This is a genomic window from Neobacillus drentensis, from assembly GCF_036965645.1.
Classification (GTDB): Bacteria; Bacillota; Bacilli; order Bacillales; family Cytobacillaceae; genus Neobacillus; species Neobacillus drentensis_D.
In genome coordinates, this window is the sequence record NZ_JBALPZ010000051.1 from 539 (window position 1) to 58,209 (window position 57,671).

The following is a 57,671-nucleotide window of genomic DNA, read 5'->3' on the forward strand; positions in this document are numbered from 1 at the left end:
GAGAACCGTCCCCATGCTTACCCATGCTTAAGCATGCTTACATTGTCTAATGTTTTTGTTACAATACAGTTATAAGAAATAATAGAGGAGATGGATCAAGGTGGACATAAACCCAAAGGACTTTATTGAAACAGTCTATGTAAGAGGTGTCCAAATATCTCTTGTGGCATCTGGAGACGGAACGGAAATTATTTACCATAAGCTAAATCCTGGAGTTAGATGGGCATTAGAACCTACCGAAGGATGGACCGCTTTAGAGTATTTCCTTGTTTTGTCTGGTGAATTAAGATATCCCTCTGATAATGGGTATAAAGTATTGAAACCTGGTGATTCCTTCTATCGGAGTCCTGTAACAGATCATCATATTTTCCAATCCTATCAAACTACAGAATTCCTATATATTACATCACAACCCATTTTCCACCATTACAGTAAAGCTTCTCATGGTATAATGGACCTGGCTGTGTCAATTGAGGAAAAAGATGGATACACAGTCGATCATTGTTCCAGAATTAAAAGATGGTCCATGTTAATCGGTGAGGAATTAGGTTTTAATGCGAAACAGCTGCTGGTATTAAATAACGCCTCTTTTTTGCATGATGTTGGAAAAGTAAAAGTACCCTTATCTATTTTACAAAAACCAGGGAAACTTACCCCGAAAGAATGGGAAATCATGAAAAAACACACCACTTTTGGAAGAGAATTATTAGAAAGCACCCAAGTCCCCTCTCTAGTGGATGCGGGTCCAATTGTGGAACAACACCATGAAAGATATGATGGAACAGGTTATCCTTTTGGATTAAAGAAAAATGAAATTTCCATTGAAGCATCCATCATAGCCGTTGTTGATTCTTATGACGCGATAACATCCGATCGAGTTTACCAAAAGGGCAGGCCAAAGGAAGAAGCAATAGAAGAGATATTTCGATGCCGGGGTACTATGTACCATCCCGACATTGTAGATATATTTTTATCTTTGCAAAATAAAATGATTTAGGGAGGAAAGGAGGAAAAAAGAGATGAAGAAATTAGTAGTTTTAATGATGGCAATGTTATTATCCGTTGTTATAATGGTAAAACCAGCATCAGCTGCATACCTGTCTCAATATGACAAATATATTGAAATAAGTAGTGACCAAGCAAGACAAATAGCTGACCAATTAGGATTAAAAGGAATCCCGCTAGGCCCAGAAACAGCAGCGAAGTCTTTCCAAGTTCAAGAATCAATGATTAATAAAATTGAACAAATCACTGGAAAGCAAATCGACCATTATTATATATGGTTAACGGTTAATGGGGTGCCTGTTTTAGGAATTGACCCTCCAGTAGTAACATTCTAAAAAGATATTAAATACGAATCATAGTCCATTCGATGTTATGTTAATGGACAAAGTAATAAAGGCCCTACTCTTCTCGAGTAGGGCTTTTATAGTTTATAAAATTTTCAAAAAAATTATCCCAATATTATTTCGCATACATGATAAAATAGAAAAAGGAAGTTGATTACAAATTTGGATGATATTCTACCTTAAACATAAAAGTAATAGGGGTTCTATATGAAACTAGTTACTCGAACAATCGTTACCTTCGTCACTATTTCAGGAGCGATCGTCACACTCATCTCCATATACAACTTACTCAAACCTGAAGCGTCAACCTACTATATCGATCTATTTATTCTATCGCTATGCTTTTTTATCCTTTCCCCCTGGTCCGTCCGCATGGCTAGTGGAGCTTCATGGAGACCAGCCGTCATGCTAGTCATCATCAGTGCATTTTTAGTTCCACCTGCGTTAAGTTTCTTGGTTGCTTTACCTGGTTTAATTCGGATCACCTACAAAAGCAAAGATAATTGGAGAAAATATCTTCTTACGTTTGGACACATTGGACTTGGATTAGCAGCAGGCGGTTCCGTCTTTTATTCCTTAAACTTGGGCGGAACCATTGAATTTTCAACCCCCTTAAAGATCATTCCCTTATTGTTAGGAATTTTTGTCCACTTTGTCGTCAATCGCTTGATTTCCTTCTTTATCGTTGCCGATCAGACAGGTATTAATCTTAAAAAGCAATTTATAACGATGTTCAGGGAAATACATTGGGGATATTTAAATCTTTACTTAACCAGTCTTTTTACAATTATAGCCTTTAAGGAGCTGGGTTATTTAGCGTTACTTCTGTCATTGTTTTTACTCATGGGGATTTTTAAGAGCACGATTTACTATACGAAGCTCCAACAGCTTCAGAATACGGCTTACATGGATGCCCTCACACAAGTGGAAAACCGAGCATCATATGAAGCTTTTAAACAGCAAATGGAAGTAAACCCTTATACGGGTACAGTTTCCATGATTGATTTGGATAATTTTAAAGTGCTGAATGATACGTACGGGCATCCTGAAGGGGACAAAATCCTAAAAGAAACAGCATCCTTTTTTTCCCGCTCTCTACGAAATGGTGATCGAATATTTCGGTATGGCGGAGATGAATTTATTATTTTTATGCCACATGACAATGAGAAAGGTTTCGAATGTAAGAGGAGAATGGAAAGGCTAACGAGTGATTTAAATGAGCATTTTAAACTTCTACAAGTTTCTGTCAGTGCAAGTGTAGGCTGTGCCCTTTATTCCGGAGATGATTCGTTTAAAGCTGCTCTTTTAGAAGCAGATAAACAAATGTATCAAGCTAAGGCACAAAGAAAAATGCTTGATGACAAAGTAAAACAAAAAGTCCTAATTTAAAAAGAGTAGAGAAACACTTCTGGTTTCTCTACTCTTTTTATAACTACGAAACGAGTGTCTTTCCCTTTTAAGCAATTTGCTCGGTGTTTCCAGCTGTAACCGCACTTTTGCGTGTTAAAGCACTTACTACAACCATGACAACCACATTCACAACAAGGGCAATGACCCCTACATTTAAATCCTTGATTGCTTGCGGTAAAGATGGGAATAGTGTTCCAATCGACGAACTTGTAACCGTGATATAAGTTACAGTAGCTACCCCGAAAAGAATTCCGAAAAAAGCCCCTTGTTTCGTTACAAAGTTATTCTTCGTCAAGCTAAGGAGCAGGGCTGGGAATAGCTGCGTTACTAAACTGTACCCCATTAACAGTAAAGCCACAATTGTGTTTCCACCGTTAAACGTAAAGTACAAGGCCAGCACGGCTACAACCGGAACTAGATTTTTAGCCAACTTTGAAATTTGTTTTTCCGTAGCGGATGGAACAAACACCTTATAGATGTTTTTCGAGATCGAGGTAGCAGCTGCCATCAAGATCATTGAACCAGGAACAATGGCGGTTAATAATCCCGCTGCACCAATGAATCCAACCATCCACGGGTCAAAAGCCTTCTTGGAGAGTTTTAACAAGGATAGATCTCCCTCTGGACCCTGCAAACCTGGAACCTGCAAAATGGCGGCAAAACCTACAAAGAAAACAAAAACAAGCACTAATTGATACAATGGCATAATTATACTGTTCTTTCGGAACACTTTCTCATTCTGAGCAGAATAGATAGATCCAAATGTATGCGGCCACATATAAAACCCTAGAGCCGTTAACAATACGGTAGAATTAAACCAGGAAACACTCATTCCACTTGACGGAAGATTCAGAAATTCAGGTTTAGCTTTATCGACTGCCTCGAACATCGGCTGGATGCCGCCATAATAATGATAAGGAAGATAAATACCTAAAAATAAAACAATACCGAGAATCATAACATCCTTTAATGCTGCTGTCCAAGCTGATCCGTGAATACCTGAAATCATCACATAAATCGTTACAGAAATGGCGCCAATCCAAATGGCCGCTGTTGGAGAAATCAAACCATATGATGTTTCTGAAACAATACTCCCTAAACCTTTTAATTGAAGGACTAAATAAGGAATTAATGCCGCTACACCGACAATGGATACCAAAACCCCTAAATACGGGCTTTTATACTTGCTGACAAAGAAATCTGATTGTGACATTAATTTATGTTCCTTGGCATATCTCCAGATTGCCGGAAGCAACCAGTAGGACATAATGTAAGCTAAGACACCGTATGCGGTGATGTAGAAAGTGGGACCTCCCTTTCCATAGGCCCAGCCGCTTCCTCCCAGGAACGTAAAGGTCGTATAGATTTCACCCGCCATCAGAAGGAAAACAAATATGGCACCAAAACCGCGTCCCCCGACGGACCACTGTTCCAAGTTCATGTCTTTCCCTTTTCTTGCTTGAATTCCAAGAAAAATGGATACTAATAGAAAAATTGCGAGAATCACAAGAGAACTATTCATTGGAAGTACCCTCCTTATTTTTCGGATCTAATTTATAGACAATTGCCATAATGACGGAACCTAGAACACACCATAGAACCGTCCAAAAAAGCAGAAATGGCATTCCCAACACATACGGGGTAACACGATTGGCGAAGGGTGCTCCGCCAATCAACCCGATAAATGGAATTAAAGCCAATAGATAAATGAATTTCATCCCAAACCCCTCCATTTGTATGATTAATCTAGAAGTTTAAACGTTGCATTGACAAACATTTTCACACCAATCTCTAAAGCATCTTCATCGACCGTAAAGCGAGAGTGATGATGTGGATAAGTGATTCCTTTTTTTGGATTACCAGCCCCTACATAGAAAAAGGTTCCAGGTGCTTTTTGTTGATAGGCAGAGAAATCCTCACCACCCATATTTGGTTTCATCTTATCAAGGGCTTCCGCTCCAAACACTTCAAGCACCGTTTCTTCAATCACTCGTGTCACATCCTCTTGATTGATCACCGGGCGATATCCGAGCTGATAGTTGAATTCATAAGATGCACCATGAGCATCGGTAATTCCTTTTACAATTCGCTCCATTAATTCTGGGACCGTCTCCCGCAGCTTCGCGTCAAAGCTTCGGACGGTTCCACAAATTTCAACCGAACCAGGAATGACGTTGTGCGTTGTTCCTGCAACAAATTGGGTCACAGAAACCACAAGGTTATCCAACGGATCTGTGTTTCTCGAAACAATATGTTGGAGGTTTGTCACCACTTGCGCCGCAACCGCAATTGAATCAATGGTCTGATGTGGCAATGCGGCATGACCTCCTTTGCCATTGACGGTGATCCAGAAGGTATCCGGCGCTGCCATCATAGGACCAGACACCACACCTACCTTTCCTAATTCCAGTGGAGACCAAAGGTGAGCTCCAATCACTAAATCGACCCCATCCATTACACCTGCTTGTACCATTTCTTCGGCACCGCCCGGAAATAACTCTTCAGCATGCTGGAAGAAGAAGCGAACTTCCCCATTAATTCGGTCTTTCATCCCAGAAAGAACCTTCGCCGTTCCAAGCAGCATAGCGGTATGCCCATCATGTCCACAAGCGTGCATGACACCGGGATTTTGGGAAGCAAATTCAAACGTATTCTCTTCTTGAATAGGAAGGGCGTCGATATCTGCGCGGATGGCCAGTACCTTTCCAGGCTTAGAACCGATTAAACGAGCCATCACACTTGTTTTCGTCGGCCTTGAAAGTTCCAGGTTTCCAAAGCTTCCAAGAGTGTCATAGATGAATTGTGCAGTCTTCTGCTCTTCGAAGGACAATTCAGGATTTCGATGGAGATGACGTCTCCATTCGATGACCTCTTGTTTGATTTGTTCTACCACATGATTTAGGGTTATTGTTGTCATGATGTGTTCTCCTTTCCTTTTCTCTTTTTACTTTGCCAGGTTTAAAACCGTATGATAAAGAACTTGAGCCCCATCCGCACAATCCTCGAGTGAACTCCACTCCGCAGGGTTATGGCTGATTCCATCCTTCGATCGGATAAACAGCATTCCCATCGGACATAGCTCTGTTAACTGCATTCCATCATGTCCAGCCCCGCTTGCCAGCGTAAACGTTTCAAGCCCCGCCGCTAAACTGGCATCCTTCGCTGCATTTTGAACCAGTTCTGAACAAGGGGCCGGTGCCACTCGCTGTAAAACCTCAACCTGCAGCTTCACACCACGTTCAGCACATAATGTTTCGGCTTGTTCCAATATCTTTTGTTCCACTTGATCGCGAACCGTTTCATTGATATCACGAAGGTCTAACGTAAATTCCACTCGACCAGGAATAATATTGACGCCCCCCGGGAACAATTGCAATTGTCCAATCGTTCCAACTGTTGAACCTGTAGCAGCTGATTCCTTTTCAATCACCTGCATCATTTGGGCCGCCGCAGCCAGCGCATCATGGCGGATGCTCATTGGAGTGGTTCCAGCATGCCCTGCTTCACCCTCAATCGTAAATTTAAGCCAGAGCGGACCGGCAATTCCCGTTACAACACCCACAGATAAATTTTGATTCTCAAGGATTTTACCTTGTTCAATATGCAGCTCTATAAATGCTTTAACAGAACCTTTTTCACGTGCTGCGTTACGAAAGGCAGTTGGATCGGATCCAGCTTGTCTCATTGCTTCCGCTATGGAAATTCCCTGCTTGTCCCTATTTTTTAGATTTTCCTCAGTCAGTGTTCCAGCGATACCACGGCTCCCGATCATACCGAAGCTAAACCGTGCACCTTCTTCATCCGTAAAGGCAATCACCTCGATAGGATGTTTCGTTTGAATGTCTTGTTCATTCATTGTTTGCAGGGCTTCAATACCGGAGAGGACACCCAAAGGTCCGTCAAAGTTCCCACCATTGTAAACGGAATCTACATGAGAACCTACTAAAACGACAGAAGCCTGAGGGTCACTCCCTTCTTTTCGCCCAATTAAATTTCCAACAGCATCTTCTCTAACCGATAATCCGGCTTCTTTCATATAAGACGAAACCAAATCCTTTGCGGCACGTTCCTCCTCGGTAAAGGACAAACGGGTTATACCTCCAGATTCTTGTTCCCCAATGACGCTAAGCGCCATGATTCGGTTCCATAATCGTTCTCTATTGATCAACATGTTATCCCCCTTACCATACTTTATTAAAGGTTCATTTAAGGTTATGTCCTTAATTATATAATTATCATATTAGTTTGTGAAGGGGGAATTTTTAGAAAATTGAAGTAAAACAAAAAAATCACAGGATTAATCTATTTAACCCTGTGATAAATCAATTCGATATATTTTTCTCGGCCGCCCCCGCGGATGTGGGTTTTCCTCTCCAATCACGGTTGCAATTCCTTTTTCCTCTAATTCTAATAAAATTCTTCGGGCACTGCGGGGTAAGATTTCCATATTCACGGCAAGTTCGTGGGCATTTATTTCATTNNGCTTAATGTAGAAACGCTGAGTGACGTCTTTTCGCTTAATGCCTGCAGTTCCTTTGAAACATAGGTATACGTAATTTGTTTTTCCTTACCCAACGGACCTGACACCGTTTTATCATCAAAAAACACCATCCACGATCCTTGCCCGTGTTCCCTCGCAGTGAGCAGCGCCTTTCCAGCATGGATTTCGGCCTCATAAACAGTCTGCCCAATACCGATACCGCAGGTGACAGCTTCCATATCAATATCTTGTTCGTTTAAATCTGCAAAATTTGGAATCATGGTAAAATTCCCTGTCACTTTATGAAGTAAGCCTCTTGTCGTGAAGATGACGTACCTGCCAGGGCCCGCTGATTTCAATGATCCATGGAGCTTTTTGGCATAGGCCAGTAATTTTCCCGTAACTTTCATTTCCATCTTATGAATCTCGTCTGTGGAGAAAGTTTCAATGGCCAATCCCACAAACGTATTCACTTCAATCATTTGTACAGCAATTTGGGTATCCCGGAAGTGAAGCATTTCTTGTGTCCTTAGGGCAAAGTTCAAAAGGGACGTAACAGATGCCTGGGCAGGAAGGACACGAAATACAGGCACGCCTAAGCGCTCCAGTTCCAACTGTGCGGTTCTAAGAAAGGTAACCGCTGCTTTCGTTTTCCCTTCCTTCCAGAGTCCATAGTGATATTGCGCCAAAACTTCAGCGTAAATCTCCCCTTCATAATGCATGACGAAAGATGGTTTATCACTGATGCCGGCTTCCTCAAAAATACGTTCCAAATCAGATGGAGGCAGCGTGTCAAAGCTTATTTCGCTTACGTTTATTTGGTGATTATACATAATGTGAAGTAACGTTTTGTAGAGACTTGAACCGGTATGCGGAACATAAAACATAGGCTGAGAGATGCCGCCCCATTCCTTGGCAATCGAATAAGGAACCTGTCCTGAAAACAGCCACATGTCTACCTGCTCCACATAAGGTTTAATCAGATCAATGATTTCTCCCTCTTTCCAATACACGATGGGCAGACTTTCAAATTCAGGATATCGATTGATGATAGATTGGAGTATTTTTACGGAATCGTCTGCCCCCAATAATCCTAGCCGGATTTTCAATACTTTCATTCCCCCTTCTTTTTGAGAATTATGACCATAAATGTATTCCATTCAGTGATTTTTGAAAGGGCCATTACATCACCCTATTACTTGCAAATAAAGAATAAGAAAGCCGATCCGTATCACCCTAATTATTTTAATAGATTGTCAATAAGATTCCCACAATCGTAATACAACAGGCAGCTAATTTTCCTAACGTGATTTGCTCTTTGAAATAGATGCGTGCTAAGAACACAGCAAATAACGGCGAAGTGTATGCTAAGGAAACCACCAATGTCCCGTCTGCATAGTGCAAGGCTGTAAAAAGGCAGAGCCATTGAACGATGACCGTCAGTCCTCTTAGGCATAAATGTGGGTTGGCTTTCGGATACCATATACGCGGGCGATAGCAAATATAGATCAACAAGGCAATTCCACATGCACGAAAAAAATAGAGCGTAGGAGCATTCGCCCACTGGTGAACCAAAATCTGTTGAGTAGGAACCATACTAATCCCGTATACCACGGCTGTTGCCAGCCCTAATAAATTCCCTGGTTTTTTTAATTCCAACAAGGGAATCAATGGGTTACCGTTTTTCATATTTAACATGTAGACCCCCAGAACGATCACTAGGACTGAAATCAATACATGAGGGTTGAATCCATGTAAAATGGTATTAGGAAGAAAGGTAAATAAAGGAGTTAACGCTGAATAGACGGCCAATTTTGAAACTTCGATGCGCTCCATGGACATAAAGAATAAAACATTTGCCAATGTATCCAACAGAATAACAAGGACAACAAGCGCCAAGGAAACAGGCGTCGCGTGAAAAAAGAAGAACCATGGCATAGATAATCCAAGGAAGACGGCAACATAAAGAAAGGATACCACGATAAAGCTGTTGTTATCTGTTATTTCTTCTTTAATCTTCTTGGCGTACAAGGCATTTATGGCATTAAAAAACGAACTTATTAAGGACAAGAAAAACACGGGCAACCCAACTTTCTCTGAATTTAATTGATAGTGGAAGCAAGCCGAAAGAGAATGTTTCCGAGTACTTCAATCGCTAAAACACAAGCATCTTCACTGAAATCAAAAGAATAGTGATGATGCCCGGCTTTTAAGGGGGTTCCAAATAACAGATACGAGGCTTTCCCTCCCTGTGATTGGACCTTTTCCATCATGAACGTTGCATCTTCTGAAGCACCAAAGGAAAGGGTTGGTATTACTTCATCTACTCGTTCGATGTTTTTGACTACTTCCTCCATCCACTCAATCAGCTCGGGATCACATTGTGTGGCAACGGCTTGTCCGGCAAATTCTACATGCTCTTTTACTCCAAACATCTCCGCAGCCGAATGAATAATTCGTAACGTTTCATCGACCATATATTGATTGACTTCATTGGTTGTCCCCCGTGTTTCAAGCTGCAATCGTGCCTGCGATGGAATAATATTCCTCCCTTCGCCCGCTTGCATGGTTCCCACGTTAATTCTGGATTGACCGGTTCCATGCCTCGCTATCGCATGCAGCTGCAGGGCGATCGTGGCGGCAGCCAATAAGGCATTTCTCCCTTCATGAGGAGCCAAACCCGCATGCGCAGGAATTCCTTCGAGTGTCACATCCAGCTTGGTCGTAGCAAAAAAGTCGGTTACACCGCAAACAATTTGATTTTCCTTGCGGGCCACTACGCCCAAATGTCCGGAGAAAAAGTAGTCAACCCCATCTAAAACCCCCGCATCCACCATGGCTTTTGCGCCTCGAACGCCTTCTTCAGCAGGCTGGAAGATCAATTTTACTTTTCCTGCCAGGGATTCTTCTAAGCAGGAAATAAGGGAAGCGATCCCCAAGCCAATGGCTGTATGCCCGTCGTGGCCACAAGCGTGCATGACCCCTTCCTGTTCAGATCGAAACCCTTCTCTACATGGGATATGGTCCTCCGTTTGGTCTTCCAAAATATTTAGGGCATCGATATCAAAGCGGAACGCGATGGTTGGGCCAGGGCGTTTCGTATCCCAGCATCCCACGACTCCTGTCAAACCGTCCTCCATTTTTTCGATCCATTGAGGATTTGCCCCCTTTTTTAATGCCTGTTCCTTTGCTTGCGCCAAGGTTTTAGCATCTGGGACTCCCATTCGAGATTCCCTTTTTATCACTTCGGATCCAACCTGGACCTCAAACCCCATTTCAGATAAGAGGTCTGCAATCCTGGCAGAGGTTCTATATTCTGTCCATCCCACTTCTGGATAACGGTGAAAATCTCTGCGCCATGCGATCACCTTTTCTTTTATTTTAGTTACTTGGTGAGAAATAAGCTTTTGTTGCCTATTGGTTTGTCCCATTTTGGATGCAGTTGTCATATTCATTTCTCCTTTGCTATCTGGGGCAAATTCCACATTCTAAAATGGTAAAGCCCCTTTTAGCGTTGATTTGCCAAACGGTAGTCCTCTTATCATTTTTGGAGCAAAAAGCTCTTCCATTGAGCAATTCTAGAAAATAAAAAAAGTAAGCATTGTGTATGAAATTTTCGGTTTAATTAAGGCTATGACCTTAATTATAAATAATTTTTTATTTTTTTGTAGAGGTAATTCGCAAAAAAGTTTAAATAGTATGTAAAATTATAAAACTACGTTTGAATGATAGAAGGAACTTCCCTTTCTGAAACTTTTTAGGAAACTCCCGGGTCGTCAATAGATTGCTATAGACGACCACCAAGGCTTAAAAACAGACTTTGCAAAAACAAAAATTATTTTTACGGCCAGATATTTAGCTTCATAACAAAAAGGATACTGCACAGAACAGTATCCCTGTAATAAATTGCTCTTTTGATTAACATCAATCTTGGCAATCGTAACTATGTATTTATCCCTTGATTACATTCTATATTTCTATTAAGCTAGTCCAAATAATTTCATAATACTTACTACTAGTATTCCTACTATTCCAAAGTCTGAATCACCAAATGTGGTTCCCTCAAAACCAACGTTTCCTAAGAAGACTAATAAAACTGCTGGTATAAAACTAATGATAAGTCCATTGGCAAACGATCCAATCATAGCACCACGCCGGCCGCCTGTGACATTTCCAAATACCCCTGCAGTTGCACCTGTAAAAAAGTGTGGTACTAAACCTGGGACAATTACCTTTAAACCTACAGCAGGCAGAATAAACATGGAAAGAAGTCCAGCTATAAAGCTAAATAAAAACCCGATAATAACTGCATTTGGTGCAAACGGAAAAACGGTTGGACAATCCAGCGCTGGCTTTGTATTTGGTGCAACTTTTTCAGCAATCCCTTTAAACGCAGGGACTATTTCGGCAATCAACATACGTACGCCTGCTAAAATAATGTATACACCTGCAGCAAATGTGATCGCTTGAATTAAAGAAAAAACAATGAAATTAGAACCGCCAGAGAGTTTGGATTCAATATATCCTTTACCAGCAAACAAAGCTACAAAAATAAAAAATAATGTCATCGTCAGTGAAACAGCTACTGATGTATCTCGTAAAAACCCAAGAGATTTAGGAACTTTAATCTGTTCTGTTGTTGCTTCCTTATTACCAAACCATTTTCCAATCTTAGCAGAAACAAAGTAACCTATTGAACCAAAGTGTCCAATGGCAAAATCGTCGCTTCCTGTAATTTGTCGAACATACGGCTGTAGTAAAGCAGGAAATAATACCATACATAGCCCTAAGATAATAGAACCAACCAAAATAAGTGGAGCTCCTGTCAGCCCCCCAACAGATAATGTAACAGCAATTAAACAAGCCATAAATAACGTGTGGTGACCTGTTAAAAAGATATATTTAAATCGAGTATAACGAGCCAGTAAAATGTTAAATACCATTCCAAGCACCATGATAAGTGCAGTTGAGGTTCCATAATGACTCTGAGCAGCAGCTACTATAGCTTCGTTATTTGGAATAACACCTGATACATGAAAGGCATGATCAAACATTTGGCTAAATATGTTTAATGCACCGATTAAAACGTTTGCACCCGCTCCAATAATAATGAAGCCCATTATAGTTTTTAAAGTACCGGATACCACGTCTGCGGTAGATTTCCGCTGTACTAGTAAACCAACAAGGGCAAAGAGCCCGACTAAAATGGAAGGTGTACCTAAAATATCCTTCATAATAAGATTTAACATGATTCTCAATTCCCTTCACAAATGTTATTCGAAGTGGGACTTTAATTTAGATGTAATTTCTGGAATGTTCATCATATTTTCTAATGTAACAATCTTACGGCTTCCATCATCTAATTGTCCTACGATATCCGCCGCTCCAATAAAAATGTCTGCCTGTACTGTTCTAGCTGATGTTAAGTCCGTGTGATCGACTTCGGCTGTCTTTCCCATTTCCGTTAATGCTTTCTTTACGTTCATTTCCATAATAAAACTGCTTCCTAATCCATTACCGCAAACGACCATGATTTTCATTCTGTTTCCTCCTTTGAATACTTCTGGATATAATCTAAAAGCACGTTTTTATCTGAAGTTTTTAAAATGTTATCAATGTTTGATGGCTCACTTAGTAATTCTGTCAACTGAACTAATGCACGTAAATGTGATTCACTATCAGCTGCTGCTAATACAATAATAAGTCTTACAGGTTTATTGGGTGCAAAATCTACTGCTTCATCTAGTTTCAAAAGACTCATAGATAAAGAACGTACTCCTTGCTCCGGACGAGAATGAGGAATAGCGACACCAGGAGTAATCACTACGTATGGACCATTTTCCTCAATTGACTGAATCATCGCATCAACGTATCTTTCTTCTATCGTTCCTAATTCTACAAGAGGTTGTGATGCGACTCTAATGCCTTCTTTCCAATCAGAAACACTGGGATGAAATTGTATAGTTTGTGAAGTAAGTAATTCTTCTAACACTGGTTTCTCTGCCTCCCCTAATGAATGTTTATTCATTTTTTGTGTATGGATATAAATGTGCGATTGAAGCGCCTTTTCAAGTTGATTTGGGTCATGAATCGCTGCATACTGAGAAATAACTTTTAATAAGGATGTCACATCCAAGTTCTCAGTTGTATATCCATATAATTCTTGCATAACTTGCTGCCGGAGTTTTTGCTTGTCCTGACTATCTAAAATCGGCGGAACAACAAATAATGTTACATTTGTTCTAAGATGTACAGTTGAAAATACTAAATCATATGTTAACGGATAATTAATCGTATCTCGAACGGATAGGGCATCTAAGAAAAGAATATCCGGAAACATTTCTCTCAAGGTGTAGACTAGAATATTACTAATACCAACTCCATTTGGACAAACAACAATCGCTCTCTTTCGATCGTCTATTGTAGTCCCTTGTCTACGAAGCCATCCTCCAAAATGGATAGTGAAATAGGCTACTTCATCATCAGGAACCGGGTTCCCTATCTTTCTTTCAACTGTACACAAGGATTTTTTGGTAAGATGATATAATTCGGGATACACCCTTTGCACCCGATCAGTCATTGTATTTATAAGAGAAATACGATACTTCATCCGATAATAAGCAGGTCTAAAATGAATATACAGTTGTTCATAGAACAAATCTTTGTCATGTAATTGCACACAAGCTAACCTTTCAAACTCTTCTACAATTTCATGTAGGAGTTCTTGAATAACGGTATCCTCTTTTAATGGCGAAACATCCCTTGTTCGATTCATACCTAAGAGATGTAATGCTGCATACAGTCGTTCCGTTTGATTCCAAACAGACAGAACGGCATTTGTCTGTGTTAAGTGCTCAACTAATTCGTATTCCTTAGTGGAAATCAATTCTTCGGAATAAGGGATAGAGTGTAAAGTTTCTCCTTTTCCAATTAACTGGTCTGTACATAAAAAGAGAAAGGTAAGTTCTTGCAGTCTCTCATCCGTCAGTGTAATGCCCAATTGTTTCTCTATTTGTTCCAATTGCCCCTGTATTGAACGGATTTGTTCTTTTTGTTCTCCCCATATACATTCGATAATGAGATCACTAGTGGGACTATGCAACACATCGTGTACGATTTGTTCTAATTCGTACCTCTTTGTATTACTATCACCTTTTATTAAGTAGCCATCCTGCTTGGAATATTGAATTTGTAGTTGTACTAAGTGGACCTTTTCCTTAAGCTTTTGGAGATCCTTCAATACCGTATTGCGTGAAGCACCTGTTGTAGATTGAAAGTGATATAATGACAAAGGCTCTCTACTAATCAAAAGCATGAGGTAAAAAACCTTTTCCCGGTCCATCTCTGAAAATAGATAAGTCCGTTTTGTGAGATTTACTTCTAAGTCTTCATTTTGAATTTTTTCAGATAAGTAATATCCAACTTTTCGATCATACCTTATGGGTTTATAATCGTGGGATTGAAGCCAATCATTAGCTTTTCCAATACCGTATTGTACTTGTCTTCGAGTTAAACCCGTGTTTTCCTCAAGTTCATTCATCGTTAGAGAGGATTTTTGTTGTAATAACCGTAGTAAGTTAACACTTCTTTCATCAAGAATCATCCTCTTGTCCTCCTTGGTCTTTATCATACATTAGCCTTGACGATATCTGTATTGTTTTTAAGTCCGAATATTGTCGTATGAACTGCACAACAATATACTCTGTATATATTGTATTGAACAATCGCTAGTCTTTAAGGGTATGGGTAGGAATGGATACAGGGTATCCATTCTACTTAACTGACAATTCTTTCGAAATACTATGTTAGATACTCTCACAATTTCTATGACATTACACCTTTTTCCATGTAAACTGCCCTTAAGAAAAGATTTCTTATAGAAATCCACAATTCATAATGTAAAGGAGTGGCTATCATGTTTTTCAAAAAGGCAATAGTAGGAGATAGTATTGTATCGATTCATGGAATTAAAGGAAAGGTTGAGAAAGTCGGGGAAAACTCGGTCATCGTTGAAATCATTGAAAATTGCTCTGGCCGCTCTTTTGAAAATAACCGAACAGTTGTTTCTCATAAAAGATATGTGGTTCTTTAAAGAATGACGAATCCCAAAAACCTTCAAAGACGACCTGCTTTTTTAGGCTTATCCCCTTTTTTAGTTAGTCTTACCATAGGAAAGGGCCTCCAGATGATGGGGCTCTTAAAACCATCCCACGTTCCCGGCACGTGGGTTATTGTAGTTTCTTTCTAAAAATAGGGAAAGAGCCCTCCCATTCTTTATTTTTTCACATAAAGTATTAGGGAATAGTCTATAAGGGAGGTTTTATAGTATGTTTGGATATGGTGGCTACGGCGGTTTTGGTGGTTGTGGATATGGCGGTTTTGGTGGTTGCGGATATGGCGGTTTTGCTTTAATCGTCGTATTATTTATCTTACTCATTATCGTAGGAGCAGTAATCTGTTTCTAAGTAAAGCATAAAAAGCCCTAGAATGGGCTTTTTTTACTACCCTAGGGATTAAAACCTTTCGTTATTTTTTTAAAAAATTCAGCACTTGTCCATGCACTTTTAATTTTTATACATATGCTATTACTAACCACACACCAACATATTTGTTTCTTCCTCCAAGAACGTCTGCTAAAGCAGGCGTTTCTTACTTTTAGATAATTCCCTGATTTTAGACTCTTTAATGTACGATGGTCCAAACTTAATAAATGGGCTTTGATTGGTTACAGAGCACGGCACATAAAAAAAGGCTGTACTATCACGGTACAGCCTTTTTTTATGGTTTTTCCTTATGCATACAAACTAATAAAAATATTTTCGACCTGCCTGTCCTTTCAGCCTTCTAAACTATATATATACGACGAAAGGAGGTGATCGAAAATGGCACAAGGATTACTCGAAACAACAAAGCTTCGGCTGGTATTTCAAGCGGGGGTCGATAACGAAGGTAAACCCATCTTGAGTTCGAAAACATTTAGTAATGTATCAAAAGGGGCAACGGCTGACCAGCTGTTCCAAGCAGCTCAAGCAATTTCCGTTTTATGTGACGCCGAGTTGAATAAGGTAGAACGTAATGACAGCACGGAGATTATCGGCTAATGATTCGAAAAAAATCCAAGATTAGGAGGTAAAAATAAATGGCCAAAACATTAGAATTGCAATTTGCCACTGAGTTTGGAAAAACAGCCAAAATCACCGTCGACAACCCAAAGGAACCAGTCGATGAAGAAGTAGTGAAACTTTCCATGGCACAGATAATTGCAGCAAACATCTTTACAACAGCCAGCGGCAAGCTGGTATCTGCAAAAGGTGCAAGAGTCGTCGACCGCAATGTAACCGACTATGAACTAGCATAACCACAGCGAGGCCGGATTTCATTAGGGATCCGGCCTTTTTTTGGGGTGAAGCACGGGTGAAGCGCGTGAAGCGCGGGGAGCGCGGGGACGGTTCTTGTGCTTCAAAATCATACCTTGAGGAGAAAGGAGTGAAGATTCGTGGAACAAATCATACCACTCATTAGTGAAGTAGGATTCCCCATCGTGGTGACCCTTTATCTGCTTTACCGGATAGAGTCGAAGTTAGATCTGGTGGTCCAATCGATACAAAATCTGCCCGACCGAATGAAGTCGTAATGAATTAGGAGACTAGCCATCCATAAAAGAAGCATGAGAACCGTCCCCATGCTTCCACTCGCTTTAAATGCAGGATGGTGGTAAGCTTATGGTATAAATTGGTACAAAAGGAGGGTGAATTGTTGGCTAGGAAGTGGAAGGTTTTAATGGCTGGAGTAGGATTGATTTTTGCGTTAAGTGCTTGTACTCAAGCTACACCAAAGGAAACACAGACCTCACCAGGTAAGACTGTAGATAAGAAGGCAGAAACAGCAGGACTGCCGAAAATTGACCATATTTTGATTGTGGTGGAAGAAAACCATTCCAAAAACCAGATTCTTGGTGATTCGTCTGCACCCTATATGAATTCATTAATGAAGCAGGGTGCTAGCTTTACAAATTATCACGCAATCGAACATCCGAGCCAGCCAAATTATCTGGATATGTTTTCAGGATCCAATCAAGGAGTGACGGATGACAAAAAGCCAAAATCCAAATTCTCCACTGATAATTTAGCCAGTGAATTAATCGAAAAGGATTACTCATTTAAGGGGTATTCAGAGGGGCAGCCTTCCGTCGGTTATAATGAGGAGTTTGCAGATAATGGATATGCCCGTAAACATAACCCATGGGCCAACTTTTCGAATGTTCCGAAAGAAACAAATCAACCGTTAAAAAATTTCCCAAAAGACTTCTCGAAATTGCCAACGGTCTCGTTTGTGATTCCAACCCTTGACAACGATATGCATAATGGGTCAATCAAGGAAGCGGATGATTGGTTAAAAGAAAACATCGATGCGTATGTCCAATGGGCAAAGACACATAACAGCCTTTTGATTGTTACATGGGATGAAGATGAAGGCTCCGATAAAAATATCATACCAACCTTCTTTGTAGGCCCCATGGTAAAAACAGGTCAATTTAATCAAAATGTGAATCATTTTAACTTATTAAGAACAATCGAGGATATATATGGGCTATCCCATGCTGGCAAGGCAAAAACGAGTGAACCCATTACGAATATCTGGAACTAACGAAATTTAATTGTGGAAGCAGAGGGACGGTTCTCATGCTCATATAAGCATGAGAACCGTCCCTCTGCTCACCTCAAAGTTCAAATTTTTTTAAAATTCGATTATTATTTAATGGAAATTTGTCCATGCTAGTTTTAGAGTTTAAAAAACATGGAGGTTGCTACTATGTTAACATCTAAACTACGAAAAAACGGACTAATTAAAATTCTAACGATCCTCAGTGCTATATCCATCCCCTTGTTGAATAATCAACAGACTGCGAATGCAGATAAGGCTTCTTCTCAGGTCACGGTCACTGTACCTACACTTAATGTTCGGGAATCTGCTGATCTTTCCAGTAAGGTTATTAGCCGGGTTCATCAAGGAGATACATTTGAAATCATCCAACAGCGGAATGATTGGGATCAAATCAAACTAGTAAACAACCAAACTGGCTGGGTGTACGACAAATTCATCACACCGGCTAAAACAATCGTTGGAACCATCGACACCTTTTCCTTAAATGTCCGGGAACGTCCAAGTGCCTCTAGTAGTGTCGTGGGTTATTTAAAAGCGGGAACAAAAATAACCATCCACTTGGAACAAGCTGGATGGGCCAAAGTCGTCTCCCCTTCTGGTTTGAGCGGGTGGGTGAACGAACATTACATTGCTAAAGATAAACCCAGCACCCATGACACACAGCCTGCTGCTCAAACAGCGAAAAAGAGTACAGGTAATACACCAAAATCAAATATAGCCAGGGCTGCAGATGCCCCCAAGACTACCTCCTCCTCCAATCAAACTGGGCTTATACCAAATAATCAGAAGTCCTTGAAGGGAAAAACGATTGTGCTGGATCCAGGACATGGAGGGAAGGATAATGGAACAAAAAGTATTACCGGAACACCTGAAAGGTCATTGAATTTACCAACAGTGGAAGTGGTGAAGCAAAAACTTGAAGCTGCAGGTGCAAAAGTCATTTTGACGCGAAGCAACGATATATTTATCCCCTTAGAGCAGCGCGCCAATGTCTCCAACCAAAACCGAGCGGATGCATTTATAAGTTTTCATTACAATTGGTCCAATAACCCAGCGGTAAATGGCATAACTGATTTTTACTATCAAAATTCCAGTAATCCATTAGCCACAGCGATCTTAAATCAGGTGGCCAAAGAAACAAAATTAACGAACCTTGGTACTAGATTCAACAACCTAGATGTTCTCCGAAACAACAAACAACCAGCCACTCTCATAGAACTCGGCTTCCTATCCAATCAACAAGAGGACTCCACCGTTGAAAGCCCTCAATTCCGTAATAACGTAGCCCAAGGAATCTACCTGGGATTACTTGATTATTTTGAATCTAAGTAATCACGGGGACGGTTCTCACGCTTCGAAAGCGTGAGAACCGTCCCCATGCTCCACAACATATAAACACCAACCCAACTGAAATGACATAACATGCTATAAGTTCGTTCTTATTCGAATAAGGATGTGAAGTGAATTAATGTCTTCCAATCTTGATTATACCTCCCAATCCACCCAATACACCTTCGACGTAAATCAAAGTCCTCTATTTAAGAAAGATCACAACAACTACATTAACGTCTTAGGCGTAAAACAATTGAACACATTGGAAAATGTATCTCTGTTGGATATTTTCCTTAGTACCAATAATGTCGTGGAACCGCACTATCATCAAAATGCAGCCGAACTGGTTTATTGTATTTCTGGGGCTGCTACTGTTTCGCTCCTAAACCCATATACGAAACAAATCCAAAGTTATTCCATTACTCCCGGTCAAGTGGCAAATGTACCACAAGGTTGGTGGCATTATGAGGTGGCGACTGCTGAACGGACACATCTTCTTGCCATTTTTGATGCACCTACTCCACAAGTCATTTTAGGCTCTGACATCTTAAAATTTACTCCTTCAGCGATCATGTCACAAACCTATTGTTTGAATGAAGATCAGTGGAAACAGATAACAGCATCAGTGAAACCTGATACTTATATTGGACCTTACCAGAATTGCGATAGAGGACCTGAAAATATGACTCATCCTCATTTTAATCGACAAAGGCCTTACTATCCCCGCTATCCTCAATATTGGAGATAAAGGGAAATGGATATCGTCCCACGTCACTTACAATGAACGTGGGGCGATATCCATTTCAATAACGAAAAAATGTTATCAAAACACCGCTAAAAATTTCACCCTTTACTAGAATGGGAGTAGAGATTTAAAAATCTCGCTCCTTTTTCACAATGTTATATATAGACCAAAATTAATGAATAAAGAGAAGCATGAGAACCGTCCCCATGCTTCCCTCTCTTCCCCCTATAAATCAATTTGAAATGTTTTCATGATTTCCGGAACGACATTTTTTATGAAGTCATTGGCTTGTAAGTTACTATTCGGGGTTTGTGCAACAGAATACGAATAAATAACATCATTTGCTTCTGCTAGTTTCGTTTCCGCTTTAGGGTTTAATGAGGTCCATGTTTGTTTTTCGTACATATGGAAGCTAAACAATAAAGGTTTATCAGCAGACTTGTAATAGACATTGATTTCAGATAACCATTTATTATTCTCCGAGTAGTCGGCTCTTTCAAACGTCAAGCGATCCAACCATTTCTTTGGGACTGAAAAATGGTAGCCTTCAGAAACATAAATTATGGTGGAATCATTGGGTTTTGAGATAGGAATCCCATGACTTTGGAAAAAGGCAGCGTTTAATACACTTTGAATCTCCGAAAAAGAAAGATGGTATTGCAGTGTACCTGCAGCGAACGGGGCATATTCATAAGGAGGAAAATACATCATTAAGCCATCCTTCGTTATATAAACCTGTTTTAAATCATCAGAACTGATTTGTTTAAACTCCCCCATCACTTCAAGCATTTGCAGCACATCTTGTTTTAGGACGAGCTCGCTAATGAGTTGCTGTGTTTGCGGCGAACCATTAAACAGTTCGTTTGGCTCAACAATCCTGCGATTATCCAAGTCAACCAAGATTGGTACTCGCAGCGGCATGCCATGTGCTGCCCCACTAAGGTAAAAATATTGATCATACACAAAACTGATAAGGTGGTCATTCTGAAAGCTGATGTTGTATTTTGAATCAAACGATGACGGCGCACTTGGATCTTCATTCGTCATTTGACTCTCGTCAGCTGCATTCGCTTTTTTCTTCAAAAAATCATTTATTTGCGCTTGTGCGTTTTTGTCTTTCATGCCATCAATCTGCGGATAAATAATGTTGATAGTGGGGGTATCTTTTACAATGGACTCATCATGAATGTTAATGGTTTGGTTGGCGGGCTCCGATGGATTGTTAGGTTTTACTTGACCATCCGTTGCTTTTCCAGGTTGAGCGTCAGGTTTTTCCGTATCATCGCCTGGATTCCCCTGTTGCCCTCCGCTATTTTTCGGTTGATTGTCATCGGTTACTTTTGGTTGTTCCGAAACAGGCTTTTTTTCCTGTATCCCGCTGCAGCCTGCAGTGAAAAAAACAACCAGTGCAATTGCAATTGTCCACTTCCATTTCATCCGCTCACTCCCTTTAGTATCCATTACATATAATTATAGTAAGGTTTCAGCTTTCTAGAATATGGGTGGGAACTTATTATATTTTATTAAATACTGGACAGTTCCTCCTATGGACTTGGCACCTGACCTGAATCACCCCAAGAACCGTTTCACTCAAAACATCATCAGCTGCTTCATCCAATCCATCCTCTGCGAAAACTTCCTCCTCCACTTAAATTTTTTCTAAGAAATAATCTAAAAATCTATAAAAGCATTGAAAATGCAAACGCTTTCATATATAATAAGTTTAGGTCGGATGGCAAACGTGGTCATCATGGTATACAGCGTAGGCGGGGCTGGTACTAAACTTTTTCAAGTAAGAGCTAAGAAGCTCTTTTTTTATTGAAAAAAAATCGTAAAAAAAACCGTGGGGACGGTTCTTGTGCTTCAGATGACACAATGAACTCCTGATGAGGTATTGCACTTTTCCCTATAAAATCGATATTAACAGAAACCTAAGATGGGCACTGGAACGTTTACGTGGCTTTTTCTGAGGCCTTGTTGTCCAAGCGTCAGCACAATACCCCATGGTCCTTTCCAGTAAGTCACAAAAAAAAATAGCCCTCAAGGCTGTTTATAAACAATCCCTGAGGGCAACCAGATATATAATAAGGGGGGTTGAAAAAGCTTGTCTTAATAATAGCTTTTAATTCTTAATAAAACCTTAACAAGCTTGGCTATCCCCCTTCATGAGTCATTTCATTTTCTCTTTCCTTTTTTAATTCCTCACTATTAATCCAGTTTATTTTTTAACAACTCCGCGTATTGAATTTTCTTATCTGCCTTCTCGTAATATTTTCGTTACATTAATGTCATATTCGTAATCCAAAGAACATATCATTTATTAATCACACAGGAAGGAGGATGACCTAATGGATAATCGAATTTTCTTGTTTCTAGCTACAATTCTTTCTGGTTTTGCACTTATAAAAGTTCCGTTAGCTGGTTCATTTCTTGAAAGCGTTTCACCGGTATCAAATATCCTTGGCATTTTAACTGTCCTTGTCTTCTCACTGGTCTTAATTTATAAAGGGGTAAAAAGCTTGTTTTCTAAGTAAAATGATATTGCTCCAATAACCCCCCAAAAAAAATAGCCCTCAAGATTGTTCATAAACAATCCTTGAGGGCATCCAGATATAATATAAAAGGGGGTATGAAAAAGCTTGTCTTAATAATAGCTCTTAATTCTTAATAAAGTCTTAACATATTAAATAATTTTTGGAGCCCCCCATTTGGCAGGATTACATAGAAAGGATTGCGTGGCCAATCGACAAAAATAGGCTCGTTCGCAACAATATTCCCCAGAAAATGATGCTATTCTTGTGAATCTACATATTTCTCCTCATTTTCCTTTTATTCAACACTACTTAAACGTTTGATTAAAAATACTCTGAGCATGAACCGTTCCTTATTTTGTACCTTCTATCAGTTAAAAGGAATGTCGATATTTGGTTCGTCCCCATATCTGCCTCTCCTTACCTATTTTTATAGAATAAAAGATGAACCCCTTTCCCACTGCATAAAAAGAAGCATGAGAACCGTCCCCATGCTTCACCCACACTTCACATTTTTATAATCCCTCTTCGAAATAATTCCGCCACAGCATGGGCTCGGTTTTGGGCGTTGAGTTTTTTTATAGCTGATTTTACATATTGTTTTACGGTTACTTCGCCAATTCCCATATAGGCGGCCATTTCCTTCGTACTTTCTCCACGGGCGATTCGCTTCATGACTTCTAGCTCTCTTTTGCTAATCTGAATCGTATCTCCATCCACATCCGTCGAATCATCCAGCACCTTACCCACAAGTCTGCCAAACAAGGTTAAAGAAGACAGCATTTGATCATCCATCTTGCCAGTACCAGCTTCAAACTCTGTGGTGCAAATATATCCAATGACAACGCTTCCAAAACAAAGCGGTACGACTGCCGACGAATTAATCGGAAACCGGTCTGAAAATTTGCAGGTCGAATGTTTTAAAAAGTATTCGAGTCCTGTACTATATTTCGCCTTTCTTTCACGGATGGCTGCATAAATGAGAGGGATCGTCTGGATGTCATCACGAATATCTCCAATATGGACTAACCCAGAAGAAGTTAAAGCAATAATGCCTTCACCAAGATGTTCTAACGGCGAATACCTGAACAAAAAGGCATCCGAGACAGGAAAAAGCTCCAAATACACTTTCAGCATTTCTAGCAATTTCTCTTTATGATTCGAAAGTGACTCTAGGCTTCGAACTCGCTCTTGTAACGTAAAACTAGTTAAGACCATACTACCTCCTTTTTAGGGAACCAATATATTCAAAATTAGGAATATTCATATTATAAAATTAATTGTACTATTTTCATAGATAGTAAGTTACTTTTTTTCTTCACTATCAAAAAAATGATTGGAAAGAGGGAGATCACTTTGACTCAATTAATTCCACAAGCAAAAGCCTATTTGGAAGCATTTAATCAAATGCCGCAGCTTCAATCGTTGAAAGCGCAGGAAGTAAGAGATCTATTCGCACAATTTCCTCCTGTGGAAGTAGAATTGGCACCACTTGCTAAAGTGGAAGACAGGTTAATTCCTGTCAGTGATGATGCAGAGATTAAAGTCAGAATTTATACTCCTGAAGGTGAAGGCCCTTTTCCTCTCTTTGTATACTACCATGGGGGCGGCTGGGTCATTGGTGACCTGGAAACAGCAGATGCAAGCTGCCGAATGATCGCCAACCGAACGGAAAGAGTCGTGGTGTCTGTAGATTACCGGATGGCGCCTGAATATAAGTTTCCAATCCCTGTCCAAGATTCGTATGCGGCGCTAGAATGGGTTAGTCAAAATGCTGCAGCTCTAAATGCAAACGCTTCCAATATTGTCGTAGGCGGCGATAGTGCAGGTGGTAATTTATCAGCCGTTGTTTCCATGATGGCAAGGGATCAAAACGGTCCGGCCATTTCCGCACAAGTGTTAATCTATCCTGTTACGGATTTAGCTTATGATACCCGCTCTTACAAAGAGTTTTCCGAAGGCTACGGGCTCGACCGCGACTTGATGATTTGGTTTGGCGACTATTATATCAATCATCCATTCGATGCAAAAAATATCTATATTGCCCCATTACGTGCCGATAACCTCAAGAACCTCCCTTCAGCCTTTGTAGTAACGGCCGAATGTGACGTCCTCCGAGATGAAGGAATCGCGTATGCGAACCGCTTAAGGGATGCAGGCGTAAAAGTCGAAGCTTATACAGAGCCGGGAATCATTCACGGCTACTTTACCAATATGGCCGTGTTCCCTGAACAGATCAAAGACACCATTTCAAAAATCGCCCAATTTATAAATACCTCCACGAAAGTCACCCAAGCCAACCGCTAATATTTTTAAAGCTTACGATACTGATTTTAATTTTATAGGGGGAATTCAAATGCCATCTACTAAAAAAGAAAATCAAGTAACTACTCTCGATGCTGTGGTCATCGGAGCAGGCTTTTCAGGATTGTATATGCTTTACCGTTTACGGGAGGCCGGTCTCTCCACTCGTGCCTATGAAGCAGCAGGCGGAGTCGGAGGCGTATGGTATTGGAACCACTATCCAGGAGCACGCTGTGACTCCGAAAGCATCTATTATAATTATACTTTCTCTGAAGAATTATATAAGGAATGGTCATGGACTTCACGATACCCTGAGCAGCCAGAAATTCTAAGGTATTTGAACTTTGTAGCCGATAAGTTCGACCTCCGAAAGGATATTCAATTCCAAACCCGGATTAAATCAGCCCACTACGATGAATCATCTAATCGATGGATGATCCGAACAGAAGATGGCGAAAGCATTTCAGCCACTTACTTTATCACGGGGGTTGGCTGTATTTCCACCGCCAATATTCCGAATATGAAGGGCTTAGACAACTTTAAAGGCGATTGGTACCATACGGGACACTGGCCGCACGAAAAAGTAGACTTTACCGGAAAGCGTGTGGGAATCATCGGTACGGGCTCAAGTGGTGTTCAGGCTATTCCAGTGATCGCGAAGGAAGCCGCCCACCTTACCGTTTTCCAGCGGACACCTCAGTATACGGTTCCGGCTAGGAACCATCCTTACACCAAGGAATATATTCAACAAGCAAAAGAAAACTTTCATGAAATAAAGAAAACAATACGCGCCTCCTTAGCCGGCCTGCCCACCCCGCCGAGCGATCGTTCCGCACTTGAAGATTCACCAGAAGTTCGCCAGCAGGTATTTGAGGAAGCTTGGAAGGAAGGCGGTCCGGCCATATTGTTTTCTTATGCTGACCTCCTGGCAAATGAGGACGCAAACGAAACCGTTTCGGCGTTTATCCGTTCGAAAATACACGAAATTGTAGAAGATCCAGAAACCGCTGAAAAGTTGTCTCCTACTTATTATTACGGGACAAAACGAGCAATCATTGATACTGACTATTTTGAAACCTATAACCGTCCAAATGTCAGCTTGGTCGATGTAAAAAAAGCTCCAATTCAGGAGATCACGGCCCAGGGAATTCGCACAACCGATGCTGAATATGATTTAGATGTCATTGTTTTCGCAACCGGTTATGATGGCATGACGGGCTCCCTATTTAAAATGGATATCCGCGGCAAAGACGATGTTTCCCTCAAGGACAAATGGGAAAATGGATCTGCGGTGAGCACCTATTTAGGAATTGCAACAGCCGGATTCCCGAATATGTTCATGATTACGGGTCCAGAAAGTCCATCTGTATTGGGCAACATGCCAGTTGCGATTGAGCAGCATGTCGAATGGGTCATGGATTGTATCCAGTATCTCCGAAAGCATGATATGGCTGCCATCGAGGCAAATGCAGACGCCGAACAAGCTTGGAGCAAGCATTGCCGTGAATTAGCTGACATGACCCTCTATACGAAGACCGAATCCTGGTACACGGGCGCTAATATTGAAGGTAAAGCGCGTGGATTCCAAATCTATGTTGGCGGCTATGGCCCCTACCGCGACCGTTGCACCGAAGTTGCCGCTAAGGGGTATGAGGGATTTTCCTTCATCACCGCAGCAAACACAGTGGTTTAGAGAGATATATGTTAAAAAGGATGAAATCACTTTGATTTCATCCTTTTTTTATTGGGATAGTGGCAGGAAGCAAGTAACACTGCCTAGATCCTGCATTCATTCTTTTTTCTTATAAAAAAGAAGCATGAGAACCGTCCCCATGCTTCTACTTTCCTACAATCCATTTGGGGGCCCACCAGTTGGCAGGACCGAGTAGTTTCATTAATGCGGGGACTACGATAATTCTGATTAAGGTTGCATCAATGAAGATGGCGCAAAATAAACCAACACCTAGTGCTTTGGTAATTTCAATATTGGTGAAAATGAACGAACCCACAACAACTAGTAAAATGAGGGCAGCACTACTGATCAGACGGCCCGTTTTCTGAAGCCCAGTAGCGGTGCTTTTTTCATTATCACCTGACCTATCGTATTCTTCCTTAATTCTTGATATTAAAAAAACTTCATAATCCATCGAGATCCCAAACACAATGCAAAAGATCGTTACAGGCATAATGATACTAACATACCCAGTGGAAGTTATATTTAGAAAACCCGTTAGATATCCATACTGAAACACAATGACAACGATTCCTAGACTTGCGCCAAGACTTAAAACGTTCATCATAACAGCCTTAAGCGGAATGAGAACCGATCTGAAAGCATAAAGCAGGATTACATACGTTACGGAGATAATAAACATCATCAGCATTGGTAACCCTGAATTTATTCGGTCCATCATATCTACAAGCAAAGCGGTTTGCCCAGTAACATGCGTTCCTAAGTTATTGGCTGTTACCTTTCTTATCTGGTGAACTAGTTTGGAAGCTTCCGCTGAATTTGGTTTTGACAGTGGTACAACTGTTAGCAGGGCGAAATTTCCATTCAATAAACTTTCCGATATCATTCGGTCATGTGTTCCCTTTAACTTTAGAAGTTGAAAGGTTTCTTCTGGTGTACGATTGCCAAGAACATCGATAAAGCTTTGAACCGAGAGCACACCAGGTAATCGGTGTATCTTGTCCTCATATTTCTTAATACTTCGAATGGAAGATACTTCTGTGACATTTTCTTTTGTCTTCACAATAATAAAAATCGGGTTTGATTTCCGTACGTCATAATTTTCTTTTAACAATTCCGCCCCTCTTCTTGATTCATAGGATGGGGGCAATACTTCCGCCGTTGGAACTCCGACTTTCATACGAACAATAGGGAGCATAAGTGATAGTAACAAGGTACTGATTACAATGGCTAATACGGCCGGCCGTTTCATGACAGAAAGGGCGATGCGCTCCCATATGATGGAGTTTTCCATTCTCTTTTGAGTACGTGCAAATACCTTAAGAGAGTCGATCCGATGGCCGATAATGCCTAATAACGAGGGCAAAAGCGTGCTTGATAGAATCATGGCTGAAAAGACCACAAGCACCCCACCCAGACATAGCGAGTAAATAATAGGGAGTTTTATAAAAAGCATGCCAAACATACCTATTAACACAGCAAATCCAGAAAAGAAAACAGATTGTCCGGCTGTTTGTGTAGCCATCGCTACGGCTTCCTCTACGGATGGCTGTCTTTTTAATTCCTCTCGAAAACGACTGACAAAAAAAAGGGCATAATCAACACCGATTGCAAGACCTAGCATCATCACGATATTGGGAAGAAAATTTGAAGGCGAATAAAATCCAGTAAGATAATAAGTCATTCCAAGTGTGAGAGAAACACTCATGATACCCACTAACAGAGGTAGAATCGCTGCCCAAACGGTCCCAAAAATAAATAATAGAACGAGTAAGGCAATCGGAAGGCCAATCTTTTCTGAATGGGCCATGTCATGTTTTGTCGCCTGCTGTACTTCATGAATGGTAGCAATTTCTCCATCCACAAAGGTCTTCATGCCCTTGGGCTTCCCCATCAGACCCTTTATCTCTCGAAAATGGTTGAGCGCCTCTTGATTCTTTAGTTTTAGTTCCACAACAATCGACTGAATTCCCTTATCCTCTTTTAAACGAGGTGTTGAATTGAAATGAATGTTTTCAACATAATTTTGTTTTTTCAATGGATCTAAAGATTGCAGTATGTCCTTCTTAGCTTGTACGCTGGTTAGATCTAGATTACGACTTGTATAAACCACAGTAATGGTAGACAGAGATGTCCCAAGTTCCTTTTTCATTAATGAAAATCCGTGGTCCGATTCGCTCCCCTTTGCCGTTAATCCACTATCCTTCAGTCGATCAGGTAGTTTGGGAACAAAGAATGCGGAAGCTACAAATAACAATACCCAAAAAATAGTTACGGCCCAGCGTAATCTATACATCCTCATTCCCCAACGCCAGAATAGACCTTTTTCTTGAATGTCTCTCATTGAATCTTCCCCCACTTTGTTCCAATGTGAATAGGATTTCACATTACCTTCGTTTTTATGAAAATGAACACTGTGGAGAACATCATCTAAGGCATAACTTTCCTTTTATCTGCAGCCGTTCTGTGTAAACTTGGGGCAGTTTCCAAAAGAATTAGGCAGATTTCTATTTCTAAGTATTCCAGATCAGGGTAAATTATTAATGCACCAAATTAAAGGAGGGTACCAATGGTCCGTATTAAGGTTTTGTTAGTGCTCATGCTCTCGCTGCCATTCCTATTGAATGTTCCTTCAGCGAATGCAGCTCCCCCCGAAACTGAATTGAATCAATATTTAGCGGAAATCGGATGGACGAAACAAGAGTTACTTGACTACCTTTCCTACTATGAAATTCCATTAGATGATTTTAACACTGTGGAAGATCTTAAAGATGTCATGGGTACTCCCATTAACGCGCAAAATTTTCAGGAGCTATTAACTAAATATGGTCTGACCGATAAAGAATTTGCTGATTTAATGGACCATTTTGGTGATAACGTGAATGACTATAAATTTATAGAGGATTTGGATGCATCCCTTGAATTTTATGTAAATAACGATGAGTATATGGCAGAGGTCGAAAACGCATTAGGGGAATTTGGCATTACGGAAACTGAAGCGGAAAGATTTTTTAACTATTTAGCGGAAGTAGAAGAAAAAAATAAAGATCAACTTGACCAAATCGCAACAAACGATACCCTTTGGGAAAAATTCCTTACGGTCGAAGATCCTAGTCAATTAAGTGACGAAGACCTAAATGAAATGCTTCAAATTTTGGAGCAAACCATTGCCTTGTATGAAATTAAAATGAACTTTAAGGTGAACGGCCAGCCTGTAACGTTTAAGGATTTATTAAAAATGGAGGAGCCTCCAAAAGGCAATTTATCCGGTAGTGTCTATAGTACTTCAGGGGAACTTCTGATTGACTTTACGATCCCTCAACAGTTTTTTGAATCATTGGATGTTGTGGACAACGGAGAGGATTGGCTTCATTTAGGTGAGATTTCAGATGATTATGTAGATCATTTGCATGAAGAGAAATATGAACAAGGTCGAAAGAATTTAAAATAATACAATAGCCCTTCACTTCGCGGAAGGGCCTTTGTAAAAGGCAATCGGCAGGAACGAGAAGGTTGATTCGACCTTTCCGGCCGACTGCTCTATATGTAACGGGATAACAGTTCATTTAAAAGTGAACTCATCCTTTTATCTTTAGTTTATTTAATTTCTGACTTTGTTTTTCAATTTTATGTAAGATTTTTCCCCTAAGATTTTGGTCAAGACAGCCTTCAAGTAGTAATAGCTGATACTTCATTTGAAATTGATACCAAACTAAAAGAATGCTGGACTTAATTTTAAGTGCATTTTTTGACTTTTTTGGTTCATACCATTCAGATGCGTTACTCTGTTTTGCCAACAAATACTCCGTGTTAACCTTGTTAGTCATGATTTACCTCCCGTTCTTTGTGAACCATACAGAGGCATAGATTTCGGTAACTGGCTGGCATGGTCAAAGACTTTAGCCCCTATAGTTTTGCGTCATCATTTTTCAATGATTTTGCCTTTATCGTATGATCCTAACTTAATTATAAGGTTTTTTAAAAATTTTGTCGATTTATGTCGACTTGTCCGATTCAGATCAGTCTGACTTATTCTTCAAGAATAGAATATTCTTTTTAATTACCCCCTTTTTCTTCATTTCAAACCATTATTTTAAAAAAACCAACAGAACTCTGTTGGCTTCTTGTTTCTCCAAGGAGAGTTAGTATTTATTTAGCTCCTGAATTGGAGTTTGGATGATAACTGGACTCTTACTAGGGTCCAACCATTTCAAGATGCTGACAACATTCGTTTCTGAAGTGGAAGTACATCCCAGCGGAAGCACGGGGACGGTTCTTGTGCTTCGGAGCTGAAACCTTTGGGAAAGGAGTGAAGACTCGTGGAACAAATCATACCATTCATTAGCAAAGTAGGATTCCCTATTGTCGTGACCCTCTATCTGCTTTACCGGATTGAGTCAAAGTTAGATCTAGTGGTCCAATCGATACAAAATCTACCCGACCGAATGAAGGCATAATGAAGCTGGAGAAAAGTAACAGAAAAAGAAGCATGAGAACCGTCCCCATGCTTCTTGAACTTATTTCTTTAACCGTAATTTATAGAAGTCGGAATCACTGGCGTTAGCCGCAGCTGTTTTTAATTGCTTTAAATCATCATAAACGGAGACGACTCGGCCGACATACTCATCTAGTTCCCCTGCCGCCATGTAATAGGCAAATTGTGGTGCTTGATGCGGCGGTACATCTATGTTTTGCTCGAATAGGGACTCGATTTCAGTTAAATATTTTTGTCCGACATCTGTATATCGCTGGTAACGAGTCATGTCTGTATCGTTTAAGCCTGGATCTAAGGCAAATACTTTGACCGGAGTTTCCGCTAATTCCTCCACTAGGTTCTCTGTTAATCTGGCAATCGCTGTTTTGGAGGTTCCATAGCCATTACCATATTTAAAAGCACCAATCGTTCCGCCGCCGACCAGATTAATGATCCTTCCAAACCTTTGGTCCAACATAACAGGAACCACCGCTTGGACACAGTGAAACGTTCCAAATAGGTTCGTAGAGACATCATTAATCCAATCTTCCTGTTTCACTTCCCAGGTAGGACCAATAGCCATGAACGCACCGGCATTATTAATCCAAACATCAATTCGTCCATATTTCCCCAATACATTTTCTACTACTTGTTGAACATCCGCTTGCTTTGTGACATCCATAGCGAACATCGAATGATCTGGAGAAATTTTCTCAAGCTCAGTTTGAACTTCTTTTAATCTCTCGGAATCTCTGCCAGTTCCAACCACGGAAAAGCCTTTTTCCGCAAAAAATAAAGCAATGTTACGGCCGATTCCTCTTGTTGCACCTGTTATGACGACTACTTGCTTTTCCACTTAGAGTTCCCTCCTATTAATCTCTGCCGACCACTTCAGGGTCACCGAACTGACGCTTATTCTGGTTAAGCGTGCTGATTTGCTGTAGATCATCTTGTGTAAGTTCAAAATCAAAGATATCCACATTTTCCGCAATCCGATGTGGTTTGATTGATTTTGGAATCGTCACCACGCCTGTTTGGATATCCCAGCGCAGGATCACTTGGGCAGTAGACTTATTGTATTTGTTCGCAATCTCCACCAAGACTGGGTCGTTAAGCAGACTGCCCTGCATAAGCGGAGACCATGCTTCAAGCTGGATTTCATTCTTTTGACAAAAATCACGTAATTCCTGTTGATTAAAAACAGGGTGGTATTCCACTTGGTTGACCATCGGTTTAATTTCACAGTTGGCAAGAAGGTCTTCGAGATGGTTAACATTAAAATTACTGACTCCAATGGCACGGACGCGCCCTTCTTTATAAAGTTTCTCAAGGGCCTTCCATGTTTCAAGATATAATCCTTTAGAAGGTACTGGCCAGTGAATTAAATAAAGGTCTAAATAGTCTAAACCTAATTTGTTCAAGCTTGTTTCAAAAGCCGCCAAGGAAGATTCATAGCCTTGATCGCCGTTCCAGACCTTAGTTGTTACAAATAACTCTTCACGAGGTACGTTCGATTCAGCTATCGCCTTCCCTACTCCCTCTTCATTTCGATAAATAGCCGCCGTATCAATGCTTCTATAACCGACCTCAAGGGCAGTCTTGACTGAATTTACGACTTCCTCTCCTTCTTGCACTTTGAAAACACCGAATCCAAGCCAAGGCATTTTTACACCATTATTTAATGTAGTAGTACTTAGTAACCCATTTGTCATCTTAACTCCTCCTTCATATTTTTTAAAAAATAGTCATTATAACGCATAATTTCTCCACTGATGAACAGGCTGCCAATTTAATAGTTTTTTAGCCTTTTTGTTACTTAACATCGATTGAAATCCTGACAAATCACTGCGGAAATCTTTCACTTCTGGAAAACATGTTTCCATAAGCAGCGTGCTCTCTATATCCATACTTGAATCATCCGCTGCAATACATAGTGGAACCGAACCTAGTCCGTCTGTTTCAACTGCTAAACGATAAGCAGATGCAGCGTCTCTTGTGTCAATGTAGCTCCAAAGAATCGTTTTTCGTAATTCTGGCTTATGTATAAAACTAGGGAAATTTTTATACATCGCAGGGCTGATGACATTTCCTAATCTCATAGATACAACCTGCATACCCGTTCTTTGGTGAATCATATCAGCCGTTTTCTCATTGACAATTTTCGATAACCCATAGCTGTCTTCAGGCAGCTGTGGATGTTCCTCATCGATTGGTACATATTTGGGTGCTAAATTTTGCCTAGAAAAACAAAGGCCATAGGACGATTCACTCGAGGATATCACCGCCTTTTTAATCCCTAAACTCCCTGCCGCTTCTAAAATATTATAGGTACTCATCACATTATTTTGGAAGGTTACTTCGTTTGGATGAGAGTAGGCAACGGGTATAGCTGCCAGATGGACAACCGCATCGGCCCCTGCTAAGACACCATACACTTCACCAAGATTGGTTAAGTCTGTAATCACGGTTTGACAAAGCGCTTCTTTTGGATGCTTCATATCAGCATTAACCACTTCATAACCATGATTTAAAAATTCTCTTATCACATCTGGTCCAAGAAGGCCACTCCCACCTGTTACCACTACTTTCGGCATGTTAATACCCCCTATTTATACTTCCACAGCTTGTGGATGCTGATCGGATACCAATTCTAAGTCGGAAGCCCGTGCATTTAATTCAACTTGTTCTACATTTTTACATCCAGGGATGACACTCGTAACAGCTGGATGCTTTAGGCACCATGCAAGCGCCCATTGAGCCATATTGACTCCTTCTGGGACTTCATTTCGCTGAATTTCTTCAACCAGTTTAAGCTGTTTGAACACTTCACTTTGTTCATGGTTATTCCGAACATCGTTTTGACCAAATACTGTACCTGGCTTATATTTGCCGCTTAAATATCCGCTGGCTAATGGAACCCGAGCTAGGACACCAAGATTTTGCCGTTCACAGGAAGGAAAAACTTTTTCCTCAGGTTTACGGTTTAACCGGTTGTACACAACCTGAATCACACCGGCATTTACTTCCGTTGCTAAGTCCGTTTGGTAGATATTCTCGTTCGAACCGATTGATATTCCTAGATGACGGATTTTTCCTGCCTCGATCTGCTTGTCCAAAACCGTCCATAATTCTTCATTTTGAAAGACATCATCTCCGCCGGAGTGAAATTGATAGAGGTCTACATAGTCTGTTTGAAGAGCTCTTAAAGAATCGTCCAATTGCTTCACTACTTCCCCAGCAGACCAATGATTGGTCCGGGTAAAGGATTCATGGAAATGGTGGCCGAACTTTGTTGCGACGATCCAATCCTCCCTTTTTTGATTTTTTAAGTAATTACCAATAAATTTTTCAGAAAGGTGATCACCGTAACATTCGGCTGTATCAATCAAATTAATTCCCATTTCCTTGGCCTTGTCTAAGATTTCATCCACTTCTTTTTGTGTGAAGTCTTTTCCCCATTCGCCGCCATATTGCCAAGTACCGATTCCAACAACCGAAACGTTTAAATCCGTTTTTCCAAGTTTACGGTATTTCATTTGTTTCATCTCCCTCTCCTTCAATATGTACGATAAAAACCCTTACAAAAAAAAGTATACGTTTTCTTTTTTGGAACAACAACCACTGAAATATTTTTGATATAATAACCTATATGTTAATTACTATGAAATTTATAGTTACTATAAATTAGAAAGAGGTAGTCTATGTGTGAAGTAAAGGAAACGGCACCCTTAGAGATTGAATGTTCCATTGAAAAAGCACTTAGTGTCATTGGGGGAAAATGGTCTTTTCTCGTATTAAAAGAGTTATTCGAAGGAAAAAAGAGGTTTGGAGAATTACAAAAGGCTATTTCCAAGATAAGTCCAAAGGCCTTAACCGATACGCTAAGACATCTAGAATCCAACGGTGTTTTAATTCGGACTGTTCACGCGACAGTACCCGTAACAGTAGAATATACACTTACTGAAAAAGGACAATCCTTACATACCATTATAAAAGAAATGAAATACTGGGGGTCTTACTGGGCGTAGTATTACTCGATCAGGGCACTCCTTGCGAGAAACTCTCTCCTTAACTTTTTATTATCTAAGGCTTTCATTAAAGGCTTGCTGGGCACCCATACAAAAAGGAGAGGTTTACTCTCCTTCTTCTACTACGATTTTATATCCTTGTGACACTAACTGGGTATCATAAACCTCACGTTCTACGATATAAAACGTCTCTTCGGTTTCGGTTACCACCACTTCACTTGGGCTCTTATCAACCTGTGCATCAACCAAGCTTTCATACGGTGCTCCAAGGAGTTCAATTACATTTATGGACATACATATCACCGCCTTTTTGCTATCTTATCAAAATATTGCAAAAAGTAAAGCGGAATTAAACAGAATGAAACTTATTTGAATAAGGAAATGCTCAATAAGTACAAGGAAGCATGAGAACCGTCCCCATACGACAAAATCATTTATACTTTTTACCATAAAAAAACAAACTTCTTGTCCACTTCCTGTTATGCTAGAACAAAGCATTAGGAGGAGGAGATTTCAATGCAGACATGTATAGTCATTCCAAGCCCCTGTAGGTTTAAGACATTCATGGAAATTGCTTTAGAAGTTACTTTTTCTAAACTGGATCCGGTAACACATGAAAATTTAAAAAGATTACTAAACAGAGTACCTAACAACTTGTCGTCAGAAACATTGACAACCTCAATGGATGAGAATATACAGTTAAAAGAATGTATTAAGGCTTTTAAACAATCCAAAACATATTATTGGGTACGAGAAGACTTTCTTCAAGAATTAAAAGATATCGAAAGACAATGTTAGGGGCGACAATATTTTGTCGTCTTTTTTATTGTAAAGCTCCTACTCAAAAGTAGAAGCTTTACTTAGCAACATACCTTCATTAAGCTTAGTTCTGATACTATCTAAAAAAGCGCCAGAACCGTCCCTATGATTCTAGTTTGTGAGATGCTGGTAAAACTCAAAGGCCTCTTTATCTGTAAACCCTTCATGAACAACCTTACCAACGGCTTGAATTATTTCTTCAGGGTGTTCGGATTGAAATATATTCCTTCCCATATCGACACCAGCTGCTCCACCTTGGATCGAGTTGTAGGCTAGAGTCAGGGCATCTTTTTCTGGTAATTTCTTACCACCTGCCACGACTAATGGAACTGGGCAAGCTGAGGCAACTTTTTCAAAGTCCTCGCAATAATAGGTTTTTACAATTTGTGCACCAAATTCAGCCAGCATTCTTGTAGCTAACAAGAAAAAGCTAGTGGTGCGCTCCATTTGTTTCCCAACGGCTACGACACCCAGTGTGGGAATGGAATATCTTGAGCCAAGGTTAACAGCACGGTTTAACTCTTCAATGGTTTCCTTCTGTCCATCAGAGCCAATAAAGGTTTGTATTGCGATTGCACTTGCATTCATCTTAATAGCATCTTCTATATCAACGACCATGGATTCATGACTCAGGTCATCTTGGAGCACACTGGAACCAGAGGAAGCCCGTAAGGCAATTGCTTTATTAAAGGTCGGCGGGACACTGCTTCGAATCGCCCCTCTAGTCCCCATTAAACAATCGGCATAATGGGCCAACCTAGGAATAAGCAAATCTAATCTTTCTAGCCCTGAAGTAGGTCCCATGAAATAACCATGATCGAACGCTAACATGACGGTTTTACCAGTGTCCGGGTTAAAGATTCTGGATAACCGATCCTTCATTCCCCAATCAAGATGGTTTGCCCCTTTTACGTGGTAATTCCCATTGTTCGCAAACGGTATACTCTCGGAAAAGTCCTTTGCATTTTTGTTGCCATGTGTATCTGCCATTTCTTCCACTCCTTTATAACAGGTACTCTATTAACCTTGAATGTTGCTTTCCGTTCCAGGCGGCTTTCCGCGGGGGCACGCTTACTTGATTGATTCCGCGCACTTGGCTGATATTTCCGCACAATTTTAAGTTTTTTCCGCGCATTCTCCGATTAATTCCGCGCCTTCTTCCCTTTTTCCCGCGCCTTTTTGGATTTATTCCGCGCACCTGCCCTAGCGGCCGCCTTCCGTTCCAATCAACATGTTAAAAATCGTAATCGTTCGTATTGTCCTTCGTAAATACAATCCGTTCAGGCAGCACAATAATTCCTGAATCATCTGCTGTATAATCGTAGCCTTGGATAGTGTTCGGCTCTACTTTAACAGAACCCATATCAGGTACTTTCAAAGAGTCCCCCACTTTTAGTTCCTTTCCTTGCGCTAACCAATAAGCAACGTATACTGCAAGAGCCCCTTGATTTTTTACATCCCATAAACCATGGTTATTAATGGTACCGTTTTCAATAAACTGTCTCATTGAATTAGGAGAAGCAAATCCAGTAATAATGACATCCTTCGCTTTTAACCCCTTATTTTCAGCTGCTTGTGCCATAGCCGGAAGAGCGGTTGAGTCTGGGCAAATAACCGCATCAATATCAGGATACGAATTTAAAATACTTTCTCCAACCTGCAATGATTTTTGTTCATTGGCATCACCAAATTGAGTCGTAACCACTTCCCATTTTGGATACTTTTCTTTAATATATTGGTTTGCCGCTTTCACCCATGAGTTTTGATCTGGAACTGTCGGGCTGGAATAGAACCAGGCAATTTTCTTAGCCTCATCAGGTTTATCCATTTGCTGGGCAGCCATGTCAACAAGCATTTTTCCTAGGATATCCGGTGTACCTTGGTCTACATAAACAGAACGATATTTAGGGTCCACATCTGAATCCCATGTGACTACTTTAACGCCAGCATCTAATGCCTTTTTCAATGCTTGATTCAAACCATCTGAAGAGACAGAAGAAATGGCAATCGCATCAGCACCGCTATTGACAGCACTATTGATAATTTGTACTTGATTCGAAACCGTACCTTCAGGAGCACCATCGTACTTCACTTTAAAACCAACCTTCTTGGCCATTTCCTGTGCGCCATCGTTACCAGATTCAAAGAAGGCGTTCCCTGTCATTTTTGGAATAAACACCACCTGAATATCTTTCGGATCTTTCTTCTTACCCCCGTCTCCGGAAGCATTATCATTGGATCCGCAGGCAGCTAATAATAATGTCAGAATCGCCATCAAACTTACTATTTTAATAGACTTTATTTTTCTCACTGTCCCTAACCCCCAATATGTTGTTTTTGTGTTAAAATCCTTTTCATGCTAAATCTGAACTCTGGATTTATGCCCAAAAATGCAACAGAAACGATAAGAAGAACCCCAGTAGCTAATCCGATATACTGGGTGGAGACCCCGGCCATTTGTAAGCCTAGCTGCATAAATCCTAATATGATGCTGGCTAACGCTGTCCCGACAACACCCCCTTTACCTCCGGTGATGAAGGTCCCTCCTAACACCACAACAGTAAGAATGGGCATCAGATATTCAGAACCATAATCAGCTCTTGCACTGCCTAAATAGGAAGTTAATACAACCCCTGCAAGACCAGCACTTAACCCTGACAGGATGTAGGTACTAGCAATGATTCTTTTCGTATGAATTCCGGAGTAATCAGCTGTGTTTGAGTTAATTCCTGTCAAGTATATATATCTGCCATACCTGGTGCGGTGCAGGAGAATATAAGCAATGAGAAACATGATAACAAATAAGATGACAGCATGAGGGATTCCCATGACCTCTCCATTTGCAATGCTGCTAAACTCCTCAGGAAAGCCCGAAATTCCTTCATAGGTACTTACACCAGACAATCCCACCAGCACAATGGCAATCCCACTATATAAAAGCATCCCGCCAAGGGTAATGACCATCGATTGAACTCTTCCATAAGCAATCAGAACGCCATTGAGAAGGCCGCATAACCCGCCAATGAAAATGGCACAAAGGATAGAAACCCAGATATTGATCCCCGCCACTTGCGACAAAAGACCTGTGACAACAGAGGTTAACCCAATAATCGAAACGCCTGAAATGTCGATTCCTCCTGTAATCACGACCAGTGTGACAAAAAAGCCAATAATGGCAATCGGAATAAAATCGTTAAAGCTATTTAACAGGATCGTGACATTCCAGAATCTTGGATTAATCATCCCAAAAACAATTATTTCCGCAACGATTAAGACGAATAAAGTAAGATTCCACCTCGGGATTTTAGTTAACATGTCATTTCTACACCTCCTTTTGAAGAACCCTTGCATTTAATCTTAGTTTTTTTGCCTGTTTACTCGCATGAAACACAAGCAGGGCATCAATCACTACAATGATGATTAATAGAGAACCCGAAATCGCATCATTCCAAAAGGCTGGTACTTTCATATAAACCAAAGCCGAGTTGATGGACGTTAAAATAATCGCTCCCAATGCTGCCCCAACAACCGTTCCAATCCCGCCGATCAATGACACACCGCCAAGAACGCAGGCTGCAATCACCGTCAACTCGATTCCTGTTCCAGCATTGGTGGAGACAAAGCCAATTTGACTAACAAAGATTAATCCAGCTAAAGAAGCACAGATACCAGAAATGATAAATGAATAAGCAATATATCGATTCACAGGGATCCCTAACGAAATGGCCCCCTCTCTGTTATCACCAATAGCAGTGTAATACCTTCCCTTACTGCTCTTAGACAGATAAACTTGAACGAAGATGACCCCAACAATCAAGATGAAGGATAATAGATTAATCCCAAAGATGTCGATATTCGAAAGCTCTTTAAAGTTTGCAGGTATATTTTCTACCCATTTCCCGTCCGTATAAATAACTTGGACCACTCTCGTAATGGAAAGGATCGCTAACGTCATAATAAACGAAGAAATTTTTAACTTGATCACGCCAAATCCATTAATGAGTCCAATGATCGCCCCAATAAGGATGGCAGTGATCACCGCTAAAAGGATATTTCCTCCATCGCGGAGAATCGTTCCACAAACAGCAGCACTTAACCCCAGCGTTCCGCCTACTGAAATATCTAAATTCCCGGTTAATAAGACAAAGGTCATCCCAACGGCAAGAACCATGTAAAGCAAGCTGCTTTTCAAAGATTTATCGATATTTTGTAAAGAAAAATAGTCAGAGTTGATAAATCCCACCACAACAAATAGAAGGACTAAAAATAGGAAAGTTCTAAATTCCCGTTGTTTGAATATTTTTCTAACCCTCGGCATGTGTCTTATCACTTCCTTTAAAGGTTCCAAAAGCCGCTTTCATCACATTGACCGCATTGATTTGGTCTACGTTTAGACAAACATCGCAGGTCCCCTGGTAGACAGCATAGATGCGGTCACTAATTCTTTCGATTTCTTCTAAATCAGAGGAAATCAGGAGAATAGAAAATCCCTGGTTTTTTAATTCTGTCAGGATGGAATAGATGTCACCCCTTGCAGCCGCATCAATTCCCCTTGTTGGTTCATCCATGATGATTAATTTAGGGTTCATGGATAGTGCCCTGGCAATCACAGCCTTCTGTTGATTCCCGCCTGAAAGTGATTTGATTTCGTCCTCCTGGGAATTTACCTTGATTCTTAATCTCTTAATATACTGATCGGCCACTTGTTCTTCTAACTTTTTCTTGGTAAAAAAACCGTGCCGTTTAATCATTTGCGAGGTGATATTATTTCTCACCGAAGTGATCGAAAAAATACCGTTTAAAAATCGATCTTCCGGTATATAAGCCAAACCGCTGTCAACCGTTTCATTTATGGATAACTTGGTAATGTCCTTTCCATCAAGATAGACTTTTCCGCTCTCAATCGGATTTATTCCGTAAATCGCTTCCGCAATCTCTGTTCTTCCGGCACCGACAAGACCAGCAAGACCGACAACCTCTCCCTTATAAACTTCAAAACTAATATTCTTAAATCCATCGCCAACGATGTTTTCAACTTTAAGGATCGGTTCTTCTCCCTCGTGAGCAGCCCCTCGTTTTTCAAAATGATCTTCGTAATGATTTTCATTTCCAACCGGAAGCAGCCCTTGAATCAGCATGTCTTTCGTGAACTCCTCTATTTTCCCTTTAAGCGTTACTTTTCCGTCCCGTAAGATGACGGCATGGGTGGAAATCTGAAAAACTTCATCAAGACGGTGTGTAATATAGAAGATGCCAACCCCAGCATTTTTCAACTGTTTAATCACTTTGAATAATGACTCTGTTTCTGAAAACGTTAAGGTAGAGGTGGGTTCATCCAGAATTAACACTTTTGACTTTCTTAAAAGTCCCTTTATGATCTCAAGCTGTTGCTGTTCAGCGATACTCAATGTAACAGCTAACCGATTCAAATCAAGATTCCAGCCTAATTCTTTAATGAGCTTAGCCGCTTCTTCTCTCACTTCATTTTTATTTTTACTAAATCCAATCGTGAGATTTTGTTCAACCGTCATATTCGGGAACAGCAAGGGTTCCTGCGGCACTAAATAAATGCCTCTTTCATGTGCAGAGGAAGGATTTAGATGATCTGCCTTTTCACCAGCAATCTCAATAACCCCTTCATCCACCTTGTAGATCCCTGTGAGGATTTTCATTAAGGTGCTCTTCCCTGCTCCGTTACCGCCGATAATAGCGATCACTTCTGACTCATTAAGTTCTAATGAAACCTCCTCCAAAACGATGTTTCGATTAAAGGCCTTCCGGATATTCTCCAGTCTCACTAAGTTCCTCGGCGCCTTCATTATCATCCCCTACCTTAGTACCATTTTTGTAACCGCTTACCATTAAAGATATTACAGATTCATACATTTTATTAACGATGAAACATATTATTAGCTAGCAAACCTTCTATCTATCTCCGATGTTCGCAAATTGAAAAATAAACCAAAACACCCAATGAATGATTCCCTCGTAGATTATATGAACTAGGAATAATATTCATTACATGCTTATTACAATATAGAAAGGCGCTCGAATGATAACTGCTGTTACTTTTGATTTAACGTAAAGCAAAAGTATCACAATTGTTTTAACATAAAACTTTTGTTTCAAAAATAAACTGTAGAGAGTGAAAAACATGTCATATGAAAATAGCCTGATCATAAAAATCGCATGGAAATATTACATCGAAGGTATGACACAAAATGAGATCGCAGAGTCTTTGAATCTATCTAGAATGAAAGTGATCAAATACCTAGATATCGCGAAAGCCAATAACATTATCCAATTTAAAATTAACCTAGAAAAGTTGGTTAACAACGATTTGCAGAATCAAATCAAGCACCACTATCAATTACAAGATATTTATATCGTCCCTGCCTCTAACGAAAATCCGTTACATAGTCTCACAAAGGCCGCCGCCCACTATATCGAAGACCGAATTAACAGCGACACCATGATTAATGTTGGGTATGGGCAAGCTGTTTCAGGAACCTTGGGACATTTAAATATCTCCACTAAGTATAAAATCACCTTCGTCTCGTTATCAGGAGGTGTAAAATTCTACATTCCAACAGCGATCGATTCGTCATCCGATTATTACACCAATCAAAATCACAACCATTACATTATGCCCGCCCCATTATTAGTATCTACGGAACACCTCGCCAAGCAGTTAATAAAAGAAAAACCAATCAAAAAGATCTTTGAAATGATCCCATACTCTACGATCACCATCATTGGCATTGGAGCAGTAAACGAACGGGCCACCCTTGTGAAGGAAGGATATTTGAACTCACATGAAATGGAAATCTATAAATCATTGGGAGCTGCAGGAGATTTATTAAGCCAATTTTATGATCGAAATGGCCAGGTTCTAGATCTTCCATTGCATAAGCAACTAGTTAGTACCGATATTCATTTATTAAAATCACTTAACCATGTGGTTGCTGTGGCTGGAGGAGTTGAAAAAAGAGAGGCTATTATCGGCGCCCTAAAAGGGGGCTATATCGATGTATTAATTACGGATGAAGTGGTGGCTAAAAGTCTAATCGAATGAAAGGCTCCTAATAATGATAGAAAGGAAGAGTTGATAGCATGGAAAAGTACTTAATGGCAATTGATGCCGGAACCGGCAGTGTCAGAGTCATTTTATTTAACACACTTGGCCATGAACAATTTGTTACACAATCAGAATGGACCCATCATGAAGATAAACGGTATCCAGGCTCCATGGACTTTGCTATCGAGAAAAATATAGACATGATCATCCAACTAATCAAGGAAATCTTAGCAAAGAGTAAGGTTAACCCTGAAAACATTGTGGCGATTTCAACCACAAGTATGCGTGAAGCCATTGTCCTATACGATGAAAACGGGAAGGAATTATGGGCCTGTGCCAACGTGGATTCAAGATCAAACGACGAAGTGGCTAACCTATGTAAAATAAGTGACACAATCGAAGCAGACATTCACCAGATTTCTGGACAGACCTTTTCATTAGGAGCAATCCCCAGAATCCTTTGGGTAAAAAATCATATTCCTGAAACGTATCACAAAGTGAAATACGTGACGATGTTGAACGACTGGATAACCTATCGCATGACCGATGTAATTTCAGTTGAACCTTCTAATGGCTGCACCACTGGTCTTTTTGATATTAAGAAAAGAGTTTGGGAGCCAAGCATTGCTAAGAAGGTAGGTCTAAGAAAGGATATTTTTCCGATTGTAAATGAAAGCGGAACCATTATTAACCATGTTTCGCAGGAGTTCTCCGCACTTACTGGCTTAAGCACGCAGACTGTCGTGGTTGCTGGAGGCGGCGACGCCCAATTAGGCTGCATTGGCATGGGGGTCATCAACGAAGGGGATGCAGCTGTTTTAGGCGGTAGCTTTTGGCAATATGAATATACAACCAACCAGGTAGAGATCAATGATGATTGTAAAGTAAGAGTGAATTGCCATGCCATCCCAAATACCTGGCAATATGAAGCCATCGCCTTCTTTCCTGGACTGATCATGAGGTGGTTCAGGGATACGTTTTGTGAGCTTGAAGCCTTTCTTCAGAAGGAAAAAGGGGAAAGCATTTATGCCCAAATGGAAAAAAGAGCACAACAAGTACCGGCAGGCTGCAATGGAATGATTTGTACGTTTTCCGATAAAATGAACTATTTTTCATGGAAACATGCGGCACCAAGTTTCATAGATTTTAAGTTTGATAGCTCCTATAATAAAGCAACGTTTTACCGGGCCATTATGGAAAATGCCGCTTTTGTCACAAAGGGCAATATTGAAGTCATTTCCAACCTAACAAACCAATCACCCGAATCGATTGTTTTTGGAGGCGGGGCCTCAAAAAGTGATTTATGGTGCCAAATTGTGGCTGACGTTTTGAATATAAAGGTAAAAGTTCCAGTGGTAAAGGAATCGACAGCTCTAGGTGCGGCCATTTGTGCCGGTGTAGGAGCAGGGGTTTATGAAAGTTTTAATGAAGCCATTACTCAAGTGGTTAAATTCGAAAAAACCTTCGAACCAAACGAATCGAATCACTTCATTTATGAAGAGTTATATAAAAAGTGGGAGGCTGTGTACAAGGTACAACTAGAGCTGGCAGATCAAGGATACACCAACCATATGTGGATTGCCCCAGGACTATAAGACATCCGAAGGAGTGAACAAAATGACGGTTATGAACGAGAATGAGCGAGAATACCGATTTGGTGATAGTGGTCCAAAGTACCTCTTGAAAGGACCGAGAATGAATTTTGGTGTTGTTGTATTACAACCAGGGCAAGATTTTGCCGCACATTATCATAACGTGATGGAGGAAAACTTCTTTATCTTAGAGGGAGAACTAGAAATTCATATAGACGAGGAAATCTTCCAATGTAAACAAGGAGACTTTATTCACGTTGAACCCAAAAAAGTCCACTATCTAATCAACAAGGGAGATACCATCTTCAAAGCAGCCTTTATGCTGGCACCCTACCAAGAAAAAGATAAAGTTGAGGTAGACTACAAGCCATACTGTAAATAGGAGCACAGGTAGGAGCACAGGGACGGTTCTTCTGCTTGGAATCAGCACTTTAGAGAACTCGAGGGACACATCATACCATTCATTAGCTATCGAGCAGGCGTAATGGAAACTAACATTTTGCACACCATTTTTTCAGTATGAGATGTTAATAGAAAAATGGGTATTCGTATGCGGGGAACATACTTGTAGAATTACTGGAAGCTTCCTTAGGTAATGAAAAAATATTACCTATCGTCATAAATAATAAAAAAAATAAAAGGTTGTGATTCTATAGAACGAAGCCGGGTGGATAATGTCAGAGCGCACATAATAACGACAAGGGAATTAATAGAAGATAAAAATTTGATTTTCAATTATATACAAGAAAACCTTAAAAGTCTTGATAGAAATATGCAAGCTTACATGTCCATTAGTAATTGGATAACGGTTGCAGTTAACAGGCATAAACAGGTTGTTCAAGAGGAAAAAATTGTACTGGTGGATTTGAACCTTTCAAGAAATGAATTCCCTATCGATGAATTGGAATTTGAAGGTAAGATTTATCCATTCATAAAGACACGTCTTACTGTTAATAGCTCTGATAATGCGTTTATTACGTATCTATTTGACGGGTGAAAGGAAAAAATTGAAAGATTAGATATAGAACCTTTACTTGAAGAATACATTGAGAACCTTAAAACGGATGAAGAATTCGCAGCTATCAAAAGAAGAGTATGGCCAGAAGGCTTTACACATGAAAGGGATAAGAAAATATTCGAAGAGTAGGAAACACGGGAAAATGCACAGTGTCCATTCACTGGGCGTTTTCTTTTAAAAATATTTTTAACTTACAGTCGTCTATAACCCTTATTGACTGCCCATCCCTCTCTTTGAAAAGGATGCCGGTCGTCTATTACCCTCATTGACTACCCATCCCTCTCTTTAAAACGGTGGTCGGTCGTCAATAACCTTGATTGACGACTTATCCTACTCTTTGAAACAATAAAAATGTCCTTCATCCGGATATGAAGGACATTTTTATTGTAAGTTACCCGTAGAATAGAGTGGAAAAATGAATGAATCAGTGATTTTACCTGTTTTTAAAGTTCTACACTCGCAAGTACCCGTAAATCAGCTTTTTATTACTCTCAAAATCAGTATTTGTTTAGCTCCTGAATCGGAGTTTGAATGATAACTGGACTCTTACTAGGGTCCAACCATTTCAAGATGCTGACAACATTCGTTTGTGAAGTGGAAGTACATCCCAGCGTGTAGCCACTCCCAATGTGGAAGAAGATCGCACTGCCTTTATACGGAGTTCGCTGTGTATTGTAGTTGATCACGAAACCATAGGAATAAGCTGCGATATTCATGTTTTCTGCACTCTTCCATTGACCCAGTGTTTTACTTCTTGATTGCCAAGTGTTGTAGAGCTTTGAAGTTGGATCATCTACCCAAACATCATCGCTAGTGATTTTTCTGTAAGGCATTTTGGTCCCTGGATTTGCATAACGTCCAAATGCGGTTCCAATTGTATACTTTCCGATTGGAGACCTTTTACCGCCTTCACGCATATTGGTGGCAGTGGCGAATCCATATTTACCAATATGACCTGTGGTGGTCAACACAGGTACCCATTTCCCTAGGGAATTTCTCTGGAAGGTACGAATTTCTGCATTTGAGCTATTGTAGCCATTGGCAGTGACAAGAATTAACTGTTTGTTGCTGCCCACTGTCTTTAACCTTTCCGCCAAATTCTTAGTGGTTAGGTATTGGTTGGATGCCCAGCCTGTTTTACCGCCAACAGTCACTTTATCCCAAGAGCCACTCGTTTGTGAAACGGTGACAGCTTGGTTTTGCTTAATGGTTGTGACAATTTGGTAGGTCGTTCCCGGACCCGTTCTGACATTCAATGCTGTGGCTGTTACATATTTTGTTACGCTTGCTGCAGCTGCCGGTTTAGCTGCAAGAAATCCTGAAAGTAAAACAAACATGGCAACGATAATTGGAATTCTCTTTTTAAACATCTACTTTTCTTCCCCAATCTAGTTATGATTAATCTATCTTTTATTATAAAACGATTAGCGCATTCCATTGCAATAGGGATTAGGTATGAAGGTCTTCAAAGCGGGAATAGAGAGGAAGTCTTAAATAGATTAAAAAATACTTTGGAAATCAACGATACAAAATCTGCCTGACCGAATGAAGTTAAGTCAGTAAAAAGAAGCATGAGAACCGTCCCCATGCTTCTTCCATTCCCCATATTTCGCTATTAATCAAACATTTGTTTAAAAACAATTTTATCCACGACATTGCTAAATTTGTTACCCCAACTGCATGAAAAAAATGTCGTTGGCTGTCCACCCCGACCTAGTCCGGATTTACGCATGTTTAAAACATTATCTTCTTCGGTTCATAGCCACGTTATTCTCTATCCATTCAGTTCAATATAAAAACAGGGTCAGTCCGCAATAATAAAAACGGACTGACCCTTTAATTTATTCCCTCCATCTGTTCTGGCATCGAAACAACATGGCTGCTCTCATGTGTATGGAAGCACAAGAACCGTCCCCATGGTCCTCTCGACAAAACTCAAGGCGTGACAGGCACCGATATTAAGCAGCATTATTTACATCATCGAGTTCGGAAACACGCTCTACTTTTCCAACTAGGAAAATGTAAGATAATGCACCTAATAGGGTTACACAAGCAATAAACGTAAGTGCTGGCGCAAAATTCCCTCCCTTAACTAGGTAACCAATAACAATCGGAATAATGATGGAAGCCGTACCACCGATAAAGTTAAACGCACCGCCCGCAATACCGATTAAACGTTTTGGAGCTAGAAGCGAAACGAACACCCAAGTAATGGAGGCGAAACCGTTTCCAAAGAATGCAATAGACATGAATAATACAATGAGTGCTGGGCTATTTACATAGTTTGCTCCGATGATGGAAGTCGCCAATAATAAACCTGTGATAATTGGAGCTTTTCTTGCTTTGTTTTTAGAAACACCCTTTTTAACTAAGAAGTCAGACAAAAATCCAGAAGCAAGCACCCCAATGAATGCAGCGATAAATGGCAATGATGCCAAGAACCCCGTTTTAATAAAACCCATGCCTCTATATTCGACTAGATAAGTAGGGAACCAAGTTAAGAAGAACCATAGAGTGGAGCTAACCGCAAACTGTCCAATGTAAATCCCCCACAGTTTTCTACTTGATAGAACAATGCCTAAATCCTTCAAACTAATTTTAGATTTAACCGCTTTCTCAGAAGAGCCCGTGATTAAACCGTCGCCTTCACGAATATAATCAAGCTCTGCTTGATTTACTTTTTTATTCTTATCCGGATCACGATAGAACAGGAACCAAAGAACAGACCATGCAAGACCTATAATACCTGCAATGATAAACAATCCTCTCCAGCCAAAGGTCTGCTCAAGGAAAATAAGTGTTGGTGTTAAAAATGCTAAGCCAATAAACTGACCTGAAGTGTAAATGGAAATCGCTCTAGCACGTTCATTCTCAGGGAACCATGAAGCTGCCACCTTGCTGTTGGTTGGAAATGCAGGAGCTTCAAACACACCCAAGCCTACGCGGAAGAACATCAATCCTGAAAAACCACTTGCGAACCCTTGCAATAAAGTCATTAGTGAGAAACCGGCAATTCCTAGAGTATGCGTATTTCGGTTACCCAGCTTATCTAACAGCCAACCGCCTGGAATTTGCAATGCACAATAGGTCCAGCCGAAAGCAGAGAAAATTAATCCCATTTTAACAGAATCAATATCAAGTTCCTTTGTAATAAAAGGAGCGGCAATCGAGATGTTGCTTCGGTCCATGTAGTTGACAATAACCGTAATAAACAACATAAAAACAACACCATAACGAACCTTCGTCGCCTTATTATTCATTCATCCTCAATCCCTTTATAGTAGATTTATTAATTAGAAAATGATCTATGAACCAAAATTGGGCAAAGCTCGGGCGGTGCCTGTCACCAAGCACGCCCGATTTGGTTTTACCATTCTGCGACGCTGCCGTCTTTGTGACGCCAAACTGGATTTTGCCATTGATGACCCACTTTTGCCATTTCACGTACCTTTTCTTCATTGACTTCGATGCCTAGTCCTGGTCCTTGTGGAATCTTCACATAACCGTTTTCATAATGGAAGACAGATGGATCAACGATATAATCTAATAAATCATTGCCCTGATTGTAGTGGATGCCTAAGCTTTGTTCTTGGATGAAGGCATTGTGTGCAGTCGCATCTACTTGTAAGCATGCTGCTAGAGCAATAGGTCCAAGCGGACAATGCGGTGCAGCTGCTACATCATACGCCTCTGCCATGCTAATGATTTTTTTGCATTCTGTAATGCCGCCTGCATGGGATAAATCTGGCTGGATAATGTCCACATAGCCGCCAGCTAATAATGATTTAAAGTCCCATCTTGAGAACATCCGCTCACCAGTGGCTATTGGAGTAGAAGTTAACGAAGCAATTTCCTTTAGCGCCTCATTATTCTCAGGTAATACAGGTTCTTCAATAAACATCGGTCTAAACTGCTCAAGTTCTTTTACCAGAACCTTCGCCATTGGCTTATGTACACGACCGTGGAAGTCAATTCCGATTCCGATATGCTTGCCGACTGCTTCACGAATTGCGGCAACATTCTCGATGACTCTCTCCACCTTATCGTAGGAATCAATGTATTGTAATTCCTCGGTTCCATTCATCTTTACCGCTTGGAACCCTCTTTCAACACAATCTAAAGCCATTTTGGCTGTATCGCTTGGACGGTCGCCGCCAATCCAAGAATAAACCTTAATGGAGTCACGGCATGCCCCGCCAAGTAATTGAAAGACTGGCGCATTATAGAACTTCCCTTTAATATCCCAAAGCGCCTGGTCAATACCGGCAATCGCACTCATAAGGATAGGGCCGCCACGGTAGAATCCGCCGCGATACATCACATTCCAGTGGTCTTCGATACGCAATGGATCCTTGCCGATTAAATATGTCATTAGCTCTTCAACTGCTGCCTTAACTGTTGCGGCCTTTCCCTCAATGACAGGCTCTCCCCAGCCAACAATTCCTTCATCTGTTTCTATTTTTAAAAATAACCAGCGTGGTGGTACTTGGAACAATTCATAACCTGTAATCTTCATTTTGAATTCACTCCATCTCATTTATTTTTGTGCTGCAAGAACGAACTGCTTTGCTTTTTCGGTTAAATCTACTAAATACTGTTCTGTCACTTCTTGTTTGGTGTTCACCAAAGAACTGCCAATTCCCAAGCCGGCTGCACCTGCTTCGAGATATTCCTTAATATTATGTAAGCCGACTCCGCCGGTTGGCAGCAACGGAATATGAGGAAGCGGCCCGTGTATATCTTTAATAAATTTCGGACCTAATCCAGTAGCCGGAAAAACTTTAATAATATCTCCACCTAATTCATAGGCGTTTAAAATTTCAGTTGGAGTAAACGCAGCCGGAATGCTGACGGCCCCATACCTTTTTGTTAGATTAATTGTTTCTGCTTTTAATGTAGGTGATAGGATAAACTGGGCACCCGCAAGCAGCGCACAGCGAGCTGATTCAGAATCTAATACAGTTCCTGCTCCGACTGCCATTTTATCACCGAATTCATCCGCAACCCCTTCAATCGCTGACAGAGCCTTCGGCGAATTCATGGTAATTTCAACAATTCGAATTCCACCCTCATATAACGATTGAACAATTTTTAACGTATCCTCTGGTCTTGCCCCACGAACGATGGCAATTAATTTATTATCTAATATTGTTTGTAACGTGTTCATTCGTCTCATTCCTCCTTGCTAGCGCTTTACTTCATCTCCAGCACTAAAACTAGTAAAATACTTCAATTCCTCTCGATCGGGAAGGCCTTCAATATCTCCATTTACGGTGCAAACCATGGCCCCGATGGCACAGCCCCTTTTTACCGCTTCACCAATAGTGAGATGATCGAGAAGTCCCGATAGAACACCCGCAGCAAACCCATCTCCGGCTCCGACTGGGTCAACGACCGTTTTTATGGTAAAGCCCTCTACATATCCTTTATCTGCTCCAGCATTAGTAGAATAGTAGGCACCTTTATCACCAAGCTTGATAACCACCGTTTCTGCTCCTAGAGCATGAAAGGCATCTGCTGCTTGTTCATAATCTTGCGTCCCAAATAAAAACTCACATTCACCAATCCCTGGCAGCACAATATCGGACTTAGCGGCTATTGATAGCAATGTTTCCCGCGCTTCAGTCTCAGACCATAGCTTCCTGCGAAGATTGGGGTCAAAAACGACTTTCACTCCTGTCTCCCTTGCAAGGTCAATCGCATGGTAAATGGTATCCTTGCAAGAAGAGCTGAGAGCCGGTGTAATACCGGAGATATACAAGAACTTAGTCTTTGCGATATAGTCTTTATTGATTTGCTTAGGGGTGAGCTGGCTTGCAGCAGAGTGTTTTCGATAGTAATAAATATTCACATTGTCCTGGTTAACGATTTCTTTAAAAAACACACCAGTCGGCGCACTTTCACTAATTGAGACTTGACTAACGTCTATTCCTTCCCCTTTTACCGTTGTTAAAATCTGTGCCCCAAACTCATCCTTCCCGAGCTGGCTTATCCATCCTGTTCGATGCCCAAGTCTAGACAACCCAATGAGCGTATTCGTTTCCGCCCCTGCTATTCTCGAAGTGAATTGGTTTGAATAACGCATTTTTCCCATCGTATTTGGGGTGAATAAGACCATGGTCTCTCCAATACTAATAACATCCATGTCTTCACCCTTTTCTTCTATAGAATGCATCCAATGCTTTCTGAGATTTTTTTGGATGTCGATAGAACCCTTTCGACAACCTCAGCCTGCTGCGCAAGCATCCTTTCCTTTGGACCAGCAACACTGATCGCTGCATGTATTTTTCGATCAGCACCAAATACAGGAGCTGCAACACAATATAAGCCTTCTTCGTTTTCCTCATCATCAATGGTGTATCCAATTAGCGAATACTGATAGAGTTCCTTTTCTAGTTCTTCTCTGTTGGTAATCGTCTTTGCCGTAATCGGTACTAGTTCAATTCGGTCTAGAATTTTCGACCGCTCTTGTTCAGACATATTGGCTAAGAAGGTTTTGCCTAGCCCCGTGCAATAAAGCGGCTTGCGGAAACCGGTTTGAGCAGTTGTCCGAATGGAGCGTTTACTATCAATCTTTAAAAGATAAACCAATTCCTCTTCTGACAACGTTGCCATAAATACCGTCTCCTGAACACTTTCCATCAACTTTTCAAGATGCGGCTTTGCAACAAGTGAAATATCTAAGTTTTCCATTGCCATCGTTCCAATATGAATCAACTTGGCCCCGATTCTATATTTTTTGGCAGAGTCTAAACTTAAATAACCTGCAGACGTAAGCGTCGCTGCTAGATTAGAAGTACTGCTTTGTGGGAATGATAGATTTTCACTGATTTCTTTAATCGTCAGCCCATCTGGATTATGGGATAATAACTCAAAAATTTGAAGAACACGTTCCGCCGATTTGACCGACATACGCTCCCTCCTTCTTCCATTTAACATCACATATGTGATGTTAAATCTCATATGTGATTAATACAGGCACATAATAGCACCGTGATTTCGAAACGTCAACTACTTTTGGAAACGTTTTTAAAAAAAGTGAAGCATGGGGACGGTTCTCATGCTTCCAGCGTTTCGACCCTATTCCCTATATTCTTTACTAATCAAACGTTTAATTAAAAAAGCAGAAAGGTTCATCCCTCTTCATTTACTCTTCAAAACTAGTAAAAAAGATTGTCGAGCAAAGTTAGGATATTTCACAGATAAAACTTCAATTTCCCGGAAAATTCTATTGTTATCGACTCAACCTACATCCTTCATGTCAATTCCCCATATTTCGTAATTAATCAAACATTTGTTTAAAAACGATCTTATCCACTTCATTGCTGAAATTGTTACCCCAATTGCATGAAAAAAATGTCGACAGTTGTCCTACCCCACCTAGTCCGGAATGACGCATGTATAAAACATATACTTCTTCGGTTCATAACCAAGTTACATACTTCCCATTCAGATAAACATAAAAACAGGGTCAGTCCTAATAAAAACGGACTGACCCTTAAATTTATTCCTTCCATCTGTTCCAGCATCGACACCATCTGGTCTGCAATCATGTGTATGGAAGCATAAGAAACGTCCCCATGCTCCCCCCAAAAAAGAAGCATGAGAACCGTCCCCATGCTTCCCCATGCTTCTACGCTTCGATTGTTTCACTTGCAAAGGCTTTTCGGTTTTCTTTTTCCCATTTTTTTGTGATGAATCCCATGAGGTCCAGGATGAGCCGGGCTGCGGTTTGTCCTGTCATTCCCGTGGGGTCGTAGGCAGGTGCGACTTCTACGAAATCAAACGCGACAACCTCACCGCGCTGGACAATGGCTTCCAATAAGGCATTGACTTCATCATAGGAAAAGCCGCCTGGGGATGGGGTTCCCGTTCCCGGACAGATGGAAGGATCAATCCCATCTACATCAATGGTAAGGAAATAACAGCCTCCTTTTGGAATCCGGCTGAGCACCCCATCGATTCCAATCTTGCGGATTTGTTTGGGACTCAAAATCACACTCCCATATGCACGGGCATCATCAAAATCTTCTTTTATACTGCTGCCAATTCCGCGAATCCCCAGTTGAACCATTTCATTAAAATGATCCATTTCTGCCATCCGCCTCATCGGACTTCCATGACCATACCGCTGTCCAGAACGTTCATCTGCCCAATCCAAGTGGGCATCGATTTGGATGGCGCATAAAGATCCAAGCGAATCCAACGCCTGAGCAACAGGAATCGTAATCGAATGATCTCCCCCTAAAATGACCGGGAATGCCCCTTTTGAAATGATTTTTCTTACCGCTTCTTCAATATTTTCGAAGCTTTGCTGAAGATCCCCGTGAACAATATCCACATCCCCGCAGTCAACAATTTTTAAAGGCGGAGCAAGAAACACCTCATCTCGTTCCGGATCGTAGGATCCATTTAATCCAAAACTATAAAGGGTGGAACCTTCCCGAATACTGCGTGGTCCGAAACGAGTTCCGGAACGCCATTGTGCTCCCATATCATATGGAACGCCAATAATCGCAATATGGGCGTCCAATTCATCAAGGTTCGTACAGATAGGATACTTCGCAAACGAACAAATTCCTGTGAACGGTAAATTCAATTTCTGCTTTTCATAGGGTCTTTTTGATTCATACATAGGGAAATTCCTCCTTTTCAATTTTGCAGACTCGGGTATCTAGCCAAGTACACTGGTTAAAAACTGACGTAAACGCTCGCTCTTAGGCTGGGAGAATATCTCGGAAGGAGGCCCCTCCTCCACCACGACTCCCTGATCCATGAAAATGATTCGATCCGCCACATCTCGTGCGAAATTCATTTCATGGGTGACGACGACCATGGTCATCCCTTCAGCCGCCAAATCCTTCATGACCTTTAAAACCTCTCCTACTAACTCTGGGTCCAGGGCTGATGTCGGTTCATCAAATAGCATGATTTTGGGATCCATTGCCAAGGCTCTCGCAATCGCAACCCGCTGCTGTTGTCCCCCAGACAAACTAGACGGATAGACATCCCTTTTCTCCATCAGTCCAACCTTTCTCAGCAAGCTTTCCGCCTTTTCAATCGCCTCGGCTTTATTCCTTTTTCTGACCAGCAAAGGCGCCTCGATGACATTATTTAAAACCGTTTTATGCGGCCATAAATTAAATTGTTGAAAGACCATTCCCACCTTGGATCGAACTTCACGAAGATTAAGACTGCCTGAGGATGGAAAAATCACATCACCGTTGAAGGAGATGGTTCCATCAGATGGCCCCTCGAGCAGATTAAGGCAACGCAGCAAGGTACTTTTACCAGAGCCACTCGGTCCAATAATACAAACCACTTCACCATCGTTAATCTTCAGGTCTATCCCTGTTAAAATCTCTTGGTTTCCAAAGGACTTACGGAGCCCGTTTACCTCAATTGCTTTTGTTTTTACTGCCGTTTCACTCATAATCTCCCTTCTTTCATTAGCATCATAGTTTGATATCCTGCTCTTTCATCACGAAAAATCCAGTGGAAGAACGCTCCCGAGTCCTTAGATAACGCGTCGCATATTTTTCCAAGCCTCGAAGCAGGTTGGCCAGGAGGGTAACGAGTGCCCAATATAGAAACGCGACCATGGTATAAATCTCCACATAATTGTAGGTTTCACTAATCGCCCGCTGGCCCACAAAGGTCAACTCTTGCACCGTAATGACAGACAGGATGGCTGATTCTTTAACCAGTGAAATGATTTGGTTGCTTAAAGGAGCCATGATCAGGCCCCAGATTTGTGGGATGACGATTCGAAATAGAATCGCCTTCTCTCCAATCCCTAGGGCTCGGGCGGCTTCGACTTGACCTTTAGGAATAGATAGAATGCCTGACCGATAGATTTCAGCAAAATAGGCGCCGCCATAAAGGCCGATTCCGATGATGCCTGCTGCTGTGGCACTTATATCGATTCCGAATACAGGTCCAACATAATATAAGAGAAACACCTGTATTAGAAAGGGCGTGCCGCGAAAGAATTCAATATACACATTGGCTAAACCAGCGCCCCAGCCGGGGGACCTCATTTTCACCGTACACGTAATCATCCCGATGAAAAGCCCCAGCAAGAGACCGGCAGCGCATATCGATAATGTCGTTAGAAATCCTTCAAAAAGTAACCCAGCGTATCGGGTGACGATACTAAAATCGAAAACCATGTCAACACCTCCCTAGCGATAGACGGCTGTTTTCCGTTCTATATATCTTGATCCTTGTGAGATTGCCAGGTTCATAAGGAAATAAAGCAAGGCGACAGCAATATAAATTTCAGCAGGCCGATAGCTGGTACTAACAATCTGCTGCCCTACCCGCGTCAGATCGACGACGGCAATGACAGAAACAAGTGACGAGTTTTTCAATAAGGTGATCAGCTCATTGGTAATGGACGGAAGGATTTTGACAAACACTTGCGGAATGATAATCCGCAGCATCGCCTGGCGTTTGGAAATGCCTAAAGCAAAAGCCGCTTCCTGCTGTCCTTTTGGAATCGACTCAATTCCTGCTCGAATAATATCAGCCTGAAACGCCGCTGTATTGAGCGCCATCGCAATCACGCCACTGGCAAAGGCAGGAATCTCGATCCCAAAATTAGAGAGACTAAAGTAGACAATAAAAATTTGAATAATAAAAGGAATTCCTCTTATCAAATTAATAAAGACACGTGTCGGCCCGATGAATATTATTTTTCCGCTTATTAGAAAGATGGCCAGGATAAGCCCGGATATCGTGCCAATAAAAATTGCAAGTAACGACATTTGGAGAGTGACCAGGGCTCCCTTTAATAACAGCGGTAAACTATTAACAATCAAATCGATATTAATCCCCATATCAACTCTCCTTACCTATTATTCTGGCAGGTAGCCAGAATCTGGAATGTCCATCTTAAAGCCAAACCATTTCATCTGCATTTCGCCCAACTTTCCACTATCACGCAAATCTAAAATTTGTTTGTTGAGGTAATCTAGCAGTTCTTTATCCCCTTTTCTAACTGCCCAAGCGATCCACATTGGTTCGCCAAAGGTTCCGACAATTTCATATTTGTCTGGATTTTTCTTCAGAACTCCTGCTAGATTTGCTTTGGTATTGATCACGGCATCAATTCTGCCTGTTGCCAGTTCTTGATAGGCTTCCGGAAAGGCCACATATTCTTTGATTTCCTTCGTCCCATCCCCTTTGGCTTTTAAATCTTTATCAAAGGTTTGAGTAGAGGTCAGCATCGCGGAACCAAGCTGAGTTCCTACTACTTTCCCTGCAATATCCTCAGGCTTTTGAATGGAGGAATCTCCTTTTCTTTTTAAAACCGCCATGGTGGCATCGGCGATCGGTACGGTAAAATCATATTTCTTTGCTCGTTTAGGTGTGATGGTCACCGAGGTAGCGACAAAATCAAACTTCTTTGCATCCAGCCCTGGTAAGATCCCCTGAAAGGGCAAGTCAAGCTGTTTCAGCTTCACCTCAAGGCCATCGACCATGACAGCCAATATATCGGAGCCATACCCGACAATTTTCCCGTCCTGTATAAATTCAAATGGTTCGAAGGCGGATTCCGTCCCAACCACCACTTCTCCGCGACTTTTGATTTCATCTAACGTGGAGTCACTCTTTCCTGATGTGGAGGACGTTTTGGAGGAGCTGCTGCATCCAGTTAAAACTAATAAAAAAATAATCCCTACTATTAATGACAAACTGATTAACTTTTTTTTCTTTTTCAATCAAATCTCCCCTTTTCTTTTACTAGAGTCATAATGTTGTCCTATCATCTGATGGTTAAAATCAAGATGAATCAGACATCCTATCATCTGATGTTTCACGTCACACCTTTAGGCTATTTCGCAGCTTTATATTTACTTTCGCCCACTTGATGGCCTCTTTCACGTTTTGGTCCTCAATCGCCGTATATAGCTTTTTGTGAACCAATGTATTTTCTTTATAGTAGTCTCTCGTATCAAGGATTAACGCGGGTAACATTTGAAGGAGCAGGCGGCAAATAGAATCGTACATTTCTATTAATACGGAATTATGGGTTGCTTGACAGACTGCCTGATGAAATTGAAGATCCGATTTTAAATACTGATCATATTTTTCCTCTTTTAAAAAGTGATTCCGGTTCTCTAAATGTTGTTTTATTCTGCGTAAATC

Annotated in this window: 57 protein-coding genes, 2 pseudogenes and 1 riboswitch (1 of these 60 cut by a window edge); of the genes and pseudogenes, 22 read left to right on the plus strand and 37 right to left on the minus strand. The window is 40.8% G+C overall.

Annotated features, from left to right (window positions below; genetic code table 11):
• The first annotated feature begins 100 nt into the window (after positions 1–100).
• From V7266_RS10470 to V7266_RS10480, 3 genes are all read left to right on the plus strand, one after another.
• Entirely contained in the window at positions 101–997 is an 897-nt protein-coding gene (locus tag V7266_RS10470) for an HD-GYP domain-containing protein (RefSeq protein WP_335467832.1), read from the plus strand.
• A 22-nt stretch (positions 998–1,019) separates the two neighbouring features.
• Positions 1,020–1,340, plus strand: coding sequence for an 8-amino-7-oxononanoate synthase (locus V7266_RS10475; protein WP_335467833.1), 321 nt, complete (start codon positions 1,020–1,022; stop codon positions 1,338–1,340).
• A gap of 216 nt (positions 1,341–1,556) precedes the next feature.
• On the plus strand, positions 1,557–2,738 hold the full coding sequence (locus V7266_RS10480; RefSeq protein WP_335467834.1) for a GGDEF domain-containing protein: 1,182 nt from the start codon (positions 1,557–1,559) through the stop codon (positions 2,736–2,738).
• A gap of 67 nt (positions 2,739–2,805) precedes the next feature.
• Here V7266_RS10480 and V7266_RS10485 read toward each other — a convergent pair whose 3' ends face one another.
• The 10 genes and pseudogenes from V7266_RS10485 to V7266_RS10530 form a co-directional block, all read right to left on the minus strand.
• Entirely contained in the window at positions 2,806–4,281 is a 1,476-nt protein-coding gene (locus V7266_RS10485) for a sodium:solute symporter family protein (protein WP_335467835.1), read from the minus strand.
• Complete coding sequence (locus tag V7266_RS10490) at positions 4,274–4,477, minus strand: DUF3311 domain-containing protein (RefSeq protein ID WP_335467836.1); 204 nt, start codon at positions 4,475–4,477, stop codon at positions 4,274–4,276. The genes V7266_RS10485 and V7266_RS10490 overlap by 8 nt, the downstream gene beginning before the upstream one ends.
• A gap of 23 nt (positions 4,478–4,500) precedes the next feature.
• Positions 4,501–5,676 (minus strand): M20 family metallopeptidase, encoded by a 1,176-nt coding sequence (locus V7266_RS10495; RefSeq protein ID WP_335467837.1) that lies wholly within the window; start codon positions 5,674–5,676, stop codon positions 4,501–4,503.
• A 27-nt stretch (positions 5,677–5,703) separates the two neighbouring features.
• Entirely contained in the window at positions 5,704–6,927 is a 1,224-nt protein-coding gene (locus V7266_RS10500; protein ID WP_335467927.1) for a Zn-dependent hydrolase, read from the minus strand.
• Positions 6,928–7,065: 138 nt separating this feature from the next.
• Positions 7,066–8,357 (minus strand): annotated as a pseudogene (locus tag V7266_RS10505) (ArsR family transcriptional regulator).
• 127 nt (positions 8,358–8,484) lie between these two features.
• Positions 8,485–9,309: a DMT family transporter gene (locus tag V7266_RS10510; protein WP_335467838.1), complete on the minus strand. Its 825-nt coding sequence runs from the start codon at positions 9,307–9,309 to the stop codon at positions 8,485–8,487.
• Positions 9,310–9,341: 32 nt separating this feature from the next.
• Positions 9,342–10,688, minus strand: a complete 1,347-nt coding sequence (locus V7266_RS10515) for an amidohydrolase (RefSeq protein WP_335467839.1) — start codon at positions 10,686–10,688, stop codon at positions 9,342–9,344.
• Between the two features lie 531 nt (positions 10,689–11,219).
• Positions 11,220–12,488, minus strand: coding sequence for a PTS ascorbate transporter subunit IIC (locus V7266_RS10520; RefSeq protein ID WP_335467840.1), 1,269 nt, complete (start codon positions 12,486–12,488; stop codon positions 11,220–11,222).
• A gap of 24 nt (positions 12,489–12,512) precedes the next feature.
• Positions 12,513–12,779 (minus strand): PTS sugar transporter subunit IIB, encoded by a 267-nt coding sequence (locus V7266_RS10525; RefSeq protein WP_335467841.1) that lies wholly within the window; start codon positions 12,777–12,779, stop codon positions 12,513–12,515.
• The gene (locus V7266_RS10530) at positions 12,776–14,842 is read right to left on the minus strand and encodes a BglG family transcription antiterminator (RefSeq protein ID WP_335467842.1); all 2,067 of its coding nucleotides are present in this window, start codon (positions 14,840–14,842) and stop codon (positions 12,776–12,778) included. Before V7266_RS10530 ends, V7266_RS10525 begins: the two co-directional genes overlap by 4 nt.
• Before the next feature lie 312 nt (positions 14,843–15,154).
• Here V7266_RS10530 and V7266_RS10535 point away from each other — a divergent pair, with 312 nt between their 5' ends.
• The 8 genes from V7266_RS10535 (at position 15,155) to V7266_RS10570 (ending at position 19,984) form a co-directional block, all read left to right on the plus strand.
• Positions 15,155–15,331 (plus strand): DUF2187 family protein, encoded by a 177-nt coding sequence (locus V7266_RS10535; protein WP_335467843.1) that lies wholly within the window; start codon positions 15,155–15,157, stop codon positions 15,329–15,331.
• A 235-nt stretch (positions 15,332–15,566) separates the two neighbouring features.
• Positions 15,567–15,704 (plus strand): YjcZ family sporulation protein, encoded by a 138-nt coding sequence (locus V7266_RS10540; RefSeq protein ID WP_335467844.1) that lies wholly within the window; start codon positions 15,567–15,569, stop codon positions 15,702–15,704.
• 417 nt (positions 15,705–16,121) lie between these two features.
• Complete coding sequence (locus V7266_RS10545) at positions 16,122–16,340, plus strand: DUF1659 domain-containing protein (RefSeq protein WP_335467845.1); 219 nt, start codon at positions 16,122–16,124, stop codon at positions 16,338–16,340.
• 38 nt (positions 16,341–16,378) lie between these two features.
• Positions 16,379–16,597 carry a DUF2922 domain-containing protein gene (locus V7266_RS10550; protein ID WP_335467846.1) on the plus strand — a complete coding sequence of 73 codons (219 nt, stop codon included), beginning with the start codon at positions 16,379–16,381 and terminating at the stop codon, positions 16,595–16,597.
• A gap of 138 nt (positions 16,598–16,735) precedes the next feature.
• Entirely contained in the window at positions 16,736–16,873 is a 138-nt protein-coding gene (locus tag V7266_RS10555) for a YvrJ family protein (RefSeq protein ID WP_335467847.1), read from the plus strand.
• A 122-nt stretch (positions 16,874–16,995) separates the two neighbouring features.
• Positions 16,996–17,886, plus strand: coding sequence for an alkaline phosphatase family protein (locus V7266_RS10560; RefSeq protein ID WP_335467848.1), 891 nt, complete (start codon positions 16,996–16,998; stop codon positions 17,884–17,886).
• A gap of 165 nt (positions 17,887–18,051) precedes the next feature.
• Complete coding sequence (locus V7266_RS10565) at positions 18,052–19,236, plus strand: N-acetylmuramoyl-L-alanine amidase (protein WP_335467849.1); 1,185 nt, start codon at positions 18,052–18,054, stop codon at positions 19,234–19,236.
• A 136-nt stretch (positions 19,237–19,372) separates the two neighbouring features.
• Positions 19,373–19,984 carry a cupin domain-containing protein gene (locus V7266_RS10570; protein ID WP_335467850.1) on the plus strand — a complete coding sequence of 204 codons (612 nt, stop codon included), beginning with the start codon at positions 19,373–19,375 and terminating at the stop codon, positions 19,982–19,984.
• Positions 19,985–20,206: 222 nt separating this feature from the next.
• Here V7266_RS10570 and V7266_RS10575 read toward each other — a convergent pair whose 3' ends face one another.
• Positions 20,207–21,418 (minus strand): DUF3298 and DUF4163 domain-containing protein, encoded by a 1,212-nt coding sequence (locus V7266_RS10575; protein WP_335467851.1) that lies wholly within the window; start codon positions 21,416–21,418, stop codon positions 20,207–20,209.
• A gap of 911 nt (positions 21,419–22,329) precedes the next feature.
• On the opposite strand from V7266_RS10575, the gene V7266_RS10580 reads away from it, so the two are divergent.
• Positions 22,330–22,515 (plus strand): hypothetical protein, encoded by a 186-nt coding sequence (locus tag V7266_RS10580; protein ID WP_335467852.1) that lies wholly within the window; start codon positions 22,330–22,332, stop codon positions 22,513–22,515.
• Between the two features lie 504 nt (positions 22,516–23,019).
• On the opposite strand, the gene V7266_RS10585 is transcribed toward V7266_RS10580, so the two are convergent.
• Positions 23,020–23,730: a response regulator transcription factor gene (locus V7266_RS10585; protein WP_335467853.1), complete on the minus strand. Its 711-nt coding sequence runs from the start codon at positions 23,728–23,730 to the stop codon at positions 23,020–23,022.
• Positions 23,731–23,868: 138 nt separating this feature from the next.
• Here V7266_RS10585 and V7266_RS10590 point away from each other — a divergent pair, with 138 nt between their 5' ends.
• Together V7266_RS10590 and V7266_RS10595 are read left to right on the plus strand one after the other, a co-directional pair.
• Positions 23,869–24,819 (plus strand): alpha/beta hydrolase, encoded by a 951-nt coding sequence (locus tag V7266_RS10590; protein ID WP_335467854.1) that lies wholly within the window; start codon positions 23,869–23,871, stop codon positions 24,817–24,819.
• Positions 24,820–24,868: 49 nt separating this feature from the next.
• A complete protein-coding gene (locus tag V7266_RS10595; protein ID WP_335467855.1) occupies positions 24,869–26,509 on the plus strand; it encodes a flavin-containing monooxygenase in 1,641 nt (546 codons plus the stop codon).
• Between the two features lie 145 nt (positions 26,510–26,654).
• Here V7266_RS10595 and V7266_RS10600 read toward each other — a convergent pair whose 3' ends face one another.
• On the minus strand, positions 26,655–28,853 hold the full coding sequence (locus V7266_RS10600) for an MMPL family transporter (RefSeq protein ID WP_335467856.1): 2,199 nt from the start codon (positions 28,851–28,853) through the stop codon (positions 26,655–26,657).
• A gap of 225 nt (positions 28,854–29,078) precedes the next feature.
• Here V7266_RS10600 and V7266_RS10605 point away from each other — a divergent pair, with 225 nt between their 5' ends.
• The gene (locus V7266_RS10605; protein WP_335467857.1) at positions 29,079–29,960 is read left to right on the plus strand and encodes a processed acidic surface protein; all 882 of its coding nucleotides are present in this window, start codon (positions 29,079–29,081) and stop codon (positions 29,958–29,960) included.
• 127 nt (positions 29,961–30,087) lie between these two features.
• On the opposite strand, the gene V7266_RS10610 is transcribed toward V7266_RS10605, so the two are convergent.
• Both V7266_RS10610 and V7266_RS30870 read right to left on the minus strand, forming a co-directional pair.
• The gene (locus tag V7266_RS10610; protein WP_335467858.1) at positions 30,088–30,336 is read right to left on the minus strand and encodes a hypothetical protein; all 249 of its coding nucleotides are present in this window, start codon (positions 30,334–30,336) and stop codon (positions 30,088–30,090) included.
• Positions 30,337–30,378: 42 nt separating this feature from the next.
• Positions 30,379–30,462: riboswitch (cyclic di-GMP riboswitch) on the minus strand.
• Between the two features lie 189 nt (positions 30,463–30,651).
• Positions 30,652–30,762 (minus strand): annotated as a pseudogene (locus V7266_RS30870) (SH3 domain-containing protein); the annotation flags it as partial.
• 66 nt (positions 30,763–30,828) lie between these two features.
• Here V7266_RS30870 and V7266_RS10615 point away from each other — a divergent pair.
• Positions 30,829–30,966 (plus strand): YvrJ family protein, encoded by a 138-nt coding sequence (locus V7266_RS10615; protein ID WP_335467859.1) that lies wholly within the window; start codon positions 30,829–30,831, stop codon positions 30,964–30,966.
• A gap of 60 nt (positions 30,967–31,026) precedes the next feature.
• Here V7266_RS10615 and V7266_RS10620 read toward each other — a convergent pair whose 3' ends face one another.
• From V7266_RS10620 to V7266_RS10635, 4 genes are read right to left on the minus strand one after another with little or no spacing between them, the layout of a single operon-like run.
• The gene (locus tag V7266_RS10620) at positions 31,027–31,839 is read right to left on the minus strand and encodes an SDR family oxidoreductase (RefSeq protein ID WP_335467860.1); all 813 of its coding nucleotides are present in this window, start codon (positions 31,837–31,839) and stop codon (positions 31,027–31,029) included.
• 16 nt (positions 31,840–31,855) lie between these two features.
• Positions 31,856–32,695, minus strand: coding sequence for an aldo/keto reductase (locus V7266_RS10625; RefSeq protein ID WP_335467861.1), 840 nt, complete (start codon positions 32,693–32,695; stop codon positions 31,856–31,858).
• A 36-nt stretch (positions 32,696–32,731) separates the two neighbouring features.
• Positions 32,732–33,577, minus strand: coding sequence for an NAD-dependent epimerase/dehydratase family protein (locus V7266_RS10630; protein ID WP_335467862.1), 846 nt, complete (start codon positions 33,575–33,577; stop codon positions 32,732–32,734).
• A 15-nt stretch (positions 33,578–33,592) separates the two neighbouring features.
• The gene (locus tag V7266_RS10635; protein ID WP_335467863.1) at positions 33,593–34,519 is read right to left on the minus strand and encodes an aldo/keto reductase; all 927 of its coding nucleotides are present in this window, start codon (positions 34,517–34,519) and stop codon (positions 33,593–33,595) included.
• 165 nt (positions 34,520–34,684) lie between these two features.
• Between V7266_RS10635 and V7266_RS10640 the strand changes: the two genes are divergently transcribed.
• Positions 34,685–35,011, plus strand: a complete 327-nt coding sequence (locus tag V7266_RS10640) for a winged helix-turn-helix transcriptional regulator (RefSeq protein WP_335467864.1) — start codon at positions 34,685–34,687, stop codon at positions 35,009–35,011.
• Between the two features lie 105 nt (positions 35,012–35,116).
• On the opposite strand, the gene V7266_RS10645 is transcribed toward V7266_RS10640, so the two are convergent.
• A complete protein-coding gene (locus V7266_RS10645) occupies positions 35,117–35,305 on the minus strand; it encodes a hypothetical protein (protein WP_335467865.1) in 189 nt (62 codons plus the stop codon).
• Between the two features lie 270 nt (positions 35,306–35,575).
• On the opposite strand from V7266_RS10645, the gene V7266_RS10650 reads away from it, so the two are divergent.
• Complete coding sequence (locus tag V7266_RS10650) at positions 35,576–35,809, plus strand: hypothetical protein (RefSeq protein WP_335467866.1); 234 nt, start codon at positions 35,576–35,578, stop codon at positions 35,807–35,809.
• Between the two features lie 132 nt (positions 35,810–35,941).
• Here the strand turns inward: V7266_RS10650 and lsrF are convergent, their stop codons facing one another.
• The 5 genes from lsrF to V7266_RS10675 form a co-directional block, all read right to left on the minus strand.
• Positions 35,942–36,820, minus strand: a complete 879-nt coding sequence (gene lsrF / locus V7266_RS10655) for a 3-hydroxy-5-phosphonooxypentane-2,4-dione thiolase (protein ID WP_335467867.1) — start codon at positions 36,818–36,820, stop codon at positions 35,942–35,944.
• A 244-nt stretch (positions 36,821–37,064) separates the two neighbouring features.
• Complete coding sequence (gene lsrB, locus V7266_RS10660; protein ID WP_335467928.1) at positions 37,065–38,132, minus strand: autoinducer 2 ABC transporter substrate-binding protein LsrB; 1,068 nt, start codon at positions 38,130–38,132, stop codon at positions 37,065–37,067.
• Positions 38,133–38,146: 14 nt separating this feature from the next.
• On the minus strand, positions 38,147–39,145 hold the full coding sequence (locus tag V7266_RS10665; protein ID WP_335467868.1) for an ABC transporter permease: 999 nt from the start codon (positions 39,143–39,145) through the stop codon (positions 38,147–38,149).
• 7 nt (positions 39,146–39,152) lie between these two features.
• Positions 39,153–40,148, minus strand: coding sequence for an ABC transporter permease (locus V7266_RS10670; RefSeq protein WP_335467869.1), 996 nt, complete (start codon positions 40,146–40,148; stop codon positions 39,153–39,155).
• Positions 40,135–41,649, minus strand: a complete 1,515-nt coding sequence (locus V7266_RS10675; RefSeq protein WP_335467870.1) for a sugar ABC transporter ATP-binding protein — start codon at positions 41,647–41,649, stop codon at positions 40,135–40,137. The genes V7266_RS10670 and V7266_RS10675 overlap by 14 nt, the downstream gene beginning before the upstream one ends.
• A gap of 335 nt (positions 41,650–41,984) precedes the next feature.
• Here V7266_RS10675 and V7266_RS10680 point away from each other — a divergent pair, with 335 nt between their 5' ends.
• The 4 genes from V7266_RS10680 (at position 41,985) to V7266_RS10695 (ending at position 45,497) form a co-directional block, all read left to right on the plus strand.
• The gene (locus tag V7266_RS10680) at positions 41,985–42,905 is read left to right on the plus strand and encodes a sugar-binding transcriptional regulator (RefSeq protein WP_335467871.1); all 921 of its coding nucleotides are present in this window, start codon (positions 41,985–41,987) and stop codon (positions 42,903–42,905) included.
• Positions 42,906–42,943: 38 nt separating this feature from the next.
• A complete protein-coding gene (gene lsrK, locus V7266_RS10685; RefSeq protein ID WP_335467872.1) occupies positions 42,944–44,503 on the plus strand; it encodes an autoinducer-2 kinase in 1,560 nt (519 codons plus the stop codon).
• 22 nt (positions 44,504–44,525) lie between these two features.
• Complete coding sequence (locus V7266_RS10690) at positions 44,526–44,882, plus strand: cupin domain-containing protein (RefSeq protein WP_335467873.1); 357 nt, start codon at positions 44,526–44,528, stop codon at positions 44,880–44,882.
• 342 nt (positions 44,883–45,224) lie between these two features.
• Positions 45,225–45,497 carry a hypothetical protein gene (locus V7266_RS10695; RefSeq protein WP_335467874.1) on the plus strand — a complete coding sequence of 91 codons (273 nt, stop codon included), beginning with the start codon at positions 45,225–45,227 and terminating at the stop codon, positions 45,495–45,497.
• Between the two features lie 518 nt (positions 45,498–46,015).
• On the opposite strand, the gene V7266_RS10700 is transcribed toward V7266_RS10695, so the two are convergent.
• The 12 genes from V7266_RS10700 to V7266_RS10755 form a co-directional block, all read right to left on the minus strand.
• Positions 46,016–46,888, minus strand: a complete 873-nt coding sequence (locus tag V7266_RS10700) for an SH3 domain-containing protein (RefSeq protein ID WP_335467875.1) — start codon at positions 46,886–46,888, stop codon at positions 46,016–46,018.
• A gap of 588 nt (positions 46,889–47,476) precedes the next feature.
• Positions 47,477–48,778 carry an MFS transporter gene (locus V7266_RS10705; RefSeq protein ID WP_335467876.1) on the minus strand — a complete coding sequence of 434 codons (1,302 nt, stop codon included), beginning with the start codon at positions 48,776–48,778 and terminating at the stop codon, positions 47,477–47,479.
• Positions 48,779–48,885: 107 nt separating this feature from the next.
• Entirely contained in the window at positions 48,886–50,034 is a 1,149-nt protein-coding gene (gene dgoD, locus V7266_RS10710) for a galactonate dehydratase (protein ID WP_335467877.1), read from the minus strand.
• A gap of 21 nt (positions 50,035–50,055) precedes the next feature.
• Positions 50,056–50,685: a bifunctional 4-hydroxy-2-oxoglutarate aldolase/2-dehydro-3-deoxy-phosphogluconate aldolase gene (locus V7266_RS10715; protein WP_335467878.1), complete on the minus strand. Its 630-nt coding sequence runs from the start codon at positions 50,683–50,685 to the stop codon at positions 50,056–50,058.
• 18 nt (positions 50,686–50,703) lie between these two features.
• A complete protein-coding gene (locus V7266_RS10720; protein WP_335467929.1) occupies positions 50,704–51,663 on the minus strand; it encodes a sugar kinase in 960 nt (319 codons plus the stop codon).
• A gap of 17 nt (positions 51,664–51,680) precedes the next feature.
• A complete protein-coding gene (locus V7266_RS10725; RefSeq protein WP_335467879.1) occupies positions 51,681–52,430 on the minus strand; it encodes an IclR family transcriptional regulator in 750 nt (249 codons plus the stop codon).
• Between the two features lie 721 nt (positions 52,431–53,151).
• Positions 53,152–54,153, minus strand: coding sequence for an agmatinase (gene speB / locus V7266_RS10730; protein ID WP_335467880.1), 1,002 nt, complete (start codon positions 54,151–54,153; stop codon positions 53,152–53,154).
• Positions 54,154–54,192: 39 nt separating this feature from the next.
• Positions 54,193–54,951, minus strand: a complete 759-nt coding sequence (locus V7266_RS10735; RefSeq protein ID WP_335467881.1) for an amino acid ABC transporter ATP-binding protein — start codon at positions 54,949–54,951, stop codon at positions 54,193–54,195.
• Positions 54,952–54,973: 22 nt separating this feature from the next.
• Positions 54,974–55,690, minus strand: coding sequence for an amino acid ABC transporter permease (locus V7266_RS10740; protein ID WP_335467882.1), 717 nt, complete (start codon positions 55,688–55,690; stop codon positions 54,974–54,976).
• Positions 55,691–55,702: 12 nt separating this feature from the next.
• Positions 55,703–56,359 (minus strand): amino acid ABC transporter permease, encoded by a 657-nt coding sequence (locus V7266_RS10745; protein ID WP_335467883.1) that lies wholly within the window; start codon positions 56,357–56,359, stop codon positions 55,703–55,705.
• A gap of 18 nt (positions 56,360–56,377) precedes the next feature.
• On the minus strand, positions 56,378–57,244 hold the full coding sequence (locus tag V7266_RS10750) for a transporter substrate-binding domain-containing protein (protein WP_335467884.1): 867 nt from the start codon (positions 57,242–57,244) through the stop codon (positions 56,378–56,380).
• A gap of 100 nt (positions 57,245–57,344) precedes the next feature.
• Positions 57,345–57,671, minus strand: the final stretch of a protein-coding gene (locus tag V7266_RS10755; protein WP_335467885.1) for a FadR/GntR family transcriptional regulator. It continues 339 nt past the right edge of the window; the window shows 327 of its 666 coding nt (coding positions 340–666); its start codon lies off the right edge, out of view; the stop codon is at positions 57,345–57,347.

Excerpts from the sequence above, each read along its gene's own strand:
- V7266_RS10475 (WP_335467833.1), top strand. The coding sequence starts at position 1,020 with ATGAAGAAATTAGTAGTTTTAATGATGGCAATGTTATTATCCGTTGTT.
- V7266_RS10480 (WP_335467834.1), top strand. The coding sequence starts at position 1,557 with ATGAAACTAGTTACTCGAACAATCGTTACCTTCGTCACTATTTCAGGA.
- V7266_RS10485 (WP_335467835.1), bottom strand. The coding sequence starts at position 4,281 with ATGAATAGTTCTCTTGTGATTCTCGCAATTTTTCTATTAGTATCCATT.
- V7266_RS10490 (WP_335467836.1), bottom strand. The coding sequence starts at position 4,477 with ATGAAATTCATTTATCTATTGGCTTTAATTCCATTTATCGGGTTGATT.
- V7266_RS10495 (WP_335467837.1), bottom strand. The coding sequence starts at position 5,676 with ATGACAACAATAACCCTAAATCATGTGGTAGAACAAATCAAACAAGAG.
- V7266_RS10515 (WP_335467839.1), bottom strand. The coding sequence starts at position 10,688 with ATGACAACTGCATCCAAAATGGGACAAACCAATAGGCAACAAAAGCTT.
- V7266_RS10520 (WP_335467840.1), bottom strand. The coding sequence starts at position 12,488 with ATGTTAAATCTTATTATGAAGGATATTTTAGGTACACCTTCCATTTTA.
- V7266_RS10525 (WP_335467841.1), bottom strand. The coding sequence starts at position 12,779 with ATGAAAATCATGGTCGTTTGCGGTAATGGATTAGGAAGCAGTTTTATT.
- V7266_RS10530 (WP_335467842.1), bottom strand. The coding sequence starts at position 14,842 with ATGATTCTTGATGAAAGAAGTGTTAACTTACTACGGTTATTACAACAA.
- V7266_RS10535 (WP_335467843.1), top strand. The coding sequence starts at position 15,155 with ATGTTTTTCAAAAAGGCAATAGTAGGAGATAGTATTGTATCGATTCAT.
- V7266_RS10540 (WP_335467844.1), top strand. The coding sequence starts at position 15,567 with ATGTTTGGATATGGTGGCTACGGCGGTTTTGGTGGTTGTGGATATGGC.
- V7266_RS10545 (WP_335467845.1), top strand. The coding sequence starts at position 16,122 with ATGGCACAAGGATTACTCGAAACAACAAAGCTTCGGCTGGTATTTCAA.
- V7266_RS10550 (WP_335467846.1), top strand. The coding sequence starts at position 16,379 with ATGGCCAAAACATTAGAATTGCAATTTGCCACTGAGTTTGGAAAAACA.
- V7266_RS10565 (WP_335467849.1), top strand. The coding sequence starts at position 18,052 with ATGTTAACATCTAAACTACGAAAAAACGGACTAATTAAAATTCTAACG.
- V7266_RS10570 (WP_335467850.1), top strand. The coding sequence starts at position 19,373 with ATGTCTTCCAATCTTGATTATACCTCCCAATCCACCCAATACACCTTC.
- V7266_RS10575 (WP_335467851.1), bottom strand. The coding sequence starts at position 21,418 with ATGAAATGGAAGTGGACAATTGCAATTGCACTGGTTGTTTTTTTCACT.
- V7266_RS10580 (WP_335467852.1), top strand. The coding sequence starts at position 22,330 with ATGGATAATCGAATTTTCTTGTTTCTAGCTACAATTCTTTCTGGTTTT.
- V7266_RS10585 (WP_335467853.1), bottom strand. The coding sequence starts at position 23,730 with ATGGTCTTAACTAGTTTTACGTTACAAGAGCGAGTTCGAAGCCTAGAG.
- V7266_RS10595 (WP_335467855.1), top strand. The coding sequence starts at position 24,869 with ATGCCATCTACTAAAAAAGAAAATCAAGTAACTACTCTCGATGCTGTG.
- V7266_RS10600 (WP_335467856.1), bottom strand. The coding sequence starts at position 28,853 with ATGAGAGACATTCAAGAAAAAGGTCTATTCTGGCGTTGGGGAATGAGG.
- V7266_RS10605 (WP_335467857.1), top strand. The coding sequence starts at position 29,079 with ATGGTCCGTATTAAGGTTTTGTTAGTGCTCATGCTCTCGCTGCCATTC.
- V7266_RS10610 (WP_335467858.1), bottom strand. The coding sequence starts at position 30,336 with ATGACTAACAAGGTTAACACGGAGTATTTGTTGGCAAAACAGAGTAAC.
- V7266_RS10625 (WP_335467861.1), bottom strand. The coding sequence starts at position 32,695 with ATGACAAATGGGTTACTAAGTACTACTACATTAAATAATGGTGTAAAA.
- V7266_RS10630 (WP_335467862.1), bottom strand. The coding sequence starts at position 33,577 with ATGCCGAAAGTAGTGGTAACAGGTGGGAGTGGCCTTCTTGGACCAGAT.
- V7266_RS10635 (WP_335467863.1), bottom strand. The coding sequence starts at position 34,519 with ATGAAATACCGTAAACTTGGAAAAACGGATTTAAACGTTTCGGTTGTT.
- V7266_RS10640 (WP_335467864.1), top strand. The coding sequence starts at position 34,685 with ATGTGTGAAGTAAAGGAAACGGCACCCTTAGAGATTGAATGTTCCATT.
- V7266_RS10645 (WP_335467865.1), bottom strand. The coding sequence starts at position 35,305 with ATGTCCATAAATGTAATTGAACTCCTTGGAGCACCGTATGAAAGCTTG.
- V7266_RS10650 (WP_335467866.1), top strand. The coding sequence starts at position 35,576 with ATGGAAATTGCTTTAGAAGTTACTTTTTCTAAACTGGATCCGGTAACA.
- lsrF (WP_335467867.1), bottom strand. The coding sequence starts at position 36,820 with ATGGCAGATACACATGGCAACAAAAATGCAAAGGACTTTTCCGAGAGT.
- V7266_RS10665 (WP_335467868.1), bottom strand. The coding sequence starts at position 39,145 with ATGTTAACTAAAATCCCGAGGTGGAATCTTACTTTATTCGTCTTAATC.
- V7266_RS10670 (WP_335467869.1), bottom strand. The coding sequence starts at position 40,148 with ATGCCGAGGGTTAGAAAAATATTCAAACAACGGGAATTTAGAACTTTC.
- V7266_RS10675 (WP_335467870.1), bottom strand. The coding sequence starts at position 41,649 with ATGAAGGCGCCGAGGAACTTAGTGAGACTGGAGAATATCCGGAAGGCC.
- V7266_RS10680 (WP_335467871.1), top strand. The coding sequence starts at position 41,985 with ATGTCATATGAAAATAGCCTGATCATAAAAATCGCATGGAAATATTAC.
- lsrK (WP_335467872.1), top strand. The coding sequence starts at position 42,944 with ATGGAAAAGTACTTAATGGCAATTGATGCCGGAACCGGCAGTGTCAGA.
- V7266_RS10690 (WP_335467873.1), top strand. The coding sequence starts at position 44,526 with ATGACGGTTATGAACGAGAATGAGCGAGAATACCGATTTGGTGATAGT.
- V7266_RS10700 (WP_335467875.1), bottom strand. The coding sequence starts at position 46,888 with ATGTTTAAAAAGAGAATTCCAATTATCGTTGCCATGTTTGTTTTACTT.
- V7266_RS10705 (WP_335467876.1), bottom strand. The coding sequence starts at position 48,778 with ATGAATAATAAGGCGACGAAGGTTCGTTATGGTGTTGTTTTTATGTTG.
- dgoD (WP_335467877.1), bottom strand. The coding sequence starts at position 50,034 with ATGAAGATTACAGGTTATGAATTGTTCCAAGTACCACCACGCTGGTTA.
- V7266_RS10715 (WP_335467878.1), bottom strand. The coding sequence starts at position 50,685 with ATGAACACGTTACAAACAATATTAGATAATAAATTAATTGCCATCGTT.
- V7266_RS10720 (WP_335467929.1), bottom strand. The coding sequence starts at position 51,663 with ATGGATGTTATTAGTATTGGAGAGACCATGGTCTTATTCACCCCAAAT.
- V7266_RS10725 (WP_335467879.1), bottom strand. The coding sequence starts at position 52,430 with ATGTCGGTCAAATCGGCGGAACGTGTTCTTCAAATTTTTGAGTTATTA.
- speB (WP_335467880.1), bottom strand. The coding sequence starts at position 54,153 with ATGTATGAATCAAAAAGACCCTATGAAAAGCAGAAATTGAATTTACCG.
- V7266_RS10735 (WP_335467881.1), bottom strand. The coding sequence starts at position 54,951 with ATGAGTGAAACGGCAGTAAAAACAAAAGCAATTGAGGTAAACGGGCTC.
- V7266_RS10740 (WP_335467882.1), bottom strand. The coding sequence starts at position 55,690 with ATGGTTTTCGATTTTAGTATCGTCACCCGATACGCTGGGTTACTTTTT.
- V7266_RS10745 (WP_335467883.1), bottom strand. The coding sequence starts at position 56,359 with ATGGGGATTAATATCGATTTGATTGTTAATAGTTTACCGCTGTTATTA.